Genomic DNA, 57,671 nt, shown 5'->3' with positions numbered 1-57,671 from the left:
CTTTTCTTCAATATTTTCATACGGTAATAAGTGCCCCATCTGTAAAGGAATTGTATGCGAATCTTTGAAATTCACATTTTCTTTTGGTGGAATTTTTAATTTTGAGAAAAACTTTTTTGAAATTCAGTTAACATGATATATCCCCTTCTATTCACAAAGAATGTATTCATTTCATACTATCACGACCATTAAGTTTATGCGTTATACAACTTGAATAACAAATTTCAGGGGCTTTGTATTACTAAAAATTAGCGGACAATAAGGAGCAAATGTTACAAAATCTCTTAAGATTTTTTTCAAATGTATTTTTGGGTATATCGGTATCTTTACTCACCTCATAAAAAATAGAATAAGCTTAATTCATAAAAAACTTAAATTTAATGTTCAAAAGTGTATTTTGTTGTACATCTAAAAATATCGCGTTGTAGATGTAATTACTATTCAAGTGTATTTTTTTAATCAAATGTTTGTTTAAACCCCTTTGATCATAGGCAGAATATGTATCTAGTAATAGTATTCCAAATTTAGATAAATCATCTTATAGCCATTAATCCTCCTATTTATACATATAATATTCTTTATATTGTTCGAACTTCGATTTTTTTGTTTTTGGTGATATTATGGGTGACTTTACTAATTTAGATGGTGCTACTTGCTTTGGTATTTGTAATACACCACGTTTCTTGAGCTCTCTATACAAGTTACTCACATTACACCCAACTATTTTTGCAATAGTTGGGTATTCCGTTCCCTGATTAAATAATTGTACTGCTTGTTGGCATTTTTCATCCCATTTTTCTTCTGGCGTTTGTACTTTTTCGATTCGTTTTTTAGCTGTATTTTTTTCTAATTTGATACACTCTCTTTCTATTTTACAATGCTCCTCCTGTAAGCGTAGCATTTGTACTTTTTTCGCAATTGCTCTCATGCTGCATTCACCTCATTTCGTTTGATACATCCCAAAAGTGTTCGCATCCTACTGAATTATCTGCAATCCCTGCTAGTTTCTCAGATAATTCTCAAAAGAAGGCCCGCCCCATTTCTTATCCCTTCTATGACAGCTTTTATCCTACTATTTACAAACCACGCTGGTTTAGCTGTTTACGCAAACTACTTACATGACATCCTAATTGGTGTGCTATTTTTTTATATGTACATCCTTTTCTTCTTAACTCGAGCGCTTGCTGGCAAAAATGATCCCACTTCCGTTTTACTTTTCTTTTCGGTTCCTTTTCATCAAAAATTAATCCAGTTCCTAATTGATATATTTCTTTTCCAACCCTACAATCATCAATACAATATGTGCATACACTATTATGGTAATGACACCCCAAACAATCCTACAGTTCCCCTCATCAAAATGAGTCGTTTAGTCCAAATTTTAAGAATTAATAATTATACATATATTGTTGATGTGGTAAAATTATTAATGAAAAAGAGTATGGATTCAAAAAAGGCCAATTGGTAAAGAAATTGGCTCCCTTCTTAATGATGAATACAACAAAAATCTCTTTAAATCTTTATTAGGGGTAAGTTTTAAAGAAAAATTCATATCGGTAATAGTTTCACATAATTGTAAACTATAGTAAATTGATATTATTTAAACTGAATATTCTTGACATTAATCCTTTCTATGCGCATCAACAAACAAAACATTGATTTCACTTACAAAAATGGAATAATAGCTAGTTCATTAACTTCGCCATATCCTGTAATAAAGTGGATATAGATAATTCTTCAATTTCTGTTCCATCCTAAAAATCATCTACTATCTAAATTTTTCTATTTAAAATTCCAAAAGAAGTATCCGAAATGGTCAGCCTTTCTCAATCGCTGAAAAGAGGGATTACTCCTGTTAGACCACGACAATTTTCATTCATTTTTCAAGGTAATACAAAGCTTGAAAGGAATATGAAGTATGCTACAGCTTGTTTTTTGTTTCTATAATCGCTACTTTAAAAAATTTACATTGAAATAGCTATTTAACAATTTGTATCACTATAAAAACTAAAAGGGCCCTGTTTACGATTCCTTTTTTGGAGGCTATCTAAAAATTCCGGGACAAAATATAGGATATTGTAAGAAAAAAGACACCTTTTAGGTGCCTTCATCCGACTTGAACCATGCTCATTTAATATAAATTTATCCGTATTATCCCCTTGTATATATGTAAACAAGCCCTATAAAACAGAATCATCAATATTCAACAAATTGTTAGTACAAAAAACACAAGAAAATTGAGATTAGTATTAGAGTGACGCCATATTGTCTAAAGTGATTGATATATTACGCGTTTCAAGAGAATTTGCTTTATAGAATTTATTGATCTTTATTATTTATTTAATTTATATTTCTAAATTATGCATAATTTCATGATTGAATTAAATTTTTTTGCCAATTCTGCTCGATAATATACTAATGGACCTTTTCATGTGAGCGGAAAAATAACAAAAATGTAAATTGAATTTTAGTGTTTAAAAAAAATTAAAATAGGTTAAGAAAGTAAATTTTATCAATACAATTTTTTTCTTTTACATATTAAAATGAAAGTACCCTTCCAATGTATAATGACTCCTTAAGAAATCGTGAAGGGATTTTTTATTTAATAAATAAATTTTACAAAACATAAAATTAAACATTATCTATTTCTGTAAAATACTATTAATTAAACATTGACTCACTTTTATTACAAGTTATTAAACTATACTTGGAGAGGAATTTATTATGTTCAAAAAATCATTAAATAATGAACAATCTAGTGTTATTACTACTAATGAAACTTATGATGTATTTTTATTTCCCAGTATTATTAATAATAGATTCCATTTAATCACAGAAAACTTTTACAATATGAAATGTAATTATTTTGAGTTATATATTGATACAGAAAATAACTTATTACATATTTATGATGGTATTGGTTTAAGTACACACGGAACAAGTACAATTAATAAAATTAACAAATACTTAATAGACAAAATTTATATTTCTCTATACCTATCTAATTCCGAAGAAGCAAAAGTCCTTATCTATTTCCCTGAAAGCAACTCGAAAGGGGTAGGCATCGTAACATACGATTATCATGCAGAAGAAGAAGGTAAAAATGGTTTCGGACATCCTTTTGATGAAACGAGTACATATGAACCATTTATTAACATGGCTAAACAACGAAAATACTAAAGTAATCCTAAAAAGATAAGACATCAGAAATCGAAAGAAAAGTTAAAAAATTACAATTAAAACTGATATCTCTTGAAAAAAACTTGAATAAAACAACATCAGATTTCTGGATTTCCATCATCTTTTCGTGATTGGAAAAACATCTGCTCAAAAAAATTAACTACTAAATTGCACCTTAAATATACCTTTCCCCCTGTTTTTAGGTGTGAAAGCGGGTTTGTCGTGTAGGGGATGAAACCCTATATATCCTTATATCATATGGAAAAATAAGCATAAGACTGCAAAAAATATTCCTCACTATTCAAAATTGAAAAATTTATACATGATTAGATTAGAAACAGCATAAATATCAATACTTAATAGTTTATCAGGCTATTTGATCAAAAAACTCTAAAAACCCACGTCTTTAAAGGTGTTTAAAACGACACTTTACAAATTTGAAATGTAATAAGGTAGAACTAAATGAAGCCCCCTTTTATATAAGAAGGCTCCATCTGGGGATATCAGTTATTTGTAATACTTATTAAAGTCTATGTGATAATTTCATGTTTTATTACATTTTTAAAATTCAAACACATCTCAAAGTGCTTGTTATAGACTAAGACTATTTGGCTCTGAAAAATCATTGGTTTTAGCATATCAATTAAAATATTACCTCACCATTGGAACAATAAATCTCCGTTTATATAGGTATACCTTAGCCTTATTAAAACCACTTGTTTTCACGTCTGAATTTTATTAATTAAAAAATATTCAAAATTCTAATTGAAACTTTTTGTTAAAATGGTTCTGGTGCAAAAATTCAACAATGCTTGAAAACGGTTTATTAAAATTGACCATACTGGTACTATTACTTAAAATTGAACAAGATCACCGATTTATCAAAAAACGGATTCCGAATATGCTGGGATTGAAATCATTGCATACAGCTACAAAAATGATTGCTGGAATAGAAGCTATGCATATGGTCAAAAAAGGACAAACTCTCCAAGGGGAGAAGTTTGTCCAAAGGCAGATATATCTTATCAATGAACTCTTTGGTTTAACAGCATAACGTTCCATTCCCTTTTACTCTTCATTCATATCCCACTATTTTGTACCAGAACCAAAGAATCTCCTTATTTTAGAATTTAGGAGATCTCTTCTAGAATATGTCCGTTATTTATAAAGTTTTTGTATGCTATGCAATAGCCCTTGTAAGTAGGATTTTATTTTTTTGCCCATATGCTGATTCTTATTTAGAATCGTTAACTGTTTTATCCTTGATTACATGTACAGCCAGAGTTCTAATTATTGTTATAGCCTTGATTACACGTACAGCCGGAATACCGGTCGTAATTGTTGGTATAATTTTGATTATACAGGTTGTAGTTGCTACTGTATTCTTGCTCATACATAGCACCTGTGTTTTGGTTATAATTGCTAGTATAGCCTTTTATACAAATCAACTCGATGCTATCTATATAAAATGTACCTTCGGTTTCTCCAGCCTCTATTCGTACACGATCACTTTCTGGGAATACTTCTACTGTTTTTGTCATATATCCTTCTTCACAAGACGTGAACTTCAGTGTTTCCTGATTCCCATTACAATCCATCATCGTTACATACCCTTTTCCAGGACCTTCTTTTTTGGCAATCACACGCAACATATAGCCATGATGATCTTGGGCATGCAGATTTTGAGATACTCCAGCACTCCAGTTTGATAGAACTAATACAGAAGCTCCATCCATTTGTTGTACGCCTACTCTACCTGTTGCGTGCCATCCCGTTAACCCCTGTGTAAAGTCACCATTTGTTATGACATTCCGTGCATTATATAAATAGCGTGCTTGCATGATACTTGCGTTTAACCCTTGATATACATCATAGTTCATACCTGGAGCATTCGGTAACCAAGCATGGTATGCATAGGGAATCGCCTGTATCAATCGATCAGCGTTTTGAATATGATCTAAAGTAATATGATAGTGTAACTCTTGTTTATTTGTAAATAATGCATCTACAGCCTGTTTTGCTGGAGCGTAGGCTTGTTGTGTTTTCCAATATTTTTTCTCCATGTATTGTTTCCATTTCTTTTCCTTTTGTTTCACATGCGCCAATGCTTCGCCTGTTAGTGGTCTTTCTTCAATCACTTCTAGATTCCCTACTGTAGCGTATCCGTCTGGATTAGAAATTTTAAACAAGACATCAATACCTACGTTTGTATTTGTACCTACTTCTCCGGTGTCAATATGAAAATCAAATGGATGACGATCGTGACACATAACATGCTTTTTATCTGAACTTGACGGGCATGCATACCCATCTGGTACTGGTGTGGGATACCCTTGGCTCACATATATACATCCTCTAAAGCATTTGGCACCTGAAATACGGTAGCATCTAGGATACGAATTCGTTGAAAATAAGAGAAAAGATGGTTAGAGATTTGTGTTTGTTCACATACTTTTTTTGTAACAGTAAAGAAAAAATATGTTGTAAAAACAAAACTGCTTTAGTGTTTAAACGTTTTTTTAAGCCCTCAGGGCTGAGTAAAGTACCAGTGGCTGCATGAAGCCTGCTACATAATCGGACTAAGGGCTCACTTGCTACTCGTTGACTAATCCAAATACAAATCGTAGCTAAGTCTGAGCCAGAAAACTTACGTTTTCGCTTTATAAATCCGATTTCTCTTGCAAGTTCTTCTAAAAATAAAGGTGTAACAGATCGTTGTAATTCTTCTGCAAATGTAGTAGTTCATCTTGAATCGAGAGATTCATAAGAAAATTTCATCCTTTCTAATTTAGCTTGTTGAGAAAGGATAACGTTTTTTTGTATTTGAGAGTATTAAAATCTTTTGAATTGATGGGCATGTAAGGTGACCCTTATAAGTGAGCGACAAATTATTCGAATGGAAAATAATATCCTACATAATTAAATACATTTTTGAATCCTGTATTTTCTGCAACTGTAACAGAAGGCTTGTCCAATTCAATACAATCCCAATATGGAATTATGTCATTCTCCAAACAATAAATTACAAAACTATGAGCCATCTTTTGAGCTAATTTTCCTCCTCGATGATCTTCTATTGTTTCAATATCTATACAATGTATATTGTCAACGACAAAGCCTGAAAAACAAACACCTACAATTGTATGGTCGTAAACAATACAATAACCAATTCCCTCATTAAAAAAATATCATGTGAAGACCAAAACTCTAAAATTTTAGATTGTAAAAACTCAATGTTCTTAAATGAATTTTTTTATTTTCATAGAGAGTTTTACTGATTTTCAGTACAGTATATCCTTGTTCAATTTTAGGTTCAAGTTTATATTTATAGTCCCCTTTTTTAGTGTATATACTCTTTGATTCCAACTACTTAATTTACGATGTTTAAACATTTTTTCAATTATCTCATTCCATTTCGGATGATTACCGATCCCTTCAAAAAAATTTAGTCCGACTTTCTTTGCTTCATGTTCTATTACTTTATTAATAAAATCATCAATTTCATTATTAAACTTTTCATTTTCTGCATTTCCAATAAAAAAAATCCATCATTATTACCTAACCAAATAAGTCCAGAATTAGGAGAAGAAATATTATCTACAAATATACGACCAGGATTAACTCCTTCAATTACAGCTTTCACTTCTAAATGCCCTTTTTCATTTACTAAACCTTTACACTTATAAAAATCACTCTTATATAATTCAGAAATCGTACGTTATATCGCCTTCCCTAAACATTTCTATTCTAAATTTATCTAATTTTACAGAATATTCCTTATTAAGTTTGGAAGTAGGTTAGCACAATAAATATTGTAAAGTCATACGTAATGACTAGATAAGATAATTCCAAAATGTTGGTGGTACCCCATTGTAATTAAGCTAAAAAAAGCGACTACCCCTAACAAAAAAATGTACATTTTTTTGTTAGGGGTGTTATAAAATTCTTAAGTTGATGGGCATGGGGTCACCATATCAAAAAAGAAAATTGTACGTCCAGACACAATTTGGACACATCGTAGCCAGTTCCCTGTACGTTAGGGAACCGGCTACTTACTTTACTACTTTTTTATATAATTTTTCTCTCGTAATGGTCTCAGATTATTAAAATTTGTTTTTTCATTTAAGTTCCAAACATAATCACCTGCCAACTTAATATGTTCCCATCTAAGTGGAGATATATGTTGTAAATCTTCTTCTGGAATGTCCACGCCTTTTGCACATGATATATACACTGTATTCCATAATACGATTGCTAAAATAAGAAGTTGCAAGCCGCTTGCTCTATGTAATTGATCCTCATAGGAACGATCACGAATTTCACCTAATCGGTTAAAAAATACAGCTCGAGCAAGTGCGTGTTTTGCTTCACCTTTATTTAGACCAACCTGAACACGTCTTCTAAGCTCAGGACTCTGCAACCATTCTAATGTATATAAAGTTCTTTCAATCCTACCTATCTCACGCAACGTTACGGATAAGCTATTTTGCCTTGGATAGGCTGCAAGCTTTTTAAGAATAAGAGAAGCTGTGACTGTTCCATTACGAACAGAACTAGTTAATCGTAATAAATCATCCCAATTTTCTCTTATTTTCTTTGTATGAATTGTTCCACCAATCATAAATATTAGATGCGGTTGATTTAAGGGCTTTTCAAACGTATAAATTTTATTTTTGCTAAACGTTTTAATTCTAGGAGCAAAAGGAGAATGTCGTTATCTCTATCGAGCGATCGATAAAAATGGGCACACATTAGATATTAACCCCGTAAAAAACGAAATTATCAAGTGACGTTTTTTCAAATCCGCTTCCTTTCAAAGTACTCATCATAATTCACGTTTTTTGAAAGGAAGCGAAACTGTTTATAACCTATATAAAATAAAATAAAACTTGCAACAAAGCTGATAATATTATATTTAAAGAATGTTGATACTCTTGTACCTTACTCTTTTTCCATAAATAGTACCCCAAATTTGATATATTAAAGTACGCCTTCTAAAATCCTATATCCTGGAAAGAGTAGATTTTCCATATGGGGGCCTTGCAATATTATCTTTCTTGTCCTTCTGTTTGATTCGCTTGGAACTCCATTTTCATCGTAATACTATCTCCCTGGAACATATTCTGGTCCATATTATTATCTTCAAAGATAAACTTTATCCAGAACCAATCCATCTTCCCTGCCTTTAATCCACCCGTCTCTACCCATTTTGCAAGGAATACTTTATGATACGTGACTTCCGGATTTTGTGATTTTAATTCTGCAAGGGTTGTTTCGTATACAGGACTTTTAGCTGGATCCCAATCCCAAATAAATTGTACTTTAATATGTTTACCGAAATCGTCTTCCTGATTATCTCGTTTTATATCGTACACGGTATAATCTACTTTCATTAGGACATCTTTAATATCTAACGTACCACTATTTTTTAAATTGAATTTCTTTAAAATTTTATCCCCAGGTTTTAAATTATCTAAATTAAGAGAAGTGGTAGGCTGCATAGCAAGATCTAATGTCCCCGCGGCTAATTCGTTATTTGTCACAACCTGATCACTAAAATAAGCATATGTCCCCCCACCGATTAAAGATAAGCTAAGAGCGGCTGAAACCACTCCCACACCTAATTTCTTTTTCCAAGACATGTTTTATTCCTCCCAATAGTATTTTTCCCTATTAAATCAAAAACCTTTCCTCATACAGGTTTAACATAAATTAAAATTTTCTTAATTAATCATAAGATACACCTATATTGAGAAAATCACAGGAGTATTCTTTATGTAATAGGTTCCCGTGTCCGTCTACATAAGAAACTTTATTCCCCCAAGTATCAAAAAATCTTATTCTTTCTAAACAAGTTAAATAGAAAGAACTACGAAGTAACAGATAAAAAGAGACTAAAAAAACATTTCGTAGTCTCTTTTTTGATTTTACTTATTGAACCATGGCAGATACAATTACAGTAAATTCAGAGGTAGCATTCTTAGGGGTGGCAATATAAAGAGATCTTTTAGATATAACACTTGTCCGATTTCCGCTTAATACACCAGAGAAATGAGTAGGATCCGTTGCAGCCGACTTATCTTCCATTACATTAAAACTAATAAAATCTGGGTCCCCGCCACCTTCAATCTCCCATTTCAAATATTTTGTTCCTGCAGGAAGATTCTCAGTGCTAAAGTTGCCACTTGAACGATTTTTCTGTCCTGATTGTGGCTCTTTTCCTGATCTTACTCTTGCAATTTCTACTGTGGATTTTGTTTCCATATCCATTCCCCTTTTCATAATAAATATATATTTTAATCAGGTTACTACAGCAACCTAACTAAAATATACAATTTGTAGAAAAAAATGGGTATCGAGAAATATTGCGGTGTCTTTATTTATAATTAAAGCATATATGTGTATGCCAACTAATGATGTAGCATTCCGAACATTATCAACGTACATTTCTTTATTTTGTACCACTTCAGTTCGATTTTCGTGTAAAACATCATTAAAAATAAGGTCATCCATATCCCAGAATTTATCTTCCATTACGTTAAAAAGAATATCATCTAAATCACCACTACCTGCTAATTCCCATTTCAAAAACCTTGTGCCTTCGGGTAAATGTGCAGTGCTAAATAACTGACCTGGATATATAGTTGTTACCAATAGTCTCTTTTTTATCTTCATATTCATAGCCCCTTTTCCAATAAGCATCATTTATTAAATATATATTTTTTAGAGGTATTTAGGTATTGATAAAATCCACATAATACTTATTATTGGTGAATGCGAAAACATAAAGATAGTCTAAAAAATTACTTTATTAGGCCTCACCATACCATTTTGGGAAAACTGTACGTTTAGACACAACTTGGACATATTTTACCGATTCCGTATTTACATAGGGAATCGGTAACGGGTGTTAGTATCTATTTCTTGCATATTTTGTTCGCAAAGGTCTTAAATGATGAATCGATGTCTTTTGCTGTACATCCCAGATATAATCGCCTGTTAATGCAACATGCTCCCAACCTAATGGAGAAATGTGTTGCACATATTCTTCTGGAATTTCCATTCCTTGAGACCGTAATAATTCAATCGCTTTTTCAATATACACTGTATTCCAAATGACAATTACGGAAATTAACAACTGCAGGCCATTCACTCGATGTAATTGATCTTCATAAGAACGATCACGTATTTCTCCTAATCGATGAAAACAAACGGCTCGCGCAAGTGAATGTTTCGCTTCTCCTTTATTGAGTCCCACTTGAACACGCCTTCTTAGTGCAGGATCTTGCAACCATTCTAATGTATATAATGTTCTTTCTATACGTCCAATTTCTCGTAATGCTACCGCTAAACTATTTTGCCATGGATAAGATGTTAACTTTTTTAAAATAAGAGATGCAGTAACCGTTCCATTTTGCACAGAACTGATTAATCTTAATAATGCATCCCAGTTGTCTCGTATATGTTTCATTTGTATCGTGCCACCAATCATAAAGTTTAGCTCTGGATAATAGGAAGGTTTGTCGATTGTATAAATTTTCGTCTTATCTATACTTTTAATTCTCGGAGAGAATCGAAACCCTAACATATGACACATAGCAAATACATGATCTACAAATCCAGCAGCATCCGTATAATGTTCTTCAATTCTAGTATCGGCTTCATGGTATAATAATCCGTCTATAATATGAGGCGCTTCCTCAGAAGAACTAATGACTTGGACGTAAAAAGGATCATATTGATCTGAAATATGAGTATAGAAGTTTAGCCCAGGATCTCTTCCATGTTTGGCATTCACTTGAGCTAATGGACTAGAAGCACCACTTGACCTAAAATATTGTCCATCTGAAGAAGAAGTGGTTCCATTGCCCCAATAGGTAGCATGCCTATTTTGCCTTTGAAAATTTGATAAGACTCCCAGAGCTTTTGTATAATTTTCATCACTGATATACCAATCTGCTATCCAAGCAAGTTGGGTATAGGTAATCGTAGGACATGCATCAGCCATTTTACTTAATCCAAGATTAATTCCCTCGGCTAAAATAGCCGCAAATAATGTAGTTTCATCTTTTGGCCCCGTTTTCGTATGAAGATGTACAAACTGTTGACTAAAATGGGTCCAAGAGTCTACTTCTACTAATAGTTCTGTTAGCTTAATACGTGGTAATACCATCATAAATAGCCCTTGTAAGATCTGCCACATCGTCTGGAACATCCTTTTTTAAAGATGGAATTTGGATGTGACCGCCATAAACAGAAACATCCGACAATTCTTGGTTTCGAATGCGTTGATTTACCATTGTTAATTGTTCTTGCATCGATCCGCATCGATTTTGTAAATATTCATCTACATTTGTAGCAATAGACAATGGAATTTGTTGTTTCCTTTTGATTTCTTCCCAAGTTTGTACCGGTAATAAGTACTCATCAAAGTTTTTGTATTGTTTACTTCCTGGTACCCATATATCTCCCGAACGAAGGTGATTACATAATTCTGTCCATACACTAAATTCATAGTAATGACGGTCAATGCCATCTTCTTTTAAAACATGTTTCAACCATTTGGATTTTATAAAATCCATGGGAGCAAATTCAGGAACTTTTCTTTTCTGGGATGTATTCAGCTCCTTTAAGATTTCAAGTGCTTCACATAATGTTTGGGTGATACCAGAAGATTGAAACGTATAAATCTGTAAAAGTCGCGGGGCAAATTTGCGAAATTGTCCATAATAGGTATCCAGCAATTCTAAATAATCGAATTCTGCAGGCCTCGCCAACGCTTCCGCTTGTTCTACCGAATGAACAAATTGGTCCCATGGTATAACAGCTTGTAAAGATACAAAAGGATCTTGTTCGGTTTCTTTTGCTTCAATTAAAACCTGCCCAAGTTTTGCAAATAAGCGGATTTTCTCATTAATTAATTTTCCGTCATTTTGAAACGAATCATTATGTATTTTCTCTCCTCGTTTAAACATGCGCCAAGTAACTTTTCATTTACATATAAACCTTGGTCGATAAAAAAAGCATAAATATGAATTAAAAATGCCATTAAAGTTGCATAACGTTTCAGAGAATGGAACCGAGACAAATGTTGGGTGGAATACCGAGAGCCTTCCCTAGCTAATTGTAATAATCTATTTTGGTAAATCTCTTGTCCGTTTTCTAATGGTAATGCGAGCTTTTGAATAAATTGAATGCGGTCTAATATTCTATGAAAATTTTTAAGTGAAACCGTTCCAGGTGGTTTTCGTAACCAAGATAAATTTGTAATATGTTTGTCTGCTGACTTTGTTAACAGCTGGTCTAATTGTAAAAGTTGTTGTGGAGATAACGCTTTTGTTAACTTTTTAAACGTTCGCCTTTCTGCACGTTCACATACCGCCCAAACTAAATGTTCTATGGCATACATGGCAGGAAGAATGATTTTTCTTTTTCGCATTTCTTGTATTAAAAGATCAACCAAAACCATGCCTTTCTCGGTTCCCATAGCAGTTGGAAGAAGCCAATTTGCTAACTCTCGATATTCTCGTAAGGTAAAAGATCGGAATCCAAAATGTTTTCGAATTTTGCCGATGTGTTCTCGCCTTGTTGTATCGCGAATTTTCGCATAATGATGTATAGCTGCAGGCACGATTCCTAATCTTTTTGCAAGTAACGAAACAAGAAAATCGGGTATTTTTTCTCCAGAAGCTAATGGTTGACCAGGAAATCGTAAATAGGCCAATTGAACCGCAAAACCTAATTGATTCGTTGCGCCACGCCACGTTGCTGACGGATGATTTGTATATCTTCTTCAGATAATGTGTAGTATCGTATCCGCTCTCGTTCACTCATCTGGTCTGATAATTCATAAAAGTATTCTCGTTGTGCTTGAGTAAGAACCTCTCTCGTCGCCATCTGAATTTCCTCCTATTTCTGTAAATAACGATACACTGTTGTACGAGAAATCTTTAATATTTGCGCAATATCTTTAATGGGGGTTTTCTTAGACACGAGTGTTTGTATCATTTGTTGTTCTTTTTCTCCTAATTTTTCAGGTCTTCCACCAAAACGTCCCCGATCCCTTGCAGCAATTCGTCCCGCTTCTGTCCGTTCACGAATGAGGTTTCTTTCAAATTCTGCAAAAGAAGCAAATAAGTGAAACATTAATTGTCCTGTAGCGCTAGAGCGATCCATCGTGATATTTTCTTGTACACTATAGAAACTAACGCCCTGTTCATTTAATTCATTTACAATTTGGATAAGATGATGCATCGTTCTACCTAAACGATCAAGTCGCCAGACTACAAGAGAATCACCAGGTCTCACATATTGAAGAGCTTTTTCAAGGCCGGGCCTTTTTCCGGCGATGCCACTCAACTTATCTTCAAATATTTCATCACATCCATACGCCTTTAAAGCATCTATTTGTAAATCCAAATTTTGATCTACAGTTGATACACGAACATAACCAATTTTCAATTTGTAGTCTCTCCCTGTTCAATAATTTAATTTTAGATGGATATCTGAACATACATAATTGTACACTGTTTCTGGACACGATAATAGGAAAAATGGTAGTGTTTTTTACTAAATAATAAAGTGTACAGAAATATACAATTTTCTGTACACAGGTAAAATTCCCATAATTCGGTTTTCCCTAGTAAAAATAAATCCAATACATATTCGGATGTGTTTTCTACAATTTCTTTCAATGACGAATAACTAAATATCTACAACAATCTATTTCGTATCACGCTCTTTTTTCGAGGGATGGGAAGAAACATCTAAGTGTGAATTTTGTTCATATAAAAGCTAACGCCCCTTTCCTCACCCTTAAAAACAACAAAAAAAATTGTTCTACAGAAATCTGAGGCTTTGAAAAATACATGAAATATATAAAGAGAAGGTCTAAAAGATCAATACCTTCACCAAAAATAATGGGTTTATTTGTAGAAACATTGTCACAGGAATACATTGGGGCATTACGAATATGTAACAATACACCTGGCATATATTTGCTAGGTGTATTAAAAATAGGAACCACATAAGGAGTGAAAAAGATGAATTCATATCAAAATACAAATGGATATGAAATATTGGAATCTTCATCGAATAACACAAATACGCCAAACAGATATCCTTTTGCAAATGATCCAAATATTTTTCCTATTATCCTGAACGATTGTCCGGGAAAACCATGGCAAGATACGTGGAAATCAATCTCGAATTTCATAAGTGTTATGGTAAGCATGGCAGGATTCATAAGCTCACCTGGTGTACTAATTGGAATTCCTGCACTATTGGGAATAGTAAACCTACTAATTCCATCTTCTGGTCCATCTGTGGCAGCACTTTCTATATGTGATTTATTATCTATAATTCGTAAAGAGGTAGACGAGAGTGTTTTAAATGACGCGGTTGCAGATTTTAACGGTAAATTGACTAATTATAAAGAGTATTATCTTTATTCTCTTCAGGAGTGGCTTAGTGCAGGTAAACCAAATGATAGCAGACTTAGTAATGTAGTTGAGTATTTCAAAAAGTCTGAAGAAGGTTTCAATGAAATTCTAGCAGGATCATTATCAAGGCAGAATGCTCAAATATTATTATTGCCTACGTTTGCGCAAGCTGCAAATGTACAGTTATTACTATTAAGGGATGCCGTTCAATATAAAAAAGAATGGGGAGCATTGTTGAGTGCGGAGAAAGTAGGATCGGAATTAATATCACCTACTATTGATTATGGTCAGCGATTAAAAGATAAAATAGCACAGTATGCCAAGTATTGTGTATTTTGGTATCAGGAGGGTTTAAATCAGATAAAAGAGGAGGGGGCAGGTACTATAACTTGGTTGAAATTTAATAAATTTCGTAGAGAAATGACGTTGGCGGTATTGGATATTATCGCTCTATTTCCAATTTATGATTTTGAAAAATATCCATTAGGAACAAATGTAGAGTTAACTAGGGAAATTTATACAGACCCAGTGGGATATTCAGGGGGAAATTATCGTTGGGAAGGGCTTTTTAGCTTTAATTCGCTAGAAGCTAATGGAACACGGGGACCTGGTTTAGTTACTTGGCTTCAAGCTATAGATATATATAGTCATTCTGTTTTTACTCAACCTGGTTATCTTATCGGCTGGGGAGGAACTCGTCATTATGAAGACTACACAAAGGGTAACGGTGCTTTTCAACGTATGTCTGGAACTACGAGTAATGATCCACATCCTATTAGTTTCGGCAATACTGATATATTTAAAATTAGTTCATTAGCTAGAGTTGAATTGCAACCATTTGTTGGGTATTCAATCCCACGGTATCGTACTTCACGTGCAGAATTTTTTCCGACAACACTAAATACTTTACTATATGAGAGAAACAGTTCTGGGTACTCACAGACAATTGAATCTGTGTTACCAGGTATTGATAAGGATCTACCACCTAGTGCTAGAAATTACTCTCATAGATTATCAAATGCGGCATGTGTTCAATATGAAACCTCCGTAGTTAACGTATTTGGTTGGACACATACAAGTATGACAAGAAATAATCCAATTTATCCAGATAAAATTACACAAATACCGGCTGTGAAAGCTTTTGCTTTAGAAAACGGCGCTTATGTTAGCGCTGGACCTGGTGATACAGGAGGAGATGTAGTAACGTTACCATATCTTGGGCGTTTAAAAATACGTTTAACTCCTGCACCCACGAATAAAAATTACCGCGTTAGAATCCGCTATGCAACTTCTTATGGCGCTAGTTTAATGGTACAAAGATGGTCACCGAGTGGTTCTGAGAGTGACTATTTTGGTTCTTCACCTACGGGTCCTTATCCTACATTCGGATATATGAATACCTTAGTTACTACATTTAATCAATCAGGTGTTGAAATAATTATAGAAAATCGACATTATAGCAATATTATCATTGACAAAATTGAATTTTTACCGGATGATTTAACAACTTTAGAATCTGAAGGAGAACGGAATTTAGAAAAAACAAAGAAAGCGGTGAACGATTTATTTATCAATTAAACCAAAGTATGTACTAAAGTCGAGGTATCGCTGTTTAACAAATACACGAAAAAGGTTGTGAGTCCTATGTTTACAAGTGGTACGAAAAATACGTTAAAAATAGAAACGACAGATTATGAAATAGATCAAGCAGCCATTTCGATAGAATGTATGTCAGATGAACATTCTCCCAAAGAAAAAATGATGTTATGGAATGAAGTAAAACGGGCAAAACAACTTAGTCAGTCTCGAAATTTACTCCCAAATGGGAACTTTGGAGACTTTTCTGGGAATGATTGGACATTCAGTAATGATATTATCATAGGATCCAATAATCCTATTTTTAAAGGGAACTTTCTTCAGATGCGTGGAGCACGAGATATATATGGAACCATATTTCCAACCTATATCTATCAAAAAATAGATGAATCCAAATTAAAACCATATACACGTTATCGAGTAAGAGGCTTTGTAGAAAGTAGTAAAGATCTGAAATTAATGGTAACACGTTACGGGAAAGAAATTGACGCCATTATGGATGTTCCAAATGATTTGTCTTATATGCAGCCTAGCCCTTCATGTGGAGATTATCGCTGTGAAACATCATCTCAGTATGTGAGCCAAGGGGGGTATCCTACACTAACAGATGGATATGCTCTTGATATGTATGCATGCCCGTCAAGTTCAGATAAAAAACATGTTATGTGTCACGATCGTCATCCATTTGATTTTCATATTGACACCGGAGAAGTAGATACAAATACAAACGTAGGTATCGATGTTTTATTTAAAATTTCTAATCCAGACGGATACGCTACAGTAGGGAATCTAGAAGTCATTGAAGAAGGGCCACTAACAGGCGAAGCATTAGCGCATGTGAAACAAAAGGAAAAGAAATGGAAACAACACATGGAGAAAAAACGTTGGGAAACACAACAAGCCTATGATCCAGCAAAACAGGCTGTAGATACATTATTTACAAATGAACAAGAGTTACACTATCATATTACTTTAGATCATATTCAAAACGCTGATCGACTGGTACAGTCGATTCCATATGTATACCATGCTTGGTTACCGGATGCTCCAGGTATGAACAATGATTTATATACAGGCTTACATGCACGTATAGCGCAAGCACGTTATTTATATGATGCACGAAATGTCATAACAAATGGTGACTTTACACAAGGATTAACGGGATGGCACGCAACAGGAAAGGCAGCGGTACAACAAATGGATGGATCTTCTGTATTAGTTCTATCCAACTGGAGTGCCGGGGTATCTCAGAACCTGCATGCTCAAAATCATCGTGGATATATGTTACGTGTGATTGCCAAAAAAGAAGGTCCTGGAAAAGGGTATGTAACGATGATGGATTGTAATGGATATCAGGAAACACTTAAGTTCACTTCTTGCGAAGAAGGATATATGACAAAAACAGTAGAGGTATTCCCGGAAAGTGGTCGTGTACGAATTGAAATGGGAGAAACAGAGGGTACGTTTTATGTAGATAGCATCGAGTTGCTTTGTATGAAAGGGTATACTAGCAATAATAACCCGCACACGGGTAATATGTATGAGCAAAGTTATAATGGAAATTATAATCAGAATACGAGCGATGTGTATCACCAAGGATATACAAACAACTATAAACAAGACTCTAGTAGTATGTATAATCAAAATTATACTAACAATGATGACCTGCATTCCAATTGCACATGTAACCAAGGGCATAACTCTGGCTGTACATGTAATCAAGGATATAACCGTTAACGATTCTAAATAAGAATCAGTATACTTGCGAAAAACTAAAACCTTACTGACAAAGCCTATTGCAATTCATAACATAAACTTTACAAATAACTTGCATATTATGGAAGAGATCTCCTTACTTCTAAAATAAGGAGATCCTTTTCGTTTCCCCAATATTGATTAATGAAAATACTCTTTTACAGAACGATTTAGGCTAATTGGATTTGAATGTTGTTGGATCTAGAATAGAAATTCGGTATTCAAATTTCTGACGAGGTATCTGTTCATACGGTTCAAATTCTGGTTGATTATATAAGTGAAAGTAAAAATCAAATAAAAAAAAGAGGCCCGTTCTAGTGCTAGAACGAGCCTCTTTTTCCTGAATGGATGACTAGTAAAGCAACCATTTTACACATAAATCGTATATATGTAAGTATACCACAATTTTTGGTATATAGAACCAAAAATTGATGATATAGAGCATAAATATGGTGAAATAAACCTTTTTTAAATTCAAAGAAAGTATCAAACAAAGAAGACAGATTCACAATATTTTCAAAACGAAAATAAGATACAATTTATGAACATTTATTAGATTCATTCTTTACAATTTCTTTGAATAGCAAATATAAGATCAATTCAACCAATTAAAGAAAAGCTTTCTTCATTTGTTTTACTTACTTGATAAAAATAGACGAAAATCACATCATTATCATAAGAAAACTGTATTTGATATCTCAGGTATTGCATACGAACAACATCTATCAAAATAAAAAATGAAATATTTATAATTTTTAGCTCGTAATGGTTATTTAGCATGCCGTTATTTTCCATATATCATAATTACTGGAGATAGTAATTGGGATTAGGAAAAAACTAAATTACAACCATAAAGCAGTAAAATCACTAACCGGTTCCTTAACGTACAAGGTACCGGTTAGTTTGTGTCCAAATTGTGTCTAAATGTACAATTTTCCCGAAATGGTATGGTGAGGCCTATATGTGGTTTTTGATACATTTTTGACTCTGTTATACCCAAGCTATATCCAAAACTGAAATATTCTTCTACCGACATGATTGGTGCTGGGACAAAATATGCTTCTCCTAAAGCCACAGAATCTGCAGTGACTATTTTCTGTTCATACATCTTCTTTACGTCTTCCAACATCTGTACAAATAAATCAGACTGGAACTTTGCTTGTCCACTTACTTTATCTACTAACTCACTGTAATGATCCTGCACCAGAAATTGCAGCATTTGTTCTGGAGGAGTACTTCCAATAACATGTGTATGTGTTCCTTTGCTCGCTAATTCTTTTCCAATGCTTGTGAACTCGCTCCAAGTCCACTCTTCGTCATTCACTTTTACTCCGGATTGTTGTATCGCTTTATCATCCCCAAGCAGTCCACTCAACCAAAAATATAATGGAATACCATAAAGTTTTTCATTGGTTTTCGAATTATCTAAAACTTTATTAAAATATTGATTTTTATCAAAAGATTTATCCTCCTCCATCAGTTTACTTAAGTCTGTAAGCAAGCCTTTTTTCACATACTTGTCCGCAGGTAAACTATCTAGTACAATTACATCGGATCCTTTACCGGCCAAAAATTCTGTATTCATCTTACTAATCGTTTTCTCTGAGGAATTTTACTAAATTTTAGTTTACTATAATTTAAATATGTATACTTAACTTCCTGATATCTTCATAATTAACCTTAGTTTAATAGACTATTTTTTGATGTACGGCCGCAGTTTATCGTATTAAATATTCAGCGATTTCTGCTTTCCCAAATTCTATAGCATATTCATAGGCATTCATGTTCTTAATATTCTCTCCAGTATATCTAATCGAAATATCTATACCCTTTTCACTCAGAAACTCAACTACATTTTTATGCCCACCATAAATAGCTCCAAATAAAGGATTTCTTTTTGCTAAGCTCACATCTAATTCTGCACCGGCTCTTACTAAATACTTTACTATATCCAAATAGCTTGATCCTGCAGCCAAGTTTAATGCGGAAGAATCAAATGTTCCTCCCCTAGCATCAATATCTATACCTTCCTCGACTAGAAATTTAACTATATCAAAATTTCCTTTTTTCGCAGCTATGTGCAACCATGTTCCAAATGAAGTCTTTGCATTTAAAAGTTTAGTATCATAACCTATTAATTGTATCATTCTATTAATATCGCCAATTTTAATAGCATTTCTTATTTCTCTATTCACATTTTTTTATCCAAAATAACCTCTCCTTAACTGCGTTTATCATCTATCGGTTAATATTATAAAAATAGTAATGATTTGCATTTTTAGGTGAAATTATGTTTTTTTACAAGTGAATACGAAAAAAAAGACTTCTCAAATTCGCTTGTAAACCATTTTTATAACTCAGATAATATAATTGGACTTGATAATTGGAAAGATTCTTATAAACAAAAATAGACCCCTTAAAACAATTTTGTTATTTTCGAGGTCTATTTTCGTTGGGAATTCTATTCTTCTATGTCTTCTTTTACTTCTGCGGATAAAATGTCTTCAGCAAACTTCTTGTAGCCATTATACCCTTTCTTTGCAGCCTTTTTCTTTATTGCTTCTACTACCTTTTCATCAAGATAGAGACTTAAATGCTGCTTTTTTTCTTTCGATTCCTCTTTTGATCTGTTTTCAATTCTTTCTTTGAAAATTTCCAAATCCTTCTTTAAGTACAATCGTTCAGTGGATTTCCCTTTAGCAATCTCTTTAAAGGGCAATATCCCGTCTTTAGCGGCATTATGAACGTAAGTCTTAGACTTATTTAGAAATTCAGCTGCTTCTTTTAATGTTAAAGAGTCTTTGTATAATTCCTCTAACTTTTTTACATCTTCTTGCTCAAAGCGATATCCGCCATCTGCTTTCCAGGTAGTCAGATTGATAGGTTCGATGTGTTTATACTTAATTAAATAGCCTAATTGATTTTTTGTTAAACCTACCCTATCGCATACCTCTTCTAAAGATAAATAGTCCATTTCTCACCTCGTCCGAAACTTTCATTCTAGCTGTTGTTTAAATTTTCTTAGTTGATACTTTGTTAAACCTGTTTCTTTTACTACATCTGTAATTGAGTACTCCTTATACTGCAGATACTTAAATGGATTCTCCATATAACGTTCTCGTACCTTATTAAATGTACTCTTTTTCGATAAAGAATTCAATTGCTCTCCTTTCTCTCGGATGGAATCAAAAATGGGACAACCTTTACAATGTTTGTAGTTTCTCTGTTTTGCCTGTTTTGCCTGTTCTTGCTCATCTGTACAATTCACTGATAGGTTGTTCAGAGGGCAAATTGAACAATGAGTATCTTCTAAATTATGGATTTCATGTAAAATTTTCAGACGAAGACTAGTCACAAAAAATCTCCTCCTACCGCACTTGGATTGAAATGTACAAAAAAATCAATTAAACATTTCCATTATACATCATCTAAACAGAAATGTTAAATATATAGGTGTAAATATATATTTAATCATTTCATTCTATACCACAATAAATAATGCATTTATTGTGGTATAATTAGAGATATTAATATTTTATAAAAAACTATTTAATTCATTTCATTTTAGAAAAGAGCGTGATTAAATTTGAATATTATAAATTACGTACATAATAATCAAATAGTGAAATCAAAATCAGACTTTTTTGATAGCAGCCATTTTGAAAAAATTATGGGAATAGGCATCCGAAATGTAGATTATTCAAAATTAAGTGAAGAATCGCTGGTTTACTTATTTTTACACGACGAACCCTCATTAACTAAAAAAAGAAGTGAAAGAACAAAAAAATTATATCTTGTCGATCTTTCACATTTTCTTCGATACATAAAAGAAACTATCGGAACCATTCGTGAATTATCACATAATGAAATGGAAATCTATTTCTATAAACTAAGTAAGCAATACGCTGCCACTACATTACGTCGTAAAAAATCAGTTGTTCAGCAGTTTCTTAAGTATATCTATGAGAATCAAGGACTTACTGATGACTATAGTAGTCGCCTAAAAAAAGTATCTGTGAAAAAGGAAGAGTTAGTAAATCGAGACCTGCTTCCGGAAGAAGTGAATCAGATATTAGACGCATTAAAAAAATCCAACTATTTTGTTTACGTGGCATTTTTTTTACTTACTACAACAGGCCTCCGAATTGAGGAAATCGCAAATGCAAAATGGGCCGATCTCTCCTATCATCCTGAATTAGGTGTTCACCTCTTACGAGTAATCGGAAAAGGTAATAAGACTAGGGAAGTTCGTATCTTTGAAGATGTGCTTGACGAGGTATTTCATCTGCGTCAATTACGAAAACAAACAAGTGAGTTAGATATTTCTAGTACATCCGCTTTTTTACCTAAAGCTGATGGTTCTCATTACAGAGCTGATTATTTATCAAAATATGTAGCTGAAAAAATTGAACAAACAAATTTATCGTTTCTACGTTATCGTAAAGATAGAATTACTGCCCATACTTGTAGACATTTCTTAGCAAATTACCTAATGGGAAAAGGTATCGAACTAAAAAAAATACGTGACTATTTAGGACACGAGTCTATTATGACAACAGAACGTTATTTAAGGGAACGTACAAAGCGACAAAATATGGCCACAATAGATATAGGAAGTTCTTTATTCTAGCAAACATATATAATAAGAAGATTCGCGATTCAACATTTCGGTTTTTTCCTATTTTATTGCTTATAGAACGCTACATATTTTTCTTTCATCATAACATTTTAACTAATTATTATAAGTTTATTTGTAAAATGACTTATTATTAGTCATTAGGACACAATTTACCTTTTCTGTTTTAAACTAACGTTATAAATCAGAAAGGAAAAGATGATGATATGTCCCATCGAAGTAAGCGACTTGCTGAATTGCGAAAATACGTTTGTTTTATGGGTAGGAATTATGTATATTTCTTTAAATATAATTTATATATATAGAATAATGGATTTTGTGTGCTAAAATGGATGTGATATGAAATAGTGATGATATATTTACCACCGTAAGAGTAGAGTTAGTAGAATCATGTTGGTTTATTACAAAGAAAAAGACATCTAAATAGATGTCTTTTTCTTTGTAATGTATTAAGGAGAATAATCTTATTTGACTAATTGCTGTTGAATCTCTTTAATTAAAAGTTTAGCCCCTTCAGCACTAAGAACAATTTGACCATTTGCTAATGATATATTTCTATCTGAAATATCACCAGTTACTACACAAGCATCGTAGGATTTGTATTTTTTTAAAATGATCTTTTCATCTTCTACAAATATTTCTATAGGATCTTTTTCTGCAATTCCTAACGTTGTTCTTAACTCTTTCGGAAGAACAATTCGCCCTAATTCATCTACTTTTCTTGTAACACCTGTTGATTTCATGTTTATCCCTCCTTTTATTTTTTACTTTTCTAGCTACTATCTGCATGTCATACTACAATTATATATCTAAATTTCTTTATCGTCTTTTATTTCGTTTTCCCTTTCTTTAGCTTCTAAGTTAAATTTAGCGTAAGTCATTATTTTTTCTAGTTCATTTTTGGAAGCATTATAATCTTTAATATAACGTTCTTTTCTTCCTGGACACATATATTTATTTTTTTTCATTTCGTTTATTGTTTCTATATTCATGACTTTTCGTTTTCCCTTTTTCTCATATAAGAGTTTTAGATGTATAGCTAGGCCTATGCTCCAAAGTGTAAAACCGATAATGAAAGAAATTAATAAATGTGATGAAAGAGAATGATCAATAATAATGATATAGAGAAAATAAATAAGTGAGATTGCAAACAAAAATGAATTATAGTATTTTTGTATTTCTTTGTATTTATGTATTTTTATTTCGTATTGTTTTTTTCTTATTTCAAGAGTCTCTAACATGTATAAATTATCTCCTTTTAAATAGGACTAGTTGGATGTTTTTTTATACTATTCCTTTTTAGGCTAATATATCACTAACTAGAAATAATAGTGAAGCCAAAAGAATTACTCCTTTGATATTGCTAGTGTTTGCACCTCTTGTTTAGTTGTAGTTCAAACAAAATAAATATCCATATATATATTAATTATATAATTTTATTAAAAGGCGAACAATAATAAACTTTATGAAGTTTATTATTGTTCAATTAAATTTCTAGAAATTCCATACCAATGCTATTATATATCTATGAATAAGTAAAAGGGTTTTCAATATGACTAAGAAGAAGCAGTATAAGGTAGTGAATAGAACACAAGTATCTACAACATTAGCCAATAATCTGAATGAAAAATTAGTAAGACTTAGTATTGACACTGGTATAGCTAAAACAAAATTATTAGAACAGGCAGTTTCTTTACTGCTACTCTTTCAGTCTAATTCCACAAAGCTTTTATTGGTGAGCTAAATAAAATAAAAGACAAAAAAGGGTTTAATAGTAGTGAATTTCCATTTTAATTGAAAATTCACCTATATTCAGTAACACTTTTAATAAGAAAAGGAGCGATTACTGTTGAAAATGACAAAAGGAGATGCAATACTTCGCTTGCTGACAGAGATTAAATTAGAGCTGAAAGAAACAAAAGAAGCTATTGAAAAATTAGATGAGAAATTAGAGAAAATAGAAAAGCAAGCACTTTCAACAAATTCATCTAAACCTGCTCTAAATACTCCAAAAGAAAAAGATTGGAAATATCCTTCTAAGATGAAATGAATCAGAGGAATATTTTTCGTCTTAGAATATGTGGAAACAAGCAGAACATCTAGAATAGGTACTTTTCACCATTTAATGAAGATGTTACAATAAGTTGTACGATGAACATGATTTTCTTTCTTAGTACCACACAGGAATTGTCCTCTGGCCCTTGCTAGGGGGCTTTTTCTATGCACAATATTAATTGCATCATAAGTATAAACACGTTATAATAGTCACCTAATTACATATGAATAGGTGCAAAAAATGAATAAGACAGAATTAACAAGAATAGTAGCAGAAAAAGCAAAACTTACACATAAGGATGCAGCTGCAGCAACACAAGTAGTTTTAGATACAATAACAAATGCGCTAGCAAATGGGGAAAAAGTACAAATTCTTGGTTTTGGTACATTTGAAGTACGTGAAAGATCTGCACGTACAGGACGAAACCCACAAACAGGTGAAGAAATGCAAATCGCCGCTTCAAAGGCACCTGCTTTTAAAGCTGGAAAAGAATTAAAAGCAGCAGTGAAATAATTATACATAGTCAAAAGGGTTTGATATTTATCTCAAACCCTTTTTTAATAGCCTTTTTTTCATAAAACAAAAAATATCATCCAAAGTTTATATAAATAATATAGATTCCCCAAAGAATGTAACTAACTTGTGTTATGATATACATTGTAAATTCGAAACCAGTGAGCTTTCTTTCTCTTTTTATTTTTCGTAAATACAGATAAAAACAAAAAGTAGATAAAAGCATTAAGAATACAGAAACATTATATATATTCTCTATACTAGTAATAACCGATCAACTCCTCACCTGAAAATTAGTTAGTATAGCATAAGCATATCATATGAAAGTTTAACTTACTTCAAATCTACTTTTTTTCAACAGAATATACTTAATATTTTCATATTTAACAGAAATACTTATTTAAAAAGATAAAAGAACCTCTTTTGCATCAATAGATTCACAAAAGAGATTCTAATTTTAGTTCATTTACTTATAAGATATCAGGCTTATTATTCATGAGGATTAGGTGCAATATAAGCTGGAGCTGGCCCGCAAGTTACTGCAAAAGCAAATAACATCGCAGGCTTATATGGTAGCCCAAGCAACGAAAGCATTCCCAATGCTCCCCAGTAATCCTCTTTCTTAAGATACGATTTTATTTGATTAAAATATGATTTACTAATACCTAATGCATCCTGCCAACATCTTTCCCAAACGTTACTAGAGTACATATTAGATGGAATTTCTTCATCATTCATTACATAAACACCAGCTATAATAGCTGCTTTTTCTTCATTGTTATATGAAGATTTCGCTAATTCTTCTTTATTAAGAACATACTTATCTGTTTCTTCATCTTTTACCATTAATACCGAAAATATATATTCTAATTCTTTAACTTGAGCTTCTAATTCCTCGTGTGTTACGTTGTATTTTTTCCCATCCTCTATAGTTGCAGCTGAAGCGAGAGTTGGAACAAAAACTAGAGTAAGAGCCATTAACATAAACATCATTTTCTTTAACATAGTGAATTAACCTCCAAAATTTAATTTTTTCTTTTTCTCTTCTTCTCCCAAAACTAAAAACTGACTATTTGAAGTTTTGATTTCCACCTAAATCATTTACATTTAACACCCTCTTTTTCCAATATTTATAATAATAGTAATATAAATAACTATAAATGTATATATTTCACAAACAATTCACCTATTACAATCATTTGAATTTCAATATATAACTATAAAAAAGGCTATCATTTTACATAATAGTTTTTTGTTTACCAATCTACTAAATTAGGTCTAAAAATAGAAAAATAAAATTTTCCTAATAGGGGTGTCGCCACATCGCTATCAAGCTAAGCTTATACAACGTCAATTATAGTAGAGGTTATTTCTTTTTTCTAAAGGGAAAGTGTAGGTGATTGAAAGATTTGCATACGAAATAAACCCTAACGGGTTTCATTTTTTGAATTAAGCCGCTTGATTATCAGACATGGTACAATTGTAAACGACACCTAAAATATCAAAGACTGTTTTCTTCTCATATCTGTGAGATTTTCGCCCGTTTTGATGTAGGAGATTGAACAGGCGAAGTAGAATCTTTGATAGCTCTTGGGTGTCTTTCTGTATAGCTTGGAAAAGAAGTAGAAAATAATCTTTAATCATATATATGGCCTTATACTCACTCAGTTCTCGTTTCTTTTTTATAAGAAGTAATTGTCGCATTTGAAACATGATAGAAGAACAGAGTAGAATGGCAAACAATTGTCCATACAAATGGCACTCCCATCTTTCTGATTTTATCTTTTTACACTGATGAATTTGAAAGAATGATTTCCACGTTTTAAATAAAATTTCAATTTGCCAGCGCAAAGAGTACCAATCATGTACTTGTCCCATCGGGACAATATCTGTAGGGGTGTTTGTCATATATACATTGATACCACTGAGTCGTTTACTACGAGGAGAATACTTCATTCCTTTCTTTTTTTCTCTTACAGCTTGATCTTGTAATCGTTTTTGTTGCTGTTGTTTTGTTAATCGGTGAACAATTACACGAGCTGGCACTTTATCAATCATTCCTACATAAGCATCAGCTATTTCACATGTTTGTCCTGGTTGAAGGGAACTCATTAACGTCTCCATATCTATCTGTATATACTCTTTCCGTCTTGAAAATAATCAGGGTTAGGATTTTTTTGATACATAAATCATTCGCTGTCACAGTTGGGGCACACAGAGCGCCGTAAGTACGATCATGTTGTTTACCTGGACCTGTATGAATATGTAGGAACTGTCCACTTAACAAATCATACTCAAGTTGAATTTTTATCCCAGCTGTATGGCTGCATCCTCCTGCACCTGGATAAACCGATGAAAATGCATCCGGGATTTGAAATGCAGTTGAATCTAAAATACGAATACGCTTGAAAACAGAAGTGTATGGAGAAGAAATCGGCATAGATGCGACCAATTTTTTGCTTAGTAGTTCGGCTAGTAGGTGTTGTAAAAGTTGGACGGCGCCTTATTAAACCGTTGATTCAGTCCCTCAGGACTGATGAGTACTTCTGTTGATGCTTCTAAACAGCTAGATAACTGAGTTAAAGAAGTCATAGCTATATTTTGGCTAAACCATACACATAAAGCTACTAAATCTTTTGCTTGGTACTTACTAGTTCGTTGTACTAAGCCAACATCTTTAGTAAGATCTCGTAAGGTATTTGGAGATAAAAAACTTTGAATCTCTTGAGCAAATAGTTGTAATTCGTCAGACACAGAAACAGACATAAAAAACGCCATCCTTTCCTATGATTCTACAGAAAGAATAGCGTTTTTTTCTACTTTTAAATAGTCTATTAAGAGTTGTTTCTTGAAACTAATATATTACTTATTTGGTAAACGATAGGATATAAGAAAACCAGAAAGATTAACGGTTTATTATGCATATGGTTAAAATTCCATGTTCCTTCTGATAAAAATAAAGTACATAAAGTTAATACATACATTACAAAACAACAAATTGATAAGCTTTTCTGTCTGATATGTAAAAACATTTCATCAATAAAATTCTCACTCTCTTTTTTCCCTTTCAAAATTCTCTTCATAAATAATGATTGCAAAATGATTGTTGCTACAAATAACGAAGTTATAGAGAGCTGTTGCTTCTCATACCATTCAAGAGCAAGTAAACCCATAATCACAATGTAAAAACAAGTAAATAAGATATTAATTCCATTTTTCATTTGTTTCTTCTCCTTATCTAGATTTAATAAATAATTGATCAACTGTTACACCAAGGGATTTAGCTAAATTAAAAGCAAGTTCCAATGTAGGATCATATTTGTTATTCTCAATCGCATTAATCGTTTGTCTTGAAACACGACATAATTTAGCTAAATCTTCTTGGGAAAGCTTTTGCTCTTTACGTAAAATACGAATTATGTTCTCCATTTTTATGAACATCACCTCTAATTTTGTCAAAAACTTTTTACATTTCCAGTTTATATAAATCCACCATAAATATCAAAAGTTTTTTTTCATTTTGGGGGTATTTTTATTTGTTAGCTTGATGGTGATGTGGTGCTACCCCTAGATGGTGGTAAACAAGGATTTGCTAGGTAATAGCATAAAATATTTTTGGAATATGAAAAAACCGTGTATCTTTTGAAGGTAAACGGTTTTTGTTGGTTTATTATATTAAATATCGGCCCATTCACTAAATGTTAATGTTGACCATCCATTCATAGGTGTACGTGGAGTATGTGGGATACGTGGTGTATATGGCGTATATGGCTTATATGGTTTATTTGGAATGTAAGGTTTATATGGTGTTATCGGTGTACTCATAGATCCAATAGGAGAATTTGGATTCCATAAAATTGCCTGACCGTTAGTATCAAACAAAGTAATGTTTTTGATAGGACCTAGCCATTTAACATCTTGTGCAGAGAATACATTACTACCACTTACAAAAGCTATCCAATTCATATTTATATCAAATATATGACGTTTATCATCATTTAACCAGGCTACTAAATCGCAGTTTTTAGTATACAAAGGGTTCATATTCTCACTCCTATATCTAATGATGATAATATTATAACATCTGTGTAATAACTAAAATTAGTTAATTTTCATTTTGATATCATTTTTAGAAAGGTTTTAAGGTAGAGAAAAAGACACCCTAAGGTGCCTTCCTCCGACTTGAACCACTTTAATTTTATATAAATATACACGTATTACCCCTTTGTTATACGTGTAAACACATCCTATAAAACAGAATCGTCTATATACACCAGATTGTTAGTTCACTAAATATCAAGAGATTTGAGATCAATATGTTACGCCTTTCAAAAGAATCTGCTTTATAGAATGTATCCACATTTTTTATTTTACTATATGTAATATTCATTTGGTGTATTTTTTTACGAATATGTATAATTGCATAAAGTATATGAAAAAATGAGAGTATAATTTGGTATTGTGTAATAAAGATATAGCCCGCCTACGGAAATAGGTGGGCTTGTTTTGTCCTTGTAACCTAATGTAACAACTTATGATTATAAGAATATTTTCGAACCTTTAATTTAATGTAGAATTAAATTAAAGGTTCGAAAATAAAAAAGAATTAGAAGTGATTATTTGAATAAATTAATATCATTGTTTTTATTGGCTACATTTTGTTTAAATATCGCAGGATGTTCTAACGATATGGCTACACCAAGGGATAATTTTAAACCCTCAACACATAAGAAGGTTAAATGTATCAACAAAGCATGGTATAAAAAATCACATGTTATGTAAAATTTCCCCTCCTAGAAATTTTTATTTGTTAATTATAATATAAGTATAGTAAAATTAAGTTCTCTAAAACTACCCAAAAAGGACTGCCAGTAATGGTGGTCTTTTTTATATTGGTGAGATTGTACTAGTATGATAGAATAAGAACAACTGTATATTGTAGGGTGGGCGGTTACGATTGTCCTTTTCTCATTTAATGAGGAAAGGAGGTGTAGCCAATGGATATATTTCTTCAAATAGTGTTAGAGGTAATTAAGATAATTGTACGAGAACTTGTTGTTTTCGTAGTTAAGCAGATTACTTCTAAAAACAAAAAGAAGAAGACCACCCGTCAGCCTCGCAAGCGTGGGAAGTCTTCTAAATCTAAAAAGTAGTATTTAGTCGCAACCACTCACCTTGCGGTAGCAGTTACTTGAAGAGATGTTAGCGCATCTCTTCTTTTATTATATACATACTGTATTACTGTAATACTAATACAGTAATTATATCAAATGCACATAAAAAATCAATGCGTACGTAATGGATAAAAGAAAAGACACCCTAAGGTGCCTTCCTCTACTCAATCTACATAAGACTTTTCTTACAGCACAAATATATCTGGGTTCCCACCCAATTTATATTTTACTACATCTCTTTATAAAGTTTAATTAATTTAATGTAAATTTTATAAAGAAAAGACACTCATATAAGAGTGTCTTTTCCGATAGTTTTTTAGCAGAAGCAAGAAGCTCCAACGATGATTAATAAAATAAATAATACAACTAATAAAGCGAAGCCTCCAGCAAAACCGCCGCCGCCGCAACTACCGCAGCTACCACCGTAACTCATATTAATCTCTCCTTTTAGTAAGAGGCGAAAAAATGAGGTCACTCATGTATTTCAATGGATTCTCTTTACCTTATGTTTTTAAGAGTGAATTGAGCAGGTCCTTTTAAAAATAAAGAAAAGACACTCAAAGGTGCCTTCCTCTTTTAACTACTTTACTTAGTAACCGAATCCTCCACCGCCGCCCCAACAACTACATCCGATAATGATTAACAGGATGAATAGAACGATCAGTAAAGCAAATCCGCCACCAAAGTCGCCACAAGATCCGCCGTAGCTCATACTTTTTTCCTCCTTTAATTAGGAGACTCAATAATGGGTCAATTTTTGTTTTAATGGGTTCACCTTACTGTATGTTTTTACGAACGAAATGAGCAGGTCCGTTTAGAAACAAAAAAAGACACTCTCAAGAGTGCCTCTCTTTATCAACCAACCGTCGTAACTACTACCATAGCCCATATGAATCCCTTTTTTGAATAATAGGAGAAAAAATAGAGGTCGCACATGTAAGTGTATGTTAATGAATACACCTTACTGTATGTTTTTACGGATTAAATGAGCAGGTCCTTTTGAAAATAAAGAAAAGACACCTTTGTCTTCCTCCAACTATTAACAAATTACATATTTCTTCAAAAAAACAGATTATTTAACTATATAAATAATAAGATTATTTAATATAATGTATTAATCCTAACAGAAGGGAGGAATAACCATGGAATTAGTTTGTTTTAAAGTAGTGAGTGGACAATATTTCTTAGTTGTAGAAGGTATCCAGATTCCTGTACCAATTCCAACATTTGCTGCAGCTCTATTAATTGGTTTAGGAGTAATCCCACTTTGTTCTTAATTTAAGGAATTCCAGACAGCCCTACCTTTCAATCGATAACCCCTCAAGTGCATGAATGCTTGGGGGTTTTTATAATAAGAAAAGACACCATAAGGTGTCTTCCTCTGACTTAAACCATCTTAATTTTAATAATTTGTATCTCGCAAATACAATTTTACCATGTTAAGTAATATTGTACATTGAGAAATATGGTACACCTCTTTATGGGGTACCCCCCATCACCATCAAGCTAAGAAATGCAAATACCTCAAAACGAAAAAATGAGCATTTTGTTACAAGTTAGTACAAAATTTCGTTCTGGGGGGTACTATAAAATTTTAGCTTGATGGGTATGTGGCGGTACCCCTAAACTAGCTTTATAAACATACATATGCCTGTTGTTGCTTTTGAAACTGTTGAAGGATACCCTTTAAAAAAAGTAAGTATCCTTTTTATTATTTTTAAAATATTTCAATTCAACCAAAATACATATAAGAACCCACGTAAAAATCCCTCTAATGAATAGTACTATACACCTATTTAACACTTGTTTCATAACATATTAGGTATACATTCAATTAATTGCAATTAACTTAAAAAGTTGGTGAGAACATGAGTAAATCTAATAAGTTTAATAAATGTAATGACTTTCCTTTCCCATGTGCCTTTCCTCCTGCAGAACAAGGCACACCAGGCCCAACTGGCCCAACAGGTCCTAGTGGAACTGGGTCAACAGGACCTACAGGCCCAACAGGTCCTAGTGGAACTGGGTCAACAGGACCTACAGGCCCAACTGGCCCTAGTGGAACTGGCATAGGTGTAACAGGACCGACAGGACCTCAAGGAGTTCAAGGCATTCAAGGAGAACCAGGACCAGAAGGACCGACAGGGCCTCAAGGAGTTCAAGGCATTCAAGGAGAACCAGGACCAGAAGGACCGACAGGGCCTCAAGGAGTTCAAGGTATTCAAGGAGAACCAGGACCAGAAGGACCGACGGGGCCTATGTTACCTGGTGATAATATTTTTGTATCAAATGGTTCTCCAGCTATTACAACTACAGCAGGTACTCCAATTCCTATGCTTTCTACTATAACTATTAATGGTACTTCATTGGCATTAGCTTCTCCAGGTGTTTCTGTATTAACAGCAGGAACTTACTATATAATTGCAAAATGTACTATACAAGCACCAGCAACTCTTACCCTAGCTATTGCCCTTGCTGTAAATGGATCTACCATACCAAATACTAGTTCTTCAGCTGGTATTGGATTTTCACAACTTCCAATAACAGGAACTCAAGTTGTGACATTTGCAATTGTTAATATCCCAGCAAATTCGACGGTAACTTTCATTAACCAAAGTGGTCTTCCTGCTACATTTGGAAATGCTAGTTTGAGTATATTTAGAATAGGTTAGTTAATAAGATTTTGTTGTAAAATTGTTGGTTTTAAATTCACTAATTGAAAAACATCTCCACTATCTAAATTACAAATAACTGATATCTTTAAAAAAGACCTTCTTATATAAATAAGAGGGTCTTTCTTTTAGTACCCAGCTTTAAAACTAATCTTTCTAAAAAAATAGGAAAAAACAACATCTAATTTCTGAATTTCCAATGTTTTTTCATGATTGGAAAACATCTATTCAAAAAAATAAGTACTAAATTGAATCTTGAATTTGATCAAAGAAATCTAAAAACCCACTTCTCTAAGGATATCAGTAATTTATAATACTTATTTAAAAAGACATTATATTTACTTCACATAAATATTGTAAAATAGTCTTCTATCAGACCTATCAACTCATTCGGCGTCTATTGTTGATTTTTAAAAAAGTATTAATGTTCTTATAAGGTATACGACTAATTGTAAAGCAAAATTATATTATTATCGAATATAACCAACATATGCTTAAAAATAATATGTGTTAAAAATGAAATCAATCTAATATAAATATTTATATTAGATTACGAATCAATTATTTTATTGAACAAGGAGGTAATCGAAATGATTAAATACTCTAAAATCACATTATCCAATGGCAATGAATATATTATACCAATTCAATCTAATATTTTACTTGAAAAAGAACTTATAAATAAAGATGGGGAAATTTACAATAAATTCATTATAGTTCCACAAATAGATTTAGAAACAGAAAAAAAGATGTATTTAACTCTAAATCCTCAACACATAGTGACAATTGAAGAAATCAACATAAAACTACAAAATAGTATCCCTTCGATATTTAGAATTGAAAAAATATGATTAATACTAAACAAAAACACCCCTTTAAAAATAATTTACTTATCTTAGAACAACCTTAATTACTATATTATCTGTATAATAAAGTTTTACAACTACTTTCAGCTTAGTCAATCCATACCTACACCATAGATAATAGACCCTGAACTTTGGTCAAACTTACAATGAGAACTCTTCCAGTTGACCCCATCTAATCGAACTCGAAAACCCCTCAATCCTTGAGAAACTACCAAAAGAATGTAGAATCCACTGCATGTATCAATTCCTTATTTGCAAACCAATAGGATTAAATATTGATACAATACCTGTCCCACCACTTCTAAATATATCAACAACATCATTACTATTTAACCTAATAAGAGTAGTACTGCTTGCTATTCCACCAACAGTGCCTATAGAAGATCTTGCTGTAGAAGTAGTACTTACTCCATTTACTCTGATAATAAAAATTGCACTACTAGTAGTATCTAGGGTTACTCCAGTATCTATAGCATATAATCCTGGATTTTGAACAGTAACTCGTCCTCCAGCTAGACTAAAACCAAATGTATTATTAGTGTTAATAAGATTAAGAGGTAATATTGAATTTATTCCTATTGTTATTTGCCCTGATGTAGCAAATTGTCCAAATTCATTAGAAAAAGCAGCTCCTCCTGTAGGACCTGTAACTTCTATAGCTCCTGTAAAATCCTGATCTACAGGAGGAAATACACAAGGAAAAGGAATGTAATTACATTTATTAAATTTGTTCATTTTTTCACCAACTTTTCAAATTAATGAAAAACTAAAAAAAGGTAAATACAAAAAGCCTAGTAATTACTAGGCTTTTTGTGAAAAAGAAATACCATTTTTACTTCAATACATTTATTAGTTTCACATTATTTTATGTCTGTTTTAAATAAGAAGTTCGAAAGTGAATTTTTTTAATATTAATTTACATTCATTTCACCTTAAATATTGACTAAATTCATTTTTTAATTTCTCAAAAAGCCAAATATTTTCAGATGTAACTCCTTGATCAAAAGGGATATTACGTATAGCAAAATATCTTTTATTACGATTACTATCGTATAAATTAAATTCTTCATACTCTAATTTATCTGAATTCCAAATAACCGGTAAAAGGATTTCTTTAGATTAAGATCTAGACTTTCTAAACACTCACATACCTCCCATCATACAATAAAGCTAATTAAACTTATTAATTTCAAGAATAAATTATTACAGTCTAAACATTCCCACATTCAGTACGTAAAATTAAAGAATATCTATAAAAAAGGAATCCCCTTAATTGGGGTAGTGACAGCGTTGCTGTCATAGACCGCAAAGTAAGTTCTAAATAAAGAATAAGACATTATGATTGTTGGTATCGGGAAATCTACATTTATTACAATGATTACTGGTTTAATTGAAATAACAGTAGAATGAAAAAGTGTACAATGCACTTTTGGAAAATGGTTGTGATAATCATTTTGAAAATGATTTTTGGTAATAACTTAACCTATTTAAATCAAGCACCCTAATAAAGATTGAACAAATTACAAAAATTATAGTTTTTGGTAACTAATCTTAGTTCTTTATTCGTTTACCTTGCGGTTCATAGCAAGAACCCTGTCACTACCCCTACAAGGGGAACTATTTCCCTTGCCCCCATCTATCAAACTCCCCACCCCCTCAATCTTTGAGGGACTTCCTCGCCGGTTGGCGTCCCCAAAACGAATCGTTTTGGAAAACTGCCAAGAGGATGGACAATCAGCTGCACGTGTCAATTCCTTAATGCTCCTTTCAGAGATCAGCAAAAAAACGCTGATCTCTGAAAGTCCGCTTACCATTTTATAACTAAACCTTTCACTATACTAGCCTTATAAACATACATATAATATACCTGTTTTTGCTTTTGAACCTGTTGAAAGATACCCGTTTAAAAAAATAGGTATCTTTTTCTTTATTTTTAATACATTTAATTTCTTTGTACATTCCCAAAAGAAGGTTATCCACTAATTTATTTACATTTCTGCACTCTTTTCATAACATACATATTATAAATATTTATTTACAATATACACTCTTGTCCTACGCTATTAGTACTTTATTCTCATATCATACTCATGTAAATTCTAAACAGAAAGAGAGCGGATCTTTATGAAACGTGATATTCGAAAAGCAGTCGAAGTACTAAAAAGTGCAGGAATGGAAGAATTTTTACATCAAGATCCATGTCATTTCAATTGTGAGGAAGATTGTTCTTCTAAAGAAAGCTGTAATTGTCCAAAAACTAAATGTACTTGTGTAAAAAAATGGACATTTGTATCAAAATGCACTCATGTAAAGAAATGGACGTTTGTATCAAGATGCACGCGTGTACGTGTAAAAAAATGGACATTTGTAACTAAACGTGTACGTGAAAAACAATGCAAATTTATCACAAAACGTATCCGCGTAAAAAAGTGCAAATTTGTTAAGAAATGTGTTCGCTTTGATAAACAATGTTATTGGACAAAAAAGTGTATCTGCAAAAAAAATATAACCTTCCATCAATGTAATAATCAATCTAATAGAACATAAACAAAAACCTTTCGGCTCTTTCCCTTTATAAAAAAAAGTACAAAATCTTTCTACAGATCCCGAACCAACAACGGATTTAATAAAAAAATAGTAACTAAAAAGCCTTTCTTGTTTTTGGGTGTGAGTGGTAGCTCATCGTCTGGGGTGAAACCCCACATAGCGTTAATTCGATATAAAAAAAGAAGAATACTTTGAACAAAAAAAGTGGTTTTAAATAAAGCCGTTTCAATTTTAAAAAAGTAATAAAATATGAGATTATCCTATAAAATTTAATAAGTATTACAAATAACTGATATCCCTGGAAGAAGCCTTCTTATATAAAAAGGGCTTCTTTTAATTTTATCTTATTATATTTCAAATTTGTAAAGCGTCGTTCTAAATATCCTTTTAAAAATAATCTACTTATTTTATAAAAATTTTAATATATTTATATTAATATAAATATATTAAAAATCTACATAATTAAAATTTCAATACACCACCTATTTACAACAAGAAAGATCCACTCCTTATATAAAAGGTGAATCTTGTTCCTTTTATTAAATTCTAATTTATTTATCAAATAAACGACTCCAAAATGATTTCTTTTGTTCTGAAGCTGTTATTAGGCGTTTACTATCTTGTATTTCTCTTAATACATTCATTAATTGAATATCTCTTTGTTCTTCTCTTATTATTCTTTGAGCATCAGTTTCTTTTAAAATTTTACTTTGTTGATCCAATCTTTGAATTAACTCTAAATTAAGTTGTTCTAATCTCTCTATACGTTCTGTTAATGTTTTTATGTGTTCTGTAGATGCTACGCTATCTGTAGCAATAGTTGCTATCTCATTTTCTTCAGCATTTGTCATTGCTAAATTTATAGCCTGTTCTAGTGTTACGTTCTTCTTGTTCATAGCTGTTACCAGCCGTTCTATAGTTGCTACATCTTTATGATAAAAAATTCTAGAATTATTATTGCCACGCTCAAAATGATACCCAACTTCCTCCAGACCAAGGCAATATTTACGTAAAGTACTTGAGCCAATCCCCAAGTTCTTCGCTACCTCAGATCCCCAATAAGTTTGAGCCATGTTTTTTCCTCCCTCTGTTCTAAGGTGTTCTTCATTTGCTATATAGTATTTTCCTTTTTTAAAAGGTAACACCTTCTTTTTCAAATTTAAAGAAAAGTTTTCAACTGTCTTTTAAAATTCCCAAAAAAATACTATATCGTAGCCTTAAACGATATATATATATCAAATCAACCAAAATACATATAAAAAACCACATAAAAATCTCTCTAATGAATAATCCTATACACTTTTTAAAAACATGTTTCATAACATATTAGGTCTACATTCAATTAATTGCAATTAATTTGAAAAGTTGGTGAAAACATGAATAAGTTTAATAAGTTTAATAAGTGTAATCATATTCCTTTTCCATGTGCATTCCCTCCTATAGGCGAAGGACCAACAGGAGGGACAGGACCAACAGGTCCTACAGGCCCCGGGGGGACCGGAATCGGTATAACAGGACCAACAGGTCCTCAAGGCATTCCTGGTATTCAAGGTGAACCTGGAGATCCTGGACCAACAGGTCCTCAAGGCGTTCCTGGTATTCAAGGTGAACCTGGAGATCCTGGACCAACAGGTCCTCAAGGCGTTCCTGGTATTCAAGGTGAACCTGGAGATCCTGGACCAACAGGTCCTCAAGGCGTTCCTGGTATTCAAGGTGAACCTGGAGATCCTGGACCAACAGGTCCTCAAGGCGTTCCTGGTATTCAAGGTGAACCTGGAGATCCTGGACCAACAGGTCCTCAAGGCGTTCCTGGTATTCAAGGTGAACCTGGAGATCCTGGACCAACAGGTCCTCAAGGCGTTCCTGGTATTCAAGGTGAACCTGGAGATCCTGGACCAACAGGTCCTCAAGGCGTTCCTGGTATTCAAGGTGAACCTGGAGATCCTGGACCAACAGGTCCTCAAGGCGTTCCTGGTATTCAAGGTGAACCTGGAGATCCTGGACCAACAGGTCCTCAAGGCGTTCCTGGTATTCAAGGTGAACCTGGAGATCCTGGACCAACAGGTCCTCAAGGCGTTCCTGGTATTCAAGGTGAACCTGGAGATCCTGGACCAACAGGTCCTCAAGGCGTTCCTGGTATTCAAGGTGAACCTGGAGATCCTGGGCCAACAGGTCCTCAAGGCGTACAAGGAATTCAAGGGGTACCAGGAGATCCTGGACCAACAGGTCCTCAAGGAATCCAAGGGGAAATTGGCCCGACAGGAATCGGTGCAACAGGCCCAACAGGCCCTTCGGGTCCAGCAGGTGGTCCTCCAGGACCAACAGGCCCAACAGGTCCTTCAGGTCCAGCAGGTGGTCCTCCAGGACCAACAGGTCTAACAGGTCCAACAGGTCCTTCGGGTCCAGCAGGTGGTCCTCCAGGACCAACAGGACCAACGGGTCCTCAAGGTCCTCCAGGATTAGAAGGTCCTCCAGGATTAGAAGGTCCAACAGGTCCTCAAGGAGTTCAAGGAATCCAAGGGGAGCCAGGACCAGAAGGTCCAACAGGCCCCCAAGGTAATCCTGGTTTACAAGGTCCTCCAGGATTAGAAGGTCCAACAGGTCCTCCAGGTAATCCTGGTTTACAAGGTCCTCCAGGACTAGAAGGTCCAACAGGTCCTCAAGGTAATCCTGGTTTACAAGGTCCTCCAGGAGAAAACGGCCCAACAGGTCCAACAGGTCCAACATTTCCAGATTCACGTCTCAATGCAAATAAAGCCTCTAGTACCCCTGTAATTATCCCATCTGGAGGAATAATTAATAACTTTACAACTGCTCAATTTGCAAATTTAAATTTTGATATTCCAACTGGTATAGTAACTATCACAATTCCAGGTGTCTATGTAGTATACTGTAGTATTTCTATTGCTTCATCATCAAATATACCTGCAGAATTTAAAATTGTTTTTAATAATAATCCTATTGCTCAAGGTTTTGAGATAGGAACTAGTACTGCCGGTAATGTAATTACTATGTTTGGAACAGTAACATTCAATAGTGGTGACACTATACAAATTCAAAATATTAGTGCAACACCATTAACTCTTGCACCATTTAGCCTTAGTCCCATTACAGGCTCTGCGTCAAATAATGTACTTTTTACTGTATATAGATTTAGATAAATTATGAACACTTATCTGAATCTAAAAAATAAAATGTTCCAAATCAAAAAAAGACACTTTAGGGTGTCTTTTCATATGTAAATGAAATAAATTATAAAATAAAAAACTTATATATGGATATCAGTAATTTGTAATACTCATTTAAAAAAACATTATATTTATCTCACTTAGATACTGTAAAATACTCTTCTATCAAGGCTATCAACTAATTTGACGTCTATTGTTAATTTTCAAAAAAATATTGATATTTTCATAGGATATACTGCTAATCTAATTGCTCTGCCACGTCGCCGGGACTATATAACGTCTTCATAGCGTTTCACCTCAAAAATATATTCGCTATAGCAATGATATACCCTTTTTCCTAATAATTCACGTATCACTTGTTACAAACTCTTTTTTTCTATATACAAGATTTTATGCAAAAAAAGAATAACGGGGATCCCTAGAATCCTCGCTATATCAACGATGTATAAAATCATGTATAAAAGATACATAGAAAGAAAGACAAGAAACCTTGTAAACACACGGATTCTGTCAAAATAATTGCTACCGATAATGAAGTGTTATGTTAACTCCATATGTATAGATTATTCATTTATTTTTCTTTCAAAAATCAATTCGAAATATAATATGAGTATTTTTGTCGATCCCCTCAAAAAGGAGGGAATAAATCAAACTATAAAAAAAGAATTCTATATCTTCTTCAGATAAATTTTATCTAGTTAATCTTAAAAGAATCCTTTCATCTAAAGTGAATAATAATGAATTATTTTTCAGGTGAATTATCTGATTATTATTTCTCCATTACCTAGATATTGGTAATATTAAATTCTCATGATATCTTATTTTTGAGGTCTATTAAATAAAAAAGGAGTGATAAGGAATGAAAAAATTATGTAGCTTTATTTTAGCTTTAAGCATTGCGTTCACAGCATTTTCTTTTTCTTCTCCAGCATCAGCAGCAGAAATTGACACAAATAAAAAGTATTCAATTGTTTCAAGTGAATTAGGATTGACACTTGGTTTCAAACGGACCCTCAGTAATTGGGACTATGTAAAACTAGGAACTGGAACACCTGTAAAGTTTCATCAAACTAGTTCTGGAAAATACAAAATTGAAATGCTTGAATCTAATTCTTCTGGATACCAATATTTCACTGTAAATACATCAAATTTATCTCCCAATAAATGGTATACCTACTTAGATACAGAATCTGCAGCTGATGAATGGGTATTAAATCCCGCAACAAAGAATGGAAAACAAGGATACACTCTATATAATGAACGAACTAAATCTAATCTATGATGGACTAAGGAAACTTTTAATTATGTATATTGGGCACGTATGTCCGAAAAAGGAGAAGTTTGGGTGTTAACAGAAGTCCAATAGAACATAGAAAGCATGCTATAAAAATAAAGACCTCATAAAAGCACATTAGTTTTTATTTTCATATCTTAAAAAAGTTAATTTCCTGCTAGTAAAATTAATAATATTCTTTAAGAATTTTAATATACATGCTCATCAACCTAAGAATATTAACTACCCTCAAAGTGAAAAAAACGTTATTCTTTCTAAATAAGCTGTCCACATGGGCAGCTTATTTTATTTTTTTGCATAGAAGGGGTTATTTTGAAAAATGCTGGCGGTACCCCATGCCCATCAACTTAAGAGTGTAAACAAACTGAACTTTCGTTCAGCCGGGTTAAAGCATTCTTAAAATAGAAGTATATTCTTAAAAATACGCATACCAAATAAACCCTAACGGGTTTCACTTTTTTAATTATGCAATTTTCTTTTGTTTTCTCAATCCATTATACTCATAGACAACACCCATAATATCAAAGACAGTCTTCTTCTCATATCTGTGAGATTTTCGTCCATTCTTCTGTAGAAGATGGAACAGGCGGATTAAAATCTTTGTTATTTCTCGGGTGTTTTGCTGTATGGTTCGATATAAAATGTGTAAATGATCTTGAATCATTCCAATTGCTTTATATTCACTTCATTCTTGTTTCTTCTTTTGTAAAATTAATTGTCGCATCTTAAACATAGTAGAAGAACATAGAAAAATGGCAATGAGTTTTCCATAAACATGGCATTCTAATCGCTCTTGTTTAATATTTTGCCAATGATGAATTTGAAATAGAGATTTCCATGTTTTAAATACAATCTCTATTTGCCAACGGAGAGAGTAAAAATCATGGATTTGTTCCATCGGAACAATTTCCCAAGGTGTATTGGTAACATATAGGTTCATACCAGCTAATCGTTTGCTTTTTTTCGAATATGTAATACCTTTTTTACTTTCCGTATATACTTGTTTTTTCATACGCTCACGAAGTTGTTTTTCTGTTAATCGATACATAATCAATCGAGTGAATAGCTTTTTATCCTTTCCAATATAAGCTTCTTTTATTTCATAGGACTGCCCTGGTTTTAAGGTAACCATAATGTGTTCTAGATCAATTTTGATGTACTGAGATTGTTTTTTTATTGTCCCATTTTGAAAGTATTCGGGAAATTCATTTTTGATATATACCCTATTGTTTAATTTAAGCCGTGATATATAATACACACCACGTTGATCCATTTGATCTAAATCATCCAATGAATAATAGCCTAAGTCCCGAATACATAGATCCCCAGGACGTAATGTCGCTAAACACTCTGTTCCAAAGGTTTTATCATTATTTTTTCCCGGTTCAATTTGAACATTTAAAAACTGGCCACTGTGTAAGTCATATTCTAATTGAATTTTTATACCCGCTGTTTGGGCACAACCACCTGACCCAGGGTACACACTAGCTAAATGTTTTGGTACCTGGAAAATCGTTGCATCTAAAATACGAATTCGTTGAAAATAAGCGATTGAAGCGCTTGGAATCACTGATGTTTCACAAATTTTACTTTTTAATAGTGCAGAGAAAATATGCTTTAAAAAGAAAACAGCTTTTTTATTGAAACGCTTATTGAGTCCTTCTGGACTCAAAAGTGTTCCTGTAACAGCATGAAGTTGACTACACAGTCTCACTAAAGAATCACTCGCTACTCGTTGACTGATCCAAACACATATAGTAGCTAAATCATGCCCTGAAAATTTACGTTTTCGTTGTACAAAACCTAGTTTTCTAGCAAGATTTTCTAAAAATGAAGGAGTAAGATATTCATATAATTCTTCAGAAAATAATTGTAATTCACTTTGAATCGAAAGACTCATAAAAAGCGTCATCCTTTCTGTATATTTTTACAAAAAGAATAACGCTTTTTTGTATTTGAGGGTATTAAAATCTCTTAAGTTGAGGGACATATAAGGTTAATTTTGTAAAAATATATTATAATGGATTTCAGAAATATAAAATGTTAAATGTATTAGAGGGGAGATATATTATGGCAACATTTATACTTGTACACGGTGCATGGGATGGTGGATATGTTTGGAGGGAAGTTGCAACACAGCTGAGAAAAAAGGGACATGAAGTATATACACCTACATTAACGGGACTTGGAGAAAGAGCGCATCTTGCACATCCGGGTGTAGGATTAAAAACATATATTCAAGATATTGTGAACGTTATTCACTATGAAAAATTAAAGGAAATTATTTTAGTAGGGCATAGCTATGCTGGAATGGTAATAACCGGGGTTGCAGATATTATTCCAGAATGCATTAAAAATATTGTGTATATTGATGCAATGATTCCAAATAACGGAGATTCTGTAATGGATATTTCTGGTCCGGAAATGTCTTCACATTTTATAGAAGAAGTAAAGGTTCATGGAGATGGATGGCGTATTGTTCCAAGAAATGCGTCAGATCAAAGAAAAGTTGCTATGCCGCTATTAGCATTTACACAATCAATTGAAATGAATAATTCGATAATGAATGAGATCCCACATACATATATAGAAATTCTTGATCATCCTGCAAATTGGCCAATGGCTCCTATTTTTCAAAGATCAGCTGAAATAGCAAAGGAGAGAAAATGGGATGTATATTCTATTCAAAGAGGTGGGCATTGGGTTATGCAAACAAACTATGAAGAATTAACTCTTATTTTAGAAAGATGTAGTTGATAACATAAAAGAATGTACATATGAAATTTGCTTAGTGTATATTTTCATTAAAATGCTGGTGGTACGTCTATTATGGATAATATTAAACCGGGAAAATTGCTAGACGTGACTGAAGTAGTTATTAAAAATCAAAAATAATCGTTGGACTTATATAATCTTAAAGGCTAAGGTATCTATGAAAATAAATTCTCACCGTTTGTAAAGGCTGTTCCAACTAATCAATAATTAAGAAGACTATCCCTATGCACAAGCAAGAAGATAGTCTTTTTTTTGAAAATCAAGTAACTGAGAAATAACGTTTTTTTACACTTGGGGATATTTCAAAATCTTAAGTTGATGGGCATGTGGCGTTACCCCTAGTATGTCAACGTAAAAAAGACACTTTCTATAGTGTCTTTTTTTTACGTTTCTAGATGAATACATTGACCACCACTTATATTTGGCAATTTTTATCGATGTCACCTGCGAACCAGTCGATGTTTCCCGTTTCTTCTTTTGATTCTTAAATGGTATTAACGCAAAATATTATTATAGAGATCTCTTTTTTGGAAATAATACACCTATGTTAGCATTTTACACTCTAAAATAAAGTCAATGTCCTCGCAAGTAGTATCCTCATTGTAAATACGTTCAATAACTTCTGCTGCATACTCTTTATCTTCATATGTTTCTGCTAATCTATTTAGATAGTTTTTTACAATTTGTATTGCTTCTTCCTGGTCTAGATTATTTTTCATTAATTCAGGGTTGAAATATCCCAATTCGTACACTCCTTTTCATTAATGTAATGATGATTTCTCACATATATAATGCAAATTGCATTACTTCTTCTTTCGCAAATTACTCCCCTTCTGTTGCTCCTTGTTTAGCATTTCCAATAAACACTAATCGGGGTACGGCAACGATTCCTTTTATTTGGAGCCACTTACAAAACACTCATTTTTAAAAATTTTTATGTAACTTTAGGAGATAACGCCGATCTTATCTATTTATATTTTTGGATTTTTGATACGAAAAAAAGTATCCCAAAAGGATTCTGCAATAGAAAATAGAAAATAGAAAATCAATAACAATAAGAAAATTACTTATCATTATAAATTTGTAATTTACCACCAAACTCCCTCTTTTACCGTATATGTAATTGTTACATAACTCTTATCATCTTCACCTGGAAGTTTAATGGTTTGATTTGGAGAACCAGATACTTTATTTTCTGGATAAGCTAAAATATCATCGGCACTGTATTCATCGTATTCTTTCACATCACCATAGAAAGTTAAAGAGTTTATTTCAGAATTTGTACATACCATAACGGTTCTAAATCTATGAGTAAGTATTGATGTGTGGTGCCTATTATATTTTTCTTGCCATACTAATATATTTCCATAAATACCCAGCTCATTATTTTTTTCTATATAAATCTCTCCATAAGGCCTTGGCATACCTGCATCATTGAAGCTTTCGTCTCCCTCATTAATAAATTTAATGTCCATTAGAACATGGAGGGTGTCTAAGCTATTTCTTTCAAGAAATTCAGGTATTTCATCTTTCGTACAATAACTTTGACTAGCTTTATAATTTCCATTTCTGAAGAGCATAAATTCATCTGTGTAGTATACATATTTCTCTTGAAAATCATCAGCATCAGCGTCATTGCGATTAAATTCAAATTTTGCAAATGTGACACCTTGTATTTCCTCCGATAACTTTTCTAGTATTGGCTCTAAAACCTTGCCTACCGCTGGTAAATTTTTATCTATAAATGCTACTAAAACAGAACCCTTTGCTTGGATTACTTTTTCCTCAAAGTTTTGAGTTGTTAGTTCTAATATATCATGTTTATTTCTTTGAGATTCACCCAGAAACTCCAACAATTCTTCTTTAGAACAAATACCAATTTTTTCGTTTATTATATTTCTATTTAAATAAATCCTAAGAATTAGTGGATCATTATTTTTCAAATCCTGTTCATTATTATAGATATATTTTGATCCATACATTTCTGTTCGGATATCCATATCTCTAAGCAATGTAACCTTTCCAATTTCCTCTTGTCTTTCAAAACTTATCTGTGTAAATGTAATATCTTGTACCTCTTCAGAAAGTTCTTTTAATATCGGTTCTATCTTCTTATATTCTTCAGGATTATTTTTATCCCAAAATGCGACAAATGTAACCTTCAAAAATGGTTCATTTGATGCTCCTAAAAAATCATAAAAAGTTTGTTCTACTATAGACATTATATATTCCCCCATTATTTTCATTTACCGTTCTATAAATTGTAAAACAATCTCTTTTAAACATTTTCAGCACTCAGGAATAATAATACGTATATTACGTGACCCTTTATATCACCATAAATGAAGCAAAAAAGTACTCATATGAGTACTTTTTTGCTAACTTGAATCACCATTTTACTGTTGAGCGGTTGCTCTCTCTATATTTTACCAAAATTATTCATATTAGTTATTGAGAAAAAACTAATGCACAAAATCAACACTAAATTTGAGTAAATAAATCCAAAATCGTACTATTTTATAAAAGAAAGTCAGGTATTATAATGCGCGAATACCTGACTTTCTTTTATTTTTAGTTAAATAACAATAAACATATTAATTCGTGCCAACGGAATTTTGTTTGAAAATGTATCTTAAATTTGATCCGATTCGTATAACTCAAATTTGTTCCCAATAACAGAACAATTACCGTCATTTTCATTAGACAAATATACGCTATCGTTATTAGGATTAGAACTAGTGACAAAATCGACACTCACTTGTGTAAAATCCTTTGAAGTACATGTTTTATTAGTATCTCCATATCCAAGCTTTGCAACACCACCATATACTGCTATATATGCTGTCAATGTATATTTTGTATTCGACTTTAATTTTACTTTTTGACTAATTTGACCTTTATTTAATATACCAATCCCTTTAGGTACTATTGAAATGTCACCATTTTCAGAGGGAGAGAGTGTCCAAGATGCAACAGGATTTAACTGTTTAAAATCACCATTTACAATTAAATTAGGAGCCTCATGTAATACAAAGTTATCTGCCCAAACCGTACCCTGATTACTAGTATTTGCACAGTACACAGAATCTTCTGTATTAAGAGGGCTATCACCAGTGCTAAATTTTACAGTGATTGGTGTGAAAGAAGTTGAATTACATGTTACATAGTTTTGTCCATATCCAATTTGCGCAGTAGTATTGGCATTGTCTACTTTCACATATGCTTCCAATTGGTAGTGAGTGTTCGGTTTCATTGATACTTGCTGACTAATTCGATCTTTTCCCTTAATTTGTGCTGCATTCGAATTAAACATCCCTTTCCCTTCTACAACAGTTACTCCCTCATCGGCTATCCAATGCGAAATCCCTCCGAATATAAAACTCGGATTCGCTATTAGATTTCCTTTTTCTAATGTGAGATCAAACAATTCAAAGTTATCTATCCAACTAGTACCATTACGACTTTGATAATATATACATAGATTTAAAGTGTCATCGCTTGTTTTAAATTCTAATTCAACTGGAGTGTATTGTAATGATGAGAACTCCTGATATTTCCAAAAGGGGCCGTATATATCTTGTATTCCAATTTCCCCTTTTGAGCCATCAGCATCTACTTTCCCATATGCTTTTAGTTTATATGTTGTATTTGGTTCTAAGTAGACGGATTGTGCAGCTTTACCATTACTTGCACCTAGATGACCTTTTAAAGCATTTGAACCATTCACACCTTCTCCTTCTGCAAGATCCATAGGTTCTATAAGTGACCAATTGTCCACCCCTTTTTCGAAATCTCCATTCATAAGCATATTCATATCCATTTGATCAGTGTTCTTGATGTGAGAATACATGATAAAGTTAGCATCATATTCTTTAGATAAGATTGTAGGAAGATAAGATTCACCACCAAAATTAAGTACTGCGTCAGTGGCATCAACATACGAAGCATTATCAGCATCCACACTTAAAAATAAAGATTTTAAAGGTGCCATGTAAAGATCACCCAATAAACCCATAGGCCATATCCCATAAGCGTTAACCGTATCCTCGCTTCCATCTAATGAAATTGTTTGTGTGCCCTCTTTCATTATCTCTCCAGTGTATGGATTATACGGAGAAAAATCAGCATCTATATAGGCATATACCTTAGGATCTTGGCTTTGATTATTTTTACAACCAAAGCCAATCCGAGTAATTAAAGTATTAGTTGCACCAGTCAATTTTCCTGATAAAGGAAATTTAACATACTTCATTCCTGGGTCCAAATAGTAATATGTGAACACTTCCATTAAATTATCGCTAATGATTTCTTCTACTGTTTCCGCATGTACTGAAAAGTTCTTATCCACCTTAGCTTGATAGGCTTTTGCTTTATATTCGTCACCATCTAAAATAAATTCTAAGCCGATAAACGCATATCCACCTTTAGCTTGTAGGTCAAAAGATTTTATCTCTTTTGCAACCGGTAGCTGATCAGCAATTCCTTTGACTTCAAGATAGGAGGAAACATTCTTATCTTCAATTAAGTTTATAAACAATTGATTTTGGTTTCTAATGCGCTCTTGCATCGTGATTTGATATTCAATTTGAGTAAGCCCTAAAACCTTTCTTGCAAAAGTTAAACAAAGATAAGCATTTATTTGTAACGTTGCTAACGATGAGTAAAATGTATAAAATTTTGCTACTGGTGTACCGAAATCTCCATATTGACTAGTATCATCCAATAAAACATCGGCAAAGGTTGCTAACGCGGATTTTTTATATAGATTGTCCCCCATTATAACACTGTGTAATGTATCCACTGAAAATTCAAAGCTATTCATATCTGTATCAACAATTGATTTTGCCCATTGAATAAGTTCTTGCATTCTATCAATACTCATTCCTTTTCCTTGCATATAATTTCTTGATAGAGCAAGAAACTTGCTATTCACATAAACTAACTTTTGAACATGGGGTGTGATTTCTATAATACTCGAATTCAGTACCACATTATCTTTTAGGTAATCAAGTTCTTGCAAAGCAAATGCCATCAATTGTAATAGTTTATCTACTTTTTGGTTAATCATAGATGTTTGACTATATACTTTATTTACCATAGAGCTAATTGCAGGTAAATACGTATTTAGAATACCTTCAATTTTTACAAGTTCTGTATTAATGGACTTTGAGAGCTCCAATTGCTCACCCGCTAAACTTCGAAGCTGTAGTAGTACGTCTTCGGAGATACTTTGATTTTCCATAATGTCATCCAATGTGCTCTGTATAGTATTCATTTGACCCATCATTTGTTGTAATAACTCTTGATTCTCTAATACAGCATCAAGAGATGAATCACCAGTATTAATTCCAAAAATTGTGCCTATCAGATCAGAAATGTTATTCATAAACCCGTATACACCATTAAAATCATCAATAAAGTCTGGAAGAGCTTTTAGTCTAGGTATCATTTTTGTAGTAACCATACTAAATCATCCTCTCAATATAGATTAGGAATTATACGGAAAACTGTAGCAATTTGTAAATCCCTAATATTTAGCCTACACAAAGATAAATTTTTTTGTAACTCCCTTATTTTTTTTATCAACAATTAACTGAATTTGATATACTTGTATCACCTATTTCAATTGAAGTAACTGGTTAATCTAAGCAAGAGAGGAGGACAATTCATATAACCTTCTCTCTTGCTTTACGTTTGTGAGTGGCTCCAAAAAGAAAGAATCGTTGCCGTACCCCTAGTATGGGAGATCATGAAGAACTAACGGAAAGATTGCCTATCTATTATGTAGTAACAGTGATAACAAAGCATAGAATCCCTTGTGGACTATTTTTTGCGTTTTTATAACTCCTACGGTACGTGAAATTTTGATTAATACTGATTTTTACTATTTGTTTTATTGCCAAAAATTCGTATAGCATTCTATAATAATTATATGTTATACTATATTTAGAAAATTTGTTACTATTGTTTATACTCTATTGTACGTAGCGTGAAGGACAAACCTTACGCCCAGTTAACTCGGGCGAGGTTTGTCCTTTTTTTTATTTAAAGGAGGAATTTACTATGAAAAAAATCTACAAAATCGGAGCAGTTATAACAACTTTATGTGTTATTAGTATCACGATCTTTACTTTAACTAAAAATGAATCTGTTAATCCAGAGACTATTACACCAAACAAAACAATTGTGTCAACTGCAGAAACAAAAGGATCACCCGAAAATATTAAAGATATTTCAAAAGAAGAATTAAAGCAAAAAATACAATCCCATGAAGAGTTTATTGCGTATTACTATCAACCAACTTGTCATTATTGTAAAAAGGCAGCACCAGATATCAATAGTATGTCAAAAAAGCATGATAGAACCATCTATCGTATTGATATCTCTATGCCAGAAAATCAAAGTGCCTTTCAAGAGTTCGACATTCCTGGTACTCCAGTTGTTGTAGCTTATAACAGAGGGGAAAAAATTGAACGACTAGAAGGTGCAGTATCAGCTGCTACATATGACGGATTCTTTGCGAGACGTAATTCGAGCGCTAGTTAATATAGTGCTCGTTTTTCTTTGTAAGAAAGGAGAATTTACATGCAACAAAACGTCCGTATTTATTCTTTAGACGCAATAAGAGGTATAGCCATACTATGTATCCTATTTGCTAATCTACCTACTATGACGGGACTAGATCCCTTTAACCAGGCCGGTTATTCCGGTACAGATAAAGGTATTCGTTTTTTTATAGATTTGTTTATACAAGCAAAGTTCTATACTATTTTTGCATTCTTATTTGGGGTAGGATTTTATATCTTTATAAAAAACGCGGAAGCAAAAGGATATTCAATGTATAAGCTGTTTAGCCGTAGATTGTGTATTTTGCTACTCTTTGGCTTACTCCACTTTATCTTTCTATGGTATGGAGATATTCTACACGCATATGCTTTAGCTGGTTTTATCCTATTGTTCTTTTATAAGCGATCTACAAAGCTTATTTTTATAGTCGGCTGCTTCTCTCTACTTGTTAGCTATACACTACATACTATTTTATTTTTACAAGCAGGTTCTTCTATTTCTGCAGTACCAAGTTACTATCAATATATGTTTACTGGTCACACTACCAATCACACTGTAAATCTATTTACACATTATTCACATCAAGTAAAAGCTCGTCTGTTCTTTTTAATGACCGAGGAATTCCAACAGTTACTAATAGGAATTCCGGAATATATAGGCATATTTTTAATCGGTTTATGGGCTGGTAAAAAAGATATTTTTAAAAGGGTACCGGAATTAATAAAGGAAATTAGATTTATCCAGTGGAGTTCGTTATGCATTTCATGTCTTCCCTCTTGTCCTATTATCTACTATTTTATAAAAACGGATGTCTATTACTCTCAGGATATTAAACTATGGATTCTATTTGGAGGGAAAACGCTAGCTATATTCTATATTTGTACTCTACTTAGGGTTTGTGAGAATAAAAAATATATAGAGCGGCTGCAACCCTTTATGAACGTAGGCAAGTATGCTTTAACGAATTACATTAGCCAAAGTATACTAACTCTTGTCATTCTTTCGTTGTACTTTAAAGATGTCTCACAGGCATATTACTGGCAACTATGTATCTTCGGGATTTTAATTGTCTTTGTGCAAATTATGTTCAGCAAAATTTGGAGTAAATATTTCCGCTATGGTCCCATTGAATGGATATGGAGAAAAGGAATTTACAAAAAGTAACCTATTTTTCACCAGTTTCATGCATTTAACTGAAAAAAATGATAAAATATCATATGAAAGATTAAAGATATATATGTGATTGTAAAATGATGTTATTAAAATTAAAGTGGTTCAAGTCAGAGGAAGGTACCTTAGGTGTCTTTTCTTTATTAAAATATGTATTTTAACAAACCTTAATACTTATGTATTAGATAATAATATTATTTAGTAAAAGGCATTTTTGAAGATAATAGCCAATAAAAAAAGCCCTAACAGGGCTAAATAATTTTCTTCATACCACATTGACGACATTCTCTTAGGAAGATGAAATCTTTAACGGAACTCTTAAACGCAGTATTGTCACAGTTATCACAACTACCACTAAATGATTTATCAAGACATAAATCCAAAAAACACTTAAAATATCAAGCTCCTAACATATTGTACATGACTAATATGTTAGGAACTTCTGTTTTGGTAATGAGTTTTGAAACTTAATTTGAATAGTATTTTTCTCTATCTGGATAGAAATAAGTAAAGTACCATAAACGGTCGTTTTCGGTACTTTTAGAGAAACTTAAAGAGATAAGACCCTGATTTCCTTACGCTAAGCAGGAAATCAAGGTCTTTTTATGTTCTTAAAGGCCGGAACGAATGATAATTGCTGAAAGTAAAGTTGTACTCACCTAGAAAATTAATATGCTCCCAACCAAGAGGTGAGATATGAGGAAGCAACTCTTCTCGATGTTTTCCAACCTTCTTCATATGTTCAATAGCTTGAGGTAGATACACAGCATTCCAGATACTGATTGTATTGATAATTAGATTTAATGCACTGGTGCGCTGTAATTGGTCTTGTAGTGACCGTTCTCGAAGTTCACCGTGTTTCCTGAAAAAAATGCGCGTGCTAATGCATTCATAGCTTCTCCTTTATTCAACCCCCTTTGAATCCGCCGGCGTAAAGTTTCGCTAGAAATATAGTCTAGGATAAACAGTGTTTTTTCAATGCGTCCCATATATCCAGTTATATATATTCAAGTGGCTTTTTCACAAAAGAATCATAAAAAACTCTATCTATAGATAGAGGGTATTCAAAAAAATCATCTTTTAGATAGATGTTCTAGAATATTAGGGATGTTACAATCCTCCAGTAAGTAAGTAAGTAAGCAAATAAACAATATTTTATATTTTATGGAGGTTTTAATTTGAATACTCAAGCTTGGATAATGATTGGTGCATTTTTAACAATTGTATTATTAACACAAATCGGAAGAAAAGTATTTACAACCACAAAGGCTGTATTGCCATTTATTCTTTGTGGTATAAGTGTTTATTTATTCCTCGAGGAAATACCTACCTCAGGTTCAAATATGACCGCACTCATAATCATGACAATGGTCGGCATGATCATGGGAAGGCTAATGCTTTTTACAGTGAAAGTAGAATATGGTTCTGACAATAAGGCGTACGTAACTGCTGGTATTCCTTATTTATGTTTATGGATTATTGGACTTGGATGGCGTGTCGTATTAGCTTATGTAGCGACAGACTGGTATCCAAAACAATTTGTAGATTTCATGGTATCGAATCAATTGGATTTTAATGTTATAGCTCCTGCTTTTGTATTTTTTACAATTGCGATGGTAGTTATTCGTACTATTGGAATTGTGATTAGGATACAAAGATATAGAAAAAATCAAAAACAAATTAAAGAAATAGGTTAAGAAAAACAACTTCTTTTGTATAATGAAGTAGGTAAAACAAACACACTATAATACCTACTTCATTATTCTTTTAATTTCAGATTCTAGATGATATGCATTAAAGGAATTTAGCTCAACTATGAACGATTATAATTGGGAGTTGTAAATTTCCAGCCTTTAAATCAAGGAATGGATATTCATCTATAGCCAAAAAATATAGAAACTAAACAGTAAGGTTGGGAGGGAATAAGTACATGGAAAAAATATTTTTAAAAATGATGGATAGTCATGCAGGAAATGCGATAGGAAGCATCTTAATATGCGTATTTTTTTATAAAGGTTTCGCGCCTCATGGTACCTTTGCAATATGGGTTTGTAGCGTTTTTGTAACAGTTTATCTATGGATGTTGTATTCACCAAAATCTTGGTGGAATGCAAGGAAGTACACTTTGTTTACGAGTATATTAATAAGCATATCATGTGTATTATATTTTTCTCATCCGAATTTTCCAAATTATGCGTTATGGCCACTCTTAGTTTTTCTTGCCGCTGCAGAACCCAAGTGGACACGAGTAACGACAATTTTAGCTGCTATAACGGGGATGGATATTATTGTATTTGCATATACGAATGAATTCCCTTATCAAGAAACATTAATTATTATTGGACTCTATGTCTCAATCCGAAGTACATCCAAGCTAAGAGACGCATATCAAAAAAATCAAAAACAACTAATAGAATTAGACGAAGCACATGCTGAACTACAAGAAACAACGGTATTTTCTATGCGATATGCAGCTTTTACGGAAAGAACAAAAATAGCAAGAGAGATTCATGATGGACTTGGACATCAAATGACCTCACTTATTATTCAATTACAGGCTCTTAAGATTATGTTAAGGAAAGATCCTGTTGCTGCCCAAGATCATGTTGAAGAACTTTTAAAGGTGGCACGAAAAGGAATGGAAGAAATCCGAGTTGCTGTTAGAGAATGGACAAGTGATGAAAAAGATCTCGGGCTTACTTCATTAAAAGGATTGATTTCACAGATTCAAGCAAATTCTTTATTACAAATTGAGTTCATTCAAGATGGAAATATAACAGAGTGGACGATAGAGGAAAGTACAATTCTTTACCGAATCTTACAAGAGTCTTTAACAAACGTCTTACGACATTCTTATGCAGATTCTGTCATTGTAAACGTAACAGAAATAAATGGAGTAGTAAAATTTACAATTGACGATAATGGTATATATACAGGGGATAAGCCATTAAAATATGGCTTTGGACTCAATGGCATGATAAAACGCTGTAAATCAGTTGGAGGTAATTGTTCCTTTTTTCTAAATGAACCAAAAGGACTTCGAGTTGAATCCACTATTCCAATTCAGAAAAATGGAGGAGAAGTATGACAGAAAAGATTCGTATTGTGCTAGCTGATGATGAACCATTTGTTCGAAAAGGCCTATGCTATATTATTGAAATGCAAGATGACATGGAGATAGTTGGGGAATGTAAAGACGGTAAGGAAGCAATTAAAGTGGCTTTAGAAACTGCACCAGATATGGTAATTATGGACATTCAAATGCCTGACTTATCAGGAATTATGGCTACTAAAAACATTATGAGTATATTACCAAACACAAAAGTTGTCCTATTAACAACATTTGATGTACAACAATATGTCTTAGATGGTATTCGAGCTGGTGCAGTGGGTTATATATTAAAAGATACTGAAACGGAGGAAATGCTAGATAGTATTCGATCTATGAATAGAGGGGCAATGATTTATAATAGCACGACAGCAAATCAAGCTTTTACACAATTTATAAAACACGATAATACTGATTATAATTTAGCTGGCGAAGAACTTGAATATACGGAAACTCTAACTAAGCGGGAGATTGAGGTTTTACAATTATTAGCTTATGGAAAACAAAATCATGAAATAGCTAAAATCCTTTATGTTTCCGAAGGGACAGTCAAAACTCATATCCACAATATTCTTCAAAAACTAGATGTAACAGATCGTACACAAGCAGCTGTAATGGCAATTCGAAAAAAAATTGTAAAGTGATATCTGCTGTATGTAGTAAAAAGAATGAAATTTTAAATGAACATATTGTTTTTCTAATTGAAATTAAACAGATTATAATAAAAAAGAAAGAGAGTATAGCATGGATAATACAACTTTGCTCTCTCCTTAACTACAAATTTTCTATCAAAAAATCTGAAGTATAACAATTATTAAGTTCATAGTAGCATGAACGACAAATGATACTAGTAACCTATTAGTACGTACATATATTGCCGCAAGTACAACTCCAATTAAAAAATATCCAAATACAAAAGGAAAATCAAAATGCATGATTGAGAAAAACAAGGAACTAACTAATATACACCCAATTTTATTAAATCTACGGCTCAATATATTTATGGCCGCGTAACGAAATACAAGCTCCTCAACTAGCGGAGCAAGAATTACAATTGATAAAAGAGCAAGAGGAGAAATTGCTGCCGATTCAATATTACTTGATGTATTTACTGATTGTGTAGTTAAGTGAAATATACTTTTATCCAAAATACTACCAATTGTCTGCGCTAAGAATACTGCAACTATTCCTACTAAAATCCAACCAAATGATACTCTTGAAAATTTAATCGATAACTTCGAATCATTCATCACTTCTTTCTTATATATAAGAAAGAAGAATATTAATATGAGTGAAAATCCTATTAGTTCCCAATGAACAAGCAGTTGCTGAATTGCTTGCTGTTGATTCCCCTGAATATCATACCAGCCTGTCTTCGCTAGCAATTGTACTCCTATTATTCCAACAAATTGAGTCATTATAAAATATATGAGTATGATATAACCTGATTTATGTAAATTACTATTATTCATTTTATTATATTCACCTTTCACTTTTAGTGTCTTATTTATTATATATATTGATTAAATGATAATAAAACAAATGTTTATGTACTAACAAACGTATTCAGGCTGCTTGCAAATGTTTTAACCCAATCTCTAACGCGCCTGTTCCTCCAAACCCCTGATTAAATAAAAGCGGGACATCATACTTCTTTGCGTATTCTTTTGCTACATCAATAGACACATGGCCACATGCACCTTTCTGCACGACAATAACATCATATTTTTTTATGACACTACGAAACGTTTTCTTTACACCACCATGATTTTTCCCATCATGAAAAATAACCTGACAATCTCTTTTTTTCGCTAATTTCTCTAATGTTCTACCATTTGAACCACCTAAAACTAAAATTGTACTCATTTCCATTCACTCTCCACATCTTTATTTTTTTTATATGTACTTGGTGATACCAATAATACGATTGTGCATATTAAAATATTCAAGAATATCACACCTACTATCAATACAATTGCGAATACAGGTAATAAAAGCATGAAAATAAAAGCACTTACAATCAAGCAGATAAATATAAATCCGTTGCTCATGTCTTCATAACCATCTAAGCCTGTTACAATATCTAATCCGTGCATCCAGACCGTGATACTATCCCAATTCGTAATTAATAAGTATCCACCACCCACTAGTAAAGCCCATCCGAATAATGTCCCTAAAAATCCTGATCCTCTTCCAGAAGAATATCCTGCAAAATAGTTTGCTGCTATCCCAAATAACATTCTCATACTATTTACCTCCATATCTATTTCATATCACTGATATATATAAATTTTATTTAACCATACTTTCATTATACCAGAAAATTATGAATATTCAATAAATATTTTTAGGTACTCCTTATTTTTAAAAAAAAGGGTTGTGATTTTTATTCACAACCCCGATTTTTCATTTAATCCACAGGTACTTCTTCTTGTCCGTGTGGTATTTGTTCTATTGGTGTTACAATTTGTGCATATCGATTTACTTGTATTTTAAATTGACGCGGTTCAAGGAAATTCACTTGTTGAATTTGGACTTCAATGTGGTACGTATCTACTTTTTTTCCACGTTCTATTTTTGTAATACGAGCATTATAGAATTTATCGCCATGCAGGAAATATCGTTGTACAGCTTCTGTAGCAAGCATGCGCTCATTACTTGTCATTTTCATTGGCTCAATACCAAATCCAGCCTTTGTAAACAAATACGGGACATCATAACTACTATTAGAAATTTTTAGTAGTAAATCCTCTACTGTTTTTGTTTTCGCGATATATTCTTCTTTTGTATCAAATCCCTTTGGCTTATCTCCAAGCATCTCTATCTCATCATGATTTACTTGCTCTTCCTTCTGCTCTTGTGATTTCGTTATATAATGATTCACGGTATTATAAGCCGCAACACCTAACACAAGCACAACGATTCCAAGTATAACTAAATACTTTTGTGGAAGATTTGCTAATACATTCATTACTTTCTTCATTTTTTCACATCCTAAATCAGTCTATAACATTACGAATTTGCGTCATATGTTGACCTCTTGCTGTGTAGTTTAGACCTGTAATTTGTACACCTTTATTATCACCAATATGAATCATTTTTTGATTCCCCATATAAATTGCAACATGTCCT

46 protein-coding genes and 14 pseudogenes (2 of these 60 running past the window's edge) are annotated in these 57,671 nt (G+C 32.7%); 21 read left to right on the top strand and 39 right to left on the bottom strand.

Features of this window, described 5'->3' with window-relative positions; genetic code table 11:
- The 3 genes and pseudogenes from KZZ19_RS30590 to KZZ19_RS30580 all read right to left on the bottom strand — a co-directional run.
- Positions 1–134: pseudogene (locus tag KZZ19_RS30590) on the bottom strand (arylamine N-acetyltransferase family protein); its annotated part reaches 18 nt to the left of the window's first position; the annotation flags it as partial.
- A gap of 422 nt (positions 135–556) precedes the next feature.
- Positions 557–928 (bottom strand): hypothetical protein, encoded by a 372-nt coding sequence (locus tag KZZ19_RS30585; protein WP_237982672.1) that lies wholly within the window; start codon positions 926–928, stop codon positions 557–559.
- A 148-nt stretch (positions 929–1,076) separates the two neighbouring features.
- Entirely contained in the window at positions 1,077–1,334 is a 258-nt protein-coding gene (locus KZZ19_RS30580; RefSeq protein ID WP_237982673.1) for a hypothetical protein, read from the bottom strand.
- 1,390 nt (positions 1,335–2,724) lie between these two features.
- On the opposite strand from KZZ19_RS30580, the gene KZZ19_RS30575 reads away from it, so the two are divergent.
- Positions 2,725–3,180 (top strand): hypothetical protein, encoded by a 456-nt coding sequence (locus KZZ19_RS30575; RefSeq protein ID WP_237982674.1) that lies wholly within the window; start codon positions 2,725–2,727, stop codon positions 3,178–3,180.
- Between the two features lie 859 nt (positions 3,181–4,039).
- A pseudogene (locus tag KZZ19_RS30570) lies at positions 4,040–4,234 on the top strand (DDE-type integrase/transposase/recombinase); the annotation flags it as partial.
- 232 nt (positions 4,235–4,466) lie between these two features.
- Here the strand turns inward: KZZ19_RS30570 and KZZ19_RS30565 are convergent.
- The 5 genes and pseudogenes from KZZ19_RS30565 to KZZ19_RS30545 form a co-directional block, all read right to left on the bottom strand.
- Positions 4,467–5,522 (bottom strand): hypothetical protein, encoded by a 1,056-nt coding sequence (locus KZZ19_RS30565; protein ID WP_348638083.1) that lies wholly within the window; start codon positions 5,520–5,522, stop codon positions 4,467–4,469.
- Between the two features lie 2 nt (positions 5,523–5,524).
- A pseudogene (locus tag KZZ19_RS30560) lies at positions 5,525–5,945 on the bottom strand (IS4 family transposase); the annotation flags it as partial.
- A 123-nt stretch (positions 5,946–6,068) separates the two neighbouring features.
- A pseudogene (locus tag KZZ19_RS30555) lies at positions 6,069–6,668 on the bottom strand (GNAT family N-acetyltransferase).
- The gene (locus KZZ19_RS30550; protein WP_265413186.1) at positions 6,656–6,823 is read right to left on the bottom strand and encodes a hypothetical protein; all 168 of its coding nucleotides are present in this window, start codon (positions 6,821–6,823) and stop codon (positions 6,656–6,658) included. Before KZZ19_RS30550 ends, KZZ19_RS30555 begins: the two are co-directional and overlap by 13 nt.
- Positions 6,824–7,240: 417 nt before the next feature.
- A pseudogene (locus tag KZZ19_RS30545) lies at positions 7,241–7,882 on the bottom strand (Tn3 family transposase); the annotation flags it as partial.
- On the opposite strand from KZZ19_RS30545, the pseudogene KZZ19_RS31325 reads away from it, so the two are divergent.
- Positions 7,878–7,975 (top strand): annotated as a pseudogene (locus KZZ19_RS31325) (DDE-type integrase/transposase/recombinase); the annotation flags it as partial. The pseudogenes KZZ19_RS30545 and KZZ19_RS31325 sit on opposite strands and share 5 nt — an antisense overlap.
- Positions 7,976–8,228: 253 nt before the next feature.
- Here the strand turns inward: KZZ19_RS31325 and KZZ19_RS30535 are convergent.
- The 5 genes and pseudogenes from KZZ19_RS30535 to KZZ19_RS30515 all read right to left on the bottom strand — a co-directional run bounded on the left by KZZ19_RS30535 (position 8,229) and on the right by KZZ19_RS30515 (position 13,641).
- Entirely contained in the window at positions 8,229–8,822 is a 594-nt protein-coding gene (locus KZZ19_RS30535) for a TasA family protein (RefSeq protein WP_237982675.1), read from the bottom strand.
- Between the two features lie 289 nt (positions 8,823–9,111).
- Complete coding sequence (locus tag KZZ19_RS30530; protein WP_237982676.1) at positions 9,112–9,444, bottom strand: DeoR family transcriptional regulator; 333 nt, start codon at positions 9,442–9,444, stop codon at positions 9,112–9,114.
- A 120-nt stretch (positions 9,445–9,564) separates the two neighbouring features.
- Positions 9,565–9,855 (bottom strand): annotated as a pseudogene (locus KZZ19_RS30525) (hypothetical protein); the annotation flags it as partial.
- A gap of 235 nt (positions 9,856–10,090) precedes the next feature.
- Positions 10,091–13,077: pseudogene (locus tag KZZ19_RS30520) on the bottom strand (Tn3 family transposase).
- Between the two features lie 12 nt (positions 13,078–13,089).
- Positions 13,090–13,641: a recombinase family protein gene (locus tag KZZ19_RS30515; RefSeq protein WP_237982677.1), complete on the bottom strand. Its 552-nt coding sequence runs from the start codon at positions 13,639–13,641 to the stop codon at positions 13,090–13,092.
- Positions 13,642–14,222: 581 nt separating this feature from the next.
- Here KZZ19_RS30515 and KZZ19_RS30510 point away from each other — a divergent pair.
- Positions 14,223–16,199 (top strand): insecticidal delta-endotoxin Cry8Ea1 family protein, encoded by a 1,977-nt coding sequence (locus KZZ19_RS30510; RefSeq protein WP_237982678.1) that lies wholly within the window; start codon positions 14,223–14,225, stop codon positions 16,197–16,199.
- A gap of 66 nt (positions 16,200–16,265) precedes the next feature.
- On the top strand, positions 16,266–17,954 hold the full coding sequence (locus KZZ19_RS30505; protein WP_237982679.1) for a pesticidial crystal protein: 1,689 nt from the start codon (positions 16,266–16,268) through the stop codon (positions 17,952–17,954).
- Between the two features lie 976 nt (positions 17,955–18,930).
- Here KZZ19_RS30505 and KZZ19_RS30500 read toward each other — a convergent pair.
- The 4 genes and pseudogenes from KZZ19_RS30500 to KZZ19_RS30485 all read right to left on the bottom strand — a co-directional run.
- A pseudogene (locus tag KZZ19_RS30500) lies at positions 18,931–19,581 on the bottom strand (ABC transporter substrate-binding protein); the annotation flags it as partial.
- A gap of 109 nt (positions 19,582–19,690) precedes the next feature.
- On the bottom strand, positions 19,691–20,119 hold the full coding sequence (locus KZZ19_RS30495; RefSeq protein WP_237982687.1) for an ankyrin repeat domain-containing protein: 429 nt from the start codon (positions 20,117–20,119) through the stop codon (positions 19,691–19,693).
- A gap of 314 nt (positions 20,120–20,433) precedes the next feature.
- Entirely contained in the window at positions 20,434–20,946 is a 513-nt protein-coding gene (locus KZZ19_RS30490) for a helix-turn-helix domain-containing protein (protein WP_237982680.1), read from the bottom strand.
- A 21-nt stretch (positions 20,947–20,967) separates the two neighbouring features.
- Positions 20,968–21,327, bottom strand: coding sequence for a transposase (locus tag KZZ19_RS30485; protein WP_237982681.1), 360 nt, complete (start codon positions 21,325–21,327; stop codon positions 20,968–20,970).
- 231 nt (positions 21,328–21,558) lie between these two features.
- Between KZZ19_RS30485 and KZZ19_RS30480 the strand changes: the two genes are divergently transcribed.
- Positions 21,559–22,602 (top strand): tyrosine-type recombinase/integrase, encoded by a 1,044-nt coding sequence (locus KZZ19_RS30480; protein ID WP_237982682.1) that lies wholly within the window; start codon positions 21,559–21,561, stop codon positions 22,600–22,602.
- Between the two features lie 470 nt (positions 22,603–23,072).
- On the opposite strand, the gene KZZ19_RS30475 is transcribed toward KZZ19_RS30480, so the two are convergent.
- Positions 23,073–23,351, bottom strand: a complete 279-nt coding sequence (locus KZZ19_RS30475; RefSeq protein ID WP_237982683.1) for an AbrB/MazE/SpoVT family DNA-binding domain-containing protein — start codon at positions 23,349–23,351, stop codon at positions 23,073–23,075.
- Positions 23,352–23,417: 66 nt separating this feature from the next.
- A complete protein-coding gene (locus KZZ19_RS30470) occupies positions 23,418–23,849 on the bottom strand; it encodes a hypothetical protein (RefSeq protein ID WP_237982684.1) in 432 nt (143 codons plus the stop codon).
- Between the two features lie 311 nt (positions 23,850–24,160).
- Between KZZ19_RS30470 and KZZ19_RS30465 the strand changes: the two genes are divergently transcribed.
- The 3 genes from KZZ19_RS30465 to KZZ19_RS30455 all read left to right on the top strand — a co-directional run bounded on the left by KZZ19_RS30465 (position 24,161) and on the right by KZZ19_RS30455 (position 25,177).
- Entirely contained in the window at positions 24,161–24,352 is a 192-nt protein-coding gene (locus tag KZZ19_RS30465; protein ID WP_237982685.1) for a ribbon-helix-helix domain-containing protein, read from the top strand.
- Between the two features lie 111 nt (positions 24,353–24,463).
- Positions 24,464–24,658 (top strand): hypothetical protein, encoded by a 195-nt coding sequence (locus KZZ19_RS30460; protein WP_237982688.1) that lies wholly within the window; start codon positions 24,464–24,466, stop codon positions 24,656–24,658.
- Positions 24,659–24,904: 246 nt separating this feature from the next.
- Positions 24,905–25,177, top strand: a complete 273-nt coding sequence (locus KZZ19_RS30455) for an HU family DNA-binding protein (protein ID WP_348638082.1) — start codon at positions 24,905–24,907, stop codon at positions 25,175–25,177.
- A 489-nt stretch (positions 25,178–25,666) separates the two neighbouring features.
- Here the strand turns inward: KZZ19_RS30455 and KZZ19_RS30450 are convergent, their stop codons facing one another.
- The 7 genes and pseudogenes from KZZ19_RS30450 to KZZ19_RS30420 form a co-directional block, all read right to left on the bottom strand.
- A complete protein-coding gene (locus KZZ19_RS30450; protein ID WP_237982756.1) occupies positions 25,667–26,182 on the bottom strand; it encodes a hypothetical protein in 516 nt (171 codons plus the stop codon).
- 444 nt (positions 26,183–26,626) lie between these two features.
- Positions 26,627–27,943: pseudogene (locus KZZ19_RS30445) on the bottom strand (IS4 family transposase).
- 68 nt (positions 27,944–28,011) lie between these two features.
- Complete coding sequence (locus KZZ19_RS30440; protein WP_237982758.1) at positions 28,012–28,398, bottom strand: hypothetical protein; 387 nt, start codon at positions 28,396–28,398, stop codon at positions 28,012–28,014.
- Between the two features lie 13 nt (positions 28,399–28,411).
- Positions 28,412–28,606 (bottom strand): helix-turn-helix transcriptional regulator, encoded by a 195-nt coding sequence (locus KZZ19_RS30435; protein ID WP_174887938.1) that lies wholly within the window; start codon positions 28,604–28,606, stop codon positions 28,412–28,414.
- Between the two features lie 246 nt (positions 28,607–28,852).
- Positions 28,853–29,221, bottom strand: coding sequence for a 4-fold beta flower protein (locus tag KZZ19_RS30430; protein ID WP_237982759.1), 369 nt, complete (start codon positions 29,219–29,221; stop codon positions 28,853–28,855).
- A gap of 1,446 nt (positions 29,222–30,667) precedes the next feature.
- Positions 30,668–30,784 (bottom strand): YjcZ family sporulation protein, encoded by a 117-nt coding sequence (locus KZZ19_RS30425; RefSeq protein ID WP_088096962.1) that lies wholly within the window; start codon positions 30,782–30,784, stop codon positions 30,668–30,670.
- 156 nt (positions 30,785–30,940) lie between these two features.
- Positions 30,941–31,063 (bottom strand): YjcZ family sporulation protein, encoded by a 123-nt coding sequence (locus KZZ19_RS30420; protein WP_144489937.1) that lies wholly within the window; start codon positions 31,061–31,063, stop codon positions 30,941–30,943.
- 430 nt (positions 31,064–31,493) lie between these two features.
- Here KZZ19_RS30420 and KZZ19_RS30415 point away from each other — a divergent pair, with 430 nt between their 5' ends.
- The 3 genes from KZZ19_RS30415 (at position 31,494) to KZZ19_RS30405 (ending at position 33,874) form a co-directional block, all read left to right on the top strand.
- The gene (locus KZZ19_RS30415) at positions 31,494–31,628 is read left to right on the top strand and encodes a hypothetical protein (RefSeq protein ID WP_255260113.1); all 135 of its coding nucleotides are present in this window, start codon (positions 31,494–31,496) and stop codon (positions 31,626–31,628) included.
- Between the two features lie 591 nt (positions 31,629–32,219).
- Positions 32,220–33,023, top strand: a complete 804-nt coding sequence (locus KZZ19_RS30410) for a hypothetical protein (RefSeq protein WP_348638081.1) — start codon at positions 32,220–32,222, stop codon at positions 33,021–33,023.
- A gap of 590 nt (positions 33,024–33,613) precedes the next feature.
- A complete protein-coding gene (locus tag KZZ19_RS30405) occupies positions 33,614–33,874 on the top strand; it encodes a hypothetical protein (protein ID WP_237982761.1) in 261 nt (86 codons plus the stop codon).
- A 255-nt stretch (positions 33,875–34,129) separates the two neighbouring features.
- Here the strand turns inward: KZZ19_RS30405 and KZZ19_RS30400 are convergent, their stop codons facing one another.
- Positions 34,130–34,624 carry a hypothetical protein gene (locus tag KZZ19_RS30400; protein WP_237982762.1) on the bottom strand — a complete coding sequence of 165 codons (495 nt, stop codon included), beginning with the start codon at positions 34,622–34,624 and terminating at the stop codon, positions 34,130–34,132.
- 1,389 nt (positions 34,625–36,013) lie between these two features.
- Here KZZ19_RS30400 and KZZ19_RS30395 point away from each other — a divergent pair.
- Positions 36,014–36,391 (top strand): annotated as a pseudogene (locus tag KZZ19_RS30395) (CotG/ExsB N-terminal domain-containing protein); the annotation flags it as partial.
- 596 nt (positions 36,392–36,987) lie between these two features.
- Here KZZ19_RS30395 and KZZ19_RS30390 read toward each other — a convergent pair.
- Positions 36,988–37,509, bottom strand: coding sequence for a DUF3967 domain-containing protein (locus KZZ19_RS30390; protein WP_237982763.1), 522 nt, complete (start codon positions 37,507–37,509; stop codon positions 36,988–36,990).
- A 303-nt stretch (positions 37,510–37,812) separates the two neighbouring features.
- Between KZZ19_RS30390 and KZZ19_RS30385 the strand changes: the two genes are divergently transcribed.
- Positions 37,813–39,597, top strand: coding sequence for a collagen-like protein (locus KZZ19_RS30385; protein ID WP_348638080.1), 1,785 nt, complete (start codon positions 37,813–37,815; stop codon positions 39,595–39,597).
- A gap of 886 nt (positions 39,598–40,483) precedes the next feature.
- A complete protein-coding gene (locus tag KZZ19_RS30380) occupies positions 40,484–40,906 on the top strand; it encodes a hypothetical protein (protein ID WP_237982764.1) in 423 nt (140 codons plus the stop codon).
- 475 nt (positions 40,907–41,381) lie between these two features.
- Here the strand turns inward: KZZ19_RS30380 and KZZ19_RS30375 are convergent.
- Positions 41,382–42,818, bottom strand: a pseudogene (locus KZZ19_RS30375) (IS4 family transposase).
- A 170-nt stretch (positions 42,819–42,988) separates the two neighbouring features.
- Between KZZ19_RS30375 and KZZ19_RS30370 the strand changes: the two are divergent.
- Positions 42,989–43,675 (top strand): alpha/beta hydrolase, encoded by a 687-nt coding sequence (locus KZZ19_RS30370; RefSeq protein ID WP_237982841.1) that lies wholly within the window; start codon positions 42,989–42,991, stop codon positions 43,673–43,675.
- A gap of 560 nt (positions 43,676–44,235) precedes the next feature.
- On the opposite strand, the gene KZZ19_RS30365 is transcribed toward KZZ19_RS30370, so the two are convergent.
- The 3 genes from KZZ19_RS30365 to KZZ19_RS30355 form a co-directional block, all read right to left on the bottom strand.
- Positions 44,236–44,436: a hypothetical protein gene (locus KZZ19_RS30365; protein ID WP_265413198.1), complete on the bottom strand. Its 201-nt coding sequence runs from the start codon at positions 44,434–44,436 to the stop codon at positions 44,236–44,238.
- Between the two features lie 345 nt (positions 44,437–44,781).
- On the bottom strand, positions 44,782–45,915 hold the full coding sequence (locus tag KZZ19_RS30360) for a thioredoxin family protein (protein ID WP_237982839.1): 1,134 nt from the start codon (positions 45,913–45,915) through the stop codon (positions 44,782–44,784).
- Positions 45,916–46,325: 410 nt separating this feature from the next.
- Complete coding sequence (locus tag KZZ19_RS30355; protein WP_348638079.1) at positions 46,326–49,157, bottom strand: vegetative insecticidal protein Vip3A family protein; 2,832 nt, start codon at positions 49,155–49,157, stop codon at positions 46,326–46,328.
- 599 nt (positions 49,158–49,756) lie between these two features.
- Here KZZ19_RS30355 and KZZ19_RS30350 point away from each other — a divergent pair.
- Together KZZ19_RS30350 and KZZ19_RS30345 are read left to right on the top strand one after the other, a co-directional pair.
- On the top strand, positions 49,757–50,239 hold the full coding sequence (locus KZZ19_RS30350; RefSeq protein WP_237982837.1) for a thioredoxin family protein: 483 nt from the start codon (positions 49,757–49,759) through the stop codon (positions 50,237–50,239).
- A gap of 39 nt (positions 50,240–50,278) precedes the next feature.
- Positions 50,279–51,424 (top strand): DUF418 domain-containing protein, encoded by a 1,146-nt coding sequence (locus KZZ19_RS30345; RefSeq protein WP_348638078.1) that lies wholly within the window; start codon positions 50,279–50,281, stop codon positions 51,422–51,424.
- 257 nt (positions 51,425–51,681) lie between these two features.
- On the opposite strand, the pseudogene KZZ19_RS30340 reads toward KZZ19_RS30345, so the two are convergent.
- Positions 51,682–51,783: pseudogene (locus KZZ19_RS30340) on the bottom strand (hypothetical protein); the annotation flags it as partial.
- 250 nt (positions 51,784–52,033) lie between these two features.
- Positions 52,034–52,419, bottom strand: a pseudogene (locus KZZ19_RS30335) (Tn3 family transposase); the annotation flags it as partial.
- A 189-nt stretch (positions 52,420–52,608) separates the two neighbouring features.
- Between KZZ19_RS30335 and KZZ19_RS30330 the strand changes: the two are divergent.
- The 3 genes from KZZ19_RS30330 to KZZ19_RS30320 all read left to right on the top strand — a co-directional run bounded on the left by KZZ19_RS30330 (position 52,609) and on the right by KZZ19_RS30320 (position 55,183).
- On the top strand, positions 52,609–53,127 hold the full coding sequence (locus tag KZZ19_RS30330; RefSeq protein WP_237982879.1) for a hypothetical protein: 519 nt from the start codon (positions 52,609–52,611) through the stop codon (positions 53,125–53,127).
- A gap of 233 nt (positions 53,128–53,360) precedes the next feature.
- A complete protein-coding gene (locus KZZ19_RS30325; protein WP_237982878.1) occupies positions 53,361–54,518 on the top strand; it encodes a sensor histidine kinase in 1,158 nt (385 codons plus the stop codon).
- Positions 54,515–55,183, top strand: a complete 669-nt coding sequence (locus KZZ19_RS30320; protein WP_237982877.1) for a response regulator — start codon at positions 54,515–54,517, stop codon at positions 55,181–55,183. The genes KZZ19_RS30325 and KZZ19_RS30320 overlap by 4 nt, the downstream gene beginning before the upstream one ends.
- 144 nt (positions 55,184–55,327) lie before the next feature.
- Here the strand turns inward: KZZ19_RS30320 and KZZ19_RS30315 are convergent, their stop codons facing one another.
- The 5 genes from KZZ19_RS30315 to KZZ19_RS30295 all read right to left on the bottom strand — a co-directional run.
- Entirely contained in the window at positions 55,328–56,011 is a 684-nt protein-coding gene (locus KZZ19_RS30315; protein ID WP_348638077.1) for a CPBP family intramembrane glutamic endopeptidase, read from the bottom strand.
- Positions 56,012–56,105: 94 nt separating this feature from the next.
- On the bottom strand, positions 56,106–56,411 hold the full coding sequence (locus KZZ19_RS30310; RefSeq protein ID WP_237982869.1) for a DUF2325 domain-containing protein: 306 nt from the start codon (positions 56,409–56,411) through the stop codon (positions 56,106–56,108).
- Complete coding sequence (locus KZZ19_RS30305) at positions 56,402–56,785, bottom strand: hypothetical protein (RefSeq protein ID WP_237982870.1); 384 nt, start codon at positions 56,783–56,785, stop codon at positions 56,402–56,404. The genes KZZ19_RS30310 and KZZ19_RS30305 overlap by 10 nt, the downstream gene beginning before the upstream one ends.
- A gap of 164 nt (positions 56,786–56,949) precedes the next feature.
- Positions 56,950–57,522 carry a hypothetical protein gene (locus KZZ19_RS30300; RefSeq protein ID WP_237982871.1) on the bottom strand — a complete coding sequence of 191 codons (573 nt, stop codon included), beginning with the start codon at positions 57,520–57,522 and terminating at the stop codon, positions 56,950–56,952.
- A gap of 16 nt (positions 57,523–57,538) precedes the next feature.
- Positions 57,539–57,671, bottom strand: the end of a protein-coding gene (locus KZZ19_RS30295) for a lysozyme family protein (protein ID WP_237982872.1). The gene runs 2,078 nt beyond the window's last position; 133 of the gene's 2,211 nt are visible here — the last part of the coding sequence; its start codon lies beyond the right edge, outside the window; its stop codon occupies positions 57,539–57,541.

Source organism: Bacillus thuringiensis (genome assembly GCF_022095615.2).
Classification (GTDB): Bacteria; Bacillota; Bacilli; order Bacillales; family Bacillaceae_G; genus Bacillus_A; species Bacillus_A cereus_AG.
The sequence above is the reverse complement of the archived record's forward strand: the minus strand, read 5'-3'. Positions and strand labels throughout refer to the sequence as shown.

What these genes read in the sequence shown, in the direction of transcription:
- KZZ19_RS30490 (WP_237982680.1), bottom strand. Translation starts at nt 20,946, where the DNA reads ATGGACTATTTATCTTTAGAAGAGGTATGCGATAGGGTAGGTTTAACA.
- KZZ19_RS30315 (WP_348638077.1), bottom strand. Translation starts at nt 56,011, where the DNA reads ATGAATAATAGTAATTTACATAAATCAGGTTATATCATACTCATATAT.
- KZZ19_RS30415 (WP_255260113.1), top strand. Translation starts at nt 31,494, where the DNA reads ATGGAATTAGTTTGTTTTAAAGTAGTGAGTGGACAATATTTCTTAGTT.
- KZZ19_RS30305 (WP_237982870.1), bottom strand. Translation starts at nt 56,785, where the DNA reads ATGAGAATGTTATTTGGGATAGCAGCAAACTATTTTGCAGGATATTCT.
- KZZ19_RS30460 (WP_237982688.1), top strand. Translation starts at nt 24,464, where the DNA reads ATGACAAAAGGAGATGCAATACTTCGCTTGCTGACAGAGATTAAATTA.
- KZZ19_RS30380 (WP_237982764.1), top strand. Translation starts at nt 40,484, where the DNA reads ATGAAAAAATTATGTAGCTTTATTTTAGCTTTAAGCATTGCGTTCACA.
- KZZ19_RS30355 (WP_348638079.1), bottom strand. Translation starts at nt 49,157, where the DNA reads ATGGTTACTACAAAAATGATACCTAGACTAAAAGCTCTTCCAGACTTT.
- KZZ19_RS30530 (WP_237982676.1), bottom strand. Translation starts at nt 9,444, where the DNA reads ATGGAAACAAAATCCACAGTAGAAATTGCAAGAGTAAGATCAGGAAAA.
- KZZ19_RS30420 (WP_144489937.1), bottom strand. Translation starts at nt 31,063, where the DNA reads ATGAGCTACGGCGGATCTTGTGGCGACTTTGGTGGCGGATTTGCTTTA.
- KZZ19_RS30410 (WP_348638081.1), top strand. Translation starts at nt 32,220, where the DNA reads ATGAGTAAATCTAATAAGTTTAATAAATGTAATGACTTTCCTTTCCCA.
- KZZ19_RS30475 (WP_237982683.1), bottom strand. Translation starts at nt 23,351, where the DNA reads ATGAAATCAACAGGTGTTACAAGAAAAGTAGATGAATTAGGGCGAATT.
- KZZ19_RS30320 (WP_237982877.1), top strand. Translation starts at nt 54,515, where the DNA reads ATGACAGAAAAGATTCGTATTGTGCTAGCTGATGATGAACCATTTGTT.
- KZZ19_RS30450 (WP_237982756.1), bottom strand. Translation starts at nt 26,182, where the DNA reads ATGTTAAAGAAAATGATGTTTATGTTAATGGCTCTTACTCTAGTTTTT.
- KZZ19_RS30470 (WP_237982684.1), bottom strand. Translation starts at nt 23,849, where the DNA reads ATGTTAGAGACTCTTGAAATAAGAAAAAAACAATACGAAATAAAAATA.
- KZZ19_RS30465 (WP_237982685.1), top strand. Translation starts at nt 24,161, where the DNA reads ATGACTAAGAAGAAGCAGTATAAGGTAGTGAATAGAACACAAGTATCT.
- KZZ19_RS30430 (WP_237982759.1), bottom strand. Translation starts at nt 29,221, where the DNA reads ATGAACCCTTTGTATACTAAAAACTGCGATTTAGTAGCCTGGTTAAAT.
- KZZ19_RS30575 (WP_237982674.1), top strand. Translation starts at nt 2,725, where the DNA reads ATGTTCAAAAAATCATTAAATAATGAACAATCTAGTGTTATTACTACT.
- KZZ19_RS30535 (WP_237982675.1), bottom strand. Translation starts at nt 8,822, where the DNA reads ATGTCTTGGAAAAAGAAATTAGGTGTGGGAGTGGTTTCAGCCGCTCTT.
- KZZ19_RS30310 (WP_237982869.1), bottom strand. Translation starts at nt 56,411, where the DNA reads ATGGAAATGAGTACAATTTTAGTTTTAGGTGGTTCAAATGGTAGAACA.
- KZZ19_RS30505 (WP_237982679.1), top strand. Translation starts at nt 16,266, where the DNA reads ATGTTTACAAGTGGTACGAAAAATACGTTAAAAATAGAAACGACAGAT.
- KZZ19_RS30585 (WP_237982672.1), bottom strand. Translation starts at nt 928, where the DNA reads ATGAGAGCAATTGCGAAAAAAGTACAAATGCTACGCTTACAGGAGGAG.
- KZZ19_RS30360 (WP_237982839.1), bottom strand. Translation starts at nt 45,915, where the DNA reads ATGTCTATAGTAGAACAAACTTTTTATGATTTTTTAGGAGCATCAAAT.
- KZZ19_RS30390 (WP_237982763.1), bottom strand. Translation starts at nt 37,509, where the DNA reads ATGGCTCAAACTTATTGGGGATCTGAGGTAGCGAAGAACTTGGGGATT.
- KZZ19_RS30325 (WP_237982878.1), top strand. Translation starts at nt 53,361, where the DNA reads ATGGAAAAAATATTTTTAAAAATGATGGATAGTCATGCAGGAAATGCG.
- KZZ19_RS30425 (WP_088096962.1), bottom strand. Translation starts at nt 30,784, where the DNA reads ATGAGTTACGGTGGTAGCTGCGGTAGTTGCGGCGGCGGCGGTTTTGCT.
- KZZ19_RS30350 (WP_237982837.1), top strand. Translation starts at nt 49,757, where the DNA reads ATGAAAAAAATCTACAAAATCGGAGCAGTTATAACAACTTTATGTGTT.
- KZZ19_RS30300 (WP_237982871.1), bottom strand. Translation starts at nt 57,522, where the DNA reads ATGAAGAAAGTAATGAATGTATTAGCAAATCTTCCACAAAAGTATTTA.
- KZZ19_RS30345 (WP_348638078.1), top strand. Translation starts at nt 50,279, where the DNA reads ATGCAACAAAACGTCCGTATTTATTCTTTAGACGCAATAAGAGGTATA.
- KZZ19_RS30440 (WP_237982758.1), bottom strand. Translation starts at nt 28,398, where the DNA reads ATGAAAAATGGAATTAATATCTTATTTACTTGTTTTTACATTGTGATT.
- KZZ19_RS30510 (WP_237982678.1), top strand. Translation starts at nt 14,223, where the DNA reads ATGAATTCATATCAAAATACAAATGGATATGAAATATTGGAATCTTCA.
- KZZ19_RS30405 (WP_237982761.1), top strand. Translation starts at nt 33,614, where the DNA reads ATGATTAAATACTCTAAAATCACATTATCCAATGGCAATGAATATATT.
- KZZ19_RS30385 (WP_348638080.1), top strand. Translation starts at nt 37,813, where the DNA reads ATGAATAAGTTTAATAAGTTTAATAAGTGTAATCATATTCCTTTTCCA.
- KZZ19_RS30400 (WP_237982762.1), bottom strand. Translation starts at nt 34,624, where the DNA reads ATGAACAAATTTAATAAATGTAATTACATTCCTTTTCCTTGTGTATTT.
- KZZ19_RS30435 (WP_174887938.1), bottom strand. Translation starts at nt 28,606, where the DNA reads ATGGAGAACATAATTCGTATTTTACGTAAAGAGCAAAAGCTTTCCCAA.
- KZZ19_RS30455 (WP_348638082.1), top strand. Translation starts at nt 24,905, where the DNA reads ATGAATAAGACAGAATTAACAAGAATAGTAGCAGAAAAAGCAAAACTT.
- KZZ19_RS30370 (WP_237982841.1), top strand. Translation starts at nt 42,989, where the DNA reads ATGGCAACATTTATACTTGTACACGGTGCATGGGATGGTGGATATGTT.
- KZZ19_RS30495 (WP_237982687.1), bottom strand. Translation starts at nt 20,119, where the DNA reads ATGATACAATTAATAGGTTATGATACTAAACTTTTAAATGCAAAGACT.